The sequence below is a fragment of the Acinetobacter sp. YH01020 genome, from assembly GCF_013420275.1.
Classification (GTDB): Bacteria; Pseudomonadota; Gammaproteobacteria; order Pseudomonadales; family Moraxellaceae; genus Acinetobacter; species Acinetobacter amyesii.
The window spans coordinates 1-57,671 of record NZ_VOYN01000002.1; the positions used below are offsets into that span (position 1 = coordinate 1).

General features: G+C 40.5%; 46 protein-coding genes and 1 pseudogene. 13 read left to right on the forward strand and 34 right to left on the reverse strand.

Going from position 1 to position 57,671, the window contains the following annotated elements; translation table 11 throughout:
* A pseudogene (locus FTT85_RS01165) lies at window positions 1–521 on the forward strand (IS4-like element ISAba33 family transposase); the annotation flags it as partial.
* 87 nt (window positions 522–608) lie between these two features.
* Here FTT85_RS01165 and der read toward each other — a convergent pair.
* The 22 genes from der to FTT85_RS01275 all read right to left on the reverse strand — a co-directional run bounded on the left by der (window position 609) and on the right by FTT85_RS01275 (window position 23,332).
* Window positions 609–2,018 (reverse strand): ribosome biogenesis GTPase Der, encoded by a 1,410-nt coding sequence (gene der / locus FTT85_RS01170; RefSeq protein ID WP_180182639.1) that lies wholly within the window; start codon window positions 2,016–2,018, stop codon window positions 609–611.
* Window positions 2,019–2,191: 173 nt separating this feature from the next.
* Entirely contained in the window at window positions 2,192–3,337 is a 1,146-nt protein-coding gene (gene bamB, locus FTT85_RS01175) for an outer membrane protein assembly factor BamB (protein ID WP_078189607.1), read from the reverse strand.
* On the reverse strand, window positions 3,334–4,032 hold the full coding sequence (locus FTT85_RS01180; protein ID WP_078189608.1) for a tetratricopeptide repeat protein: 699 nt from the start codon (window positions 4,030–4,032) through the stop codon (window positions 3,334–3,336). Before FTT85_RS01180 ends, bamB begins: the two co-directional genes overlap by 4 nt.
* Window positions 4,033–4,061: 29 nt before the next feature.
* On the reverse strand, window positions 4,062–5,357 hold the full coding sequence (hisS, locus tag FTT85_RS01185) for a histidine--tRNA ligase (protein ID WP_180005380.1): 1,296 nt from the start codon (window positions 5,355–5,357) through the stop codon (window positions 4,062–4,064).
* Between the two features lie 3 nt (window positions 5,358–5,360).
* Window positions 5,361–6,482, reverse strand: coding sequence for a flavodoxin-dependent (E)-4-hydroxy-3-methylbut-2-enyl-diphosphate synthase (ispG, locus tag FTT85_RS01190; RefSeq protein ID WP_180011668.1), 1,122 nt, complete (start codon window positions 6,480–6,482; stop codon window positions 5,361–5,363).
* Window positions 6,483–6,505: 23 nt separating this feature from the next.
* Window positions 6,506–7,300 (reverse strand): helix-turn-helix domain-containing protein, encoded by a 795-nt coding sequence (locus FTT85_RS01195; protein ID WP_180182640.1) that lies wholly within the window; start codon window positions 7,298–7,300, stop codon window positions 6,506–6,508.
* Window positions 7,291–8,094 carry a type IV pilus biogenesis/stability protein PilW gene (pilW, locus tag FTT85_RS01200; RefSeq protein WP_078189612.1) on the reverse strand — a complete coding sequence of 268 codons (804 nt, stop codon included), beginning with the start codon at window positions 8,092–8,094 and terminating at the stop codon, window positions 7,291–7,293. Before pilW ends, FTT85_RS01195 begins: the two co-directional genes overlap by 10 nt.
* Window positions 8,095–8,109: 15 nt before the next feature.
* Window positions 8,110–9,345 (reverse strand): 23S rRNA (adenine(2503)-C(2))-methyltransferase RlmN, encoded by a 1,236-nt coding sequence (rlmN, locus tag FTT85_RS01205; RefSeq protein WP_078189613.1) that lies wholly within the window; start codon window positions 9,343–9,345, stop codon window positions 8,110–8,112.
* A gap of 123 nt (window positions 9,346–9,468) precedes the next feature.
* Window positions 9,469–9,900: a nucleoside-diphosphate kinase gene (ndk, locus tag FTT85_RS01210; RefSeq protein WP_078189614.1), complete on the reverse strand. Its 432-nt coding sequence runs from the start codon at window positions 9,898–9,900 to the stop codon at window positions 9,469–9,471.
* A 109-nt stretch (window positions 9,901–10,009) separates the two neighbouring features.
* The gene (gene iscX / locus FTT85_RS01215) at window positions 10,010–10,210 is read right to left on the reverse strand and encodes a Fe-S cluster assembly protein IscX (protein WP_078189615.1); all 201 of its coding nucleotides are present in this window, start codon (window positions 10,208–10,210) and stop codon (window positions 10,010–10,012) included.
* A 121-nt stretch (window positions 10,211–10,331) separates the two neighbouring features.
* Window positions 10,332–10,883, reverse strand: a complete 552-nt coding sequence (locus FTT85_RS01220; protein WP_180182641.1) for a phosphatase PAP2 family protein — start codon at window positions 10,881–10,883, stop codon at window positions 10,332–10,334.
* 190 nt (window positions 10,884–11,073) lie between these two features.
* Window positions 11,074–12,351 carry a glycosyltransferase family 4 protein gene (locus FTT85_RS01225; protein WP_373886873.1) on the reverse strand — a complete coding sequence of 426 codons (1,278 nt, stop codon included), beginning with the start codon at window positions 12,349–12,351 and terminating at the stop codon, window positions 11,074–11,076.
* A gap of 90 nt (window positions 12,352–12,441) precedes the next feature.
* Entirely contained in the window at window positions 12,442–12,756 is a 315-nt protein-coding gene (locus tag FTT85_RS01230) for a sensor histidine kinase (RefSeq protein WP_180182643.1), read from the reverse strand.
* A 287-nt stretch (window positions 12,757–13,043) separates the two neighbouring features.
* Window positions 13,044–13,454 carry a hypothetical protein gene (locus FTT85_RS01235; RefSeq protein WP_180007213.1) on the reverse strand — a complete coding sequence of 137 codons (411 nt, stop codon included), beginning with the start codon at window positions 13,452–13,454 and terminating at the stop codon, window positions 13,044–13,046.
* A gap of 13 nt (window positions 13,455–13,467) precedes the next feature.
* On the reverse strand, window positions 13,468–15,777 hold the full coding sequence (locus tag FTT85_RS01240; RefSeq protein WP_180182644.1) for a fimbria/pilus outer membrane usher protein: 2,310 nt from the start codon (window positions 15,775–15,777) through the stop codon (window positions 13,468–13,470).
* A gap of 5 nt (window positions 15,778–15,782) precedes the next feature.
* A complete protein-coding gene (locus tag FTT85_RS01245; protein WP_180182645.1) occupies window positions 15,783–16,511 on the reverse strand; it encodes a molecular chaperone in 729 nt (242 codons plus the stop codon).
* A 91-nt stretch (window positions 16,512–16,602) separates the two neighbouring features.
* Window positions 16,603–17,103 carry a hypothetical protein gene (locus FTT85_RS01250; protein WP_180121584.1) on the reverse strand — a complete coding sequence of 167 codons (501 nt, stop codon included), beginning with the start codon at window positions 17,101–17,103 and terminating at the stop codon, window positions 16,603–16,605.
* Between the two features lie 836 nt (window positions 17,104–17,939).
* Window positions 17,940–18,764 carry a hypothetical protein gene (locus tag FTT85_RS01255; RefSeq protein WP_257232040.1) on the reverse strand — a complete coding sequence of 275 codons (825 nt, stop codon included), beginning with the start codon at window positions 18,762–18,764 and terminating at the stop codon, window positions 17,940–17,942.
* A gap of 114 nt (window positions 18,765–18,878) precedes the next feature.
* Window positions 18,879–19,709, reverse strand: coding sequence for a DUF2971 domain-containing protein (locus tag FTT85_RS01260; RefSeq protein ID WP_180157011.1), 831 nt, complete (start codon window positions 19,707–19,709; stop codon window positions 18,879–18,881).
* 281 nt (window positions 19,710–19,990) lie between these two features.
* The gene (ilvC, locus tag FTT85_RS01265) at window positions 19,991–21,007 is read right to left on the reverse strand and encodes a ketol-acid reductoisomerase (protein ID WP_078192867.1); all 1,017 of its coding nucleotides are present in this window, start codon (window positions 21,005–21,007) and stop codon (window positions 19,991–19,993) included.
* 109 nt (window positions 21,008–21,116) lie between these two features.
* On the reverse strand, window positions 21,117–21,608 hold the full coding sequence (ilvN, locus tag FTT85_RS01270; protein WP_078189625.1) for an acetolactate synthase small subunit: 492 nt from the start codon (window positions 21,606–21,608) through the stop codon (window positions 21,117–21,119).
* Complete coding sequence (locus tag FTT85_RS01275; protein WP_180182647.1) at window positions 21,605–23,332, reverse strand: acetolactate synthase 3 large subunit; 1,728 nt, start codon at window positions 23,330–23,332, stop codon at window positions 21,605–21,607. The genes ilvN and FTT85_RS01275 overlap by 4 nt, the downstream gene beginning before the upstream one ends.
* Before the next feature lie 699 nt (window positions 23,333–24,031).
* Between FTT85_RS01275 and FTT85_RS01280 the strand changes: the two genes are divergently transcribed.
* The 7 genes from FTT85_RS01280 (at window position 24,032) to FTT85_RS01310 (ending at window position 33,741) form a co-directional block, all read left to right on the forward strand.
* Window positions 24,032–24,373, forward strand: coding sequence for a DUF4124 domain-containing protein (locus FTT85_RS01280; RefSeq protein WP_257223155.1), 342 nt, complete (start codon window positions 24,032–24,034; stop codon window positions 24,371–24,373).
* A gap of 127 nt (window positions 24,374–24,500) precedes the next feature.
* The gene (leuS, locus tag FTT85_RS01285; RefSeq protein ID WP_180182648.1) at window positions 24,501–27,122 is read left to right on the forward strand and encodes a leucine--tRNA ligase; all 2,622 of its coding nucleotides are present in this window, start codon (window positions 24,501–24,503) and stop codon (window positions 27,120–27,122) included.
* A gap of 206 nt (window positions 27,123–27,328) precedes the next feature.
* Window positions 27,329–27,862 carry an LPS assembly lipoprotein LptE gene (gene lptE / locus FTT85_RS01290; protein WP_078192675.1) on the forward strand — a complete coding sequence of 178 codons (534 nt, stop codon included), beginning with the start codon at window positions 27,329–27,331 and terminating at the stop codon, window positions 27,860–27,862.
* A gap of 9 nt (window positions 27,863–27,871) precedes the next feature.
* Window positions 27,872–28,855, forward strand: a complete 984-nt coding sequence (gene holA / locus FTT85_RS01295) for a DNA polymerase III subunit delta (protein ID WP_180182649.1) — start codon at window positions 27,872–27,874, stop codon at window positions 28,853–28,855.
* Between the two features lie 137 nt (window positions 28,856–28,992).
* Window positions 28,993–30,345: a MacA family efflux pump subunit gene (locus tag FTT85_RS01300; protein ID WP_180182650.1), complete on the forward strand. Its 1,353-nt coding sequence runs from the start codon at window positions 28,993–28,995 to the stop codon at window positions 30,343–30,345.
* Between the two features lie 2 nt (window positions 30,346–30,347).
* The gene (locus FTT85_RS01305; protein WP_180182688.1) at window positions 30,348–32,327 is read left to right on the forward strand and encodes a MacB family efflux pump subunit; all 1,980 of its coding nucleotides are present in this window, start codon (window positions 30,348–30,350) and stop codon (window positions 32,325–32,327) included.
* Between the two features lie 10 nt (window positions 32,328–32,337).
* The gene (locus FTT85_RS01310; protein WP_180182651.1) at window positions 32,338–33,741 is read left to right on the forward strand and encodes an efflux transporter outer membrane subunit; all 1,404 of its coding nucleotides are present in this window, start codon (window positions 32,338–32,340) and stop codon (window positions 33,739–33,741) included.
* A 327-nt stretch (window positions 33,742–34,068) separates the two neighbouring features.
* Here FTT85_RS01310 and FTT85_RS01315 read toward each other — a convergent pair whose 3' ends face one another.
* The 5 genes from FTT85_RS01315 to FTT85_RS01335 form a co-directional block, all read right to left on the reverse strand.
* Window positions 34,069–34,578, reverse strand: coding sequence for a hypothetical protein (locus FTT85_RS01315; RefSeq protein WP_180182652.1), 510 nt, complete (start codon window positions 34,576–34,578; stop codon window positions 34,069–34,071).
* A 1-nt stretch (window position 34,579) separates the two neighbouring features.
* A complete protein-coding gene (locus FTT85_RS01320; protein ID WP_180182653.1) occupies window positions 34,580–39,373 on the reverse strand; it encodes an RHS repeat-associated core domain-containing protein in 4,794 nt (1,597 codons plus the stop codon).
* A gap of 66 nt (window positions 39,374–39,439) precedes the next feature.
* Window positions 39,440–42,856 carry a type VI secretion system Vgr family protein gene (locus tag FTT85_RS01325; protein ID WP_180182654.1) on the reverse strand — a complete coding sequence of 1,139 codons (3,417 nt, stop codon included), beginning with the start codon at window positions 42,854–42,856 and terminating at the stop codon, window positions 39,440–39,442.
* A 236-nt stretch (window positions 42,857–43,092) separates the two neighbouring features.
* Window positions 43,093–44,907 carry a tetratricopeptide repeat protein gene (locus FTT85_RS01330; RefSeq protein WP_180182655.1) on the reverse strand — a complete coding sequence of 605 codons (1,815 nt, stop codon included), beginning with the start codon at window positions 44,905–44,907 and terminating at the stop codon, window positions 43,093–43,095.
* Window positions 44,908–45,023: 116 nt separating this feature from the next.
* Entirely contained in the window at window positions 45,024–45,794 is a 771-nt protein-coding gene (locus FTT85_RS01335) for a ThiF family adenylyltransferase (protein ID WP_180004537.1), read from the reverse strand.
* A 199-nt stretch (window positions 45,795–45,993) separates the two neighbouring features.
* Between FTT85_RS01335 and FTT85_RS01340 the strand changes: the two genes are divergently transcribed.
* The gene (locus FTT85_RS01340) at window positions 45,994–46,434 is read left to right on the forward strand and encodes a GNAT family N-acetyltransferase (protein WP_180182656.1); all 441 of its coding nucleotides are present in this window, start codon (window positions 45,994–45,996) and stop codon (window positions 46,432–46,434) included.
* Between the two features lie 56 nt (window positions 46,435–46,490).
* Here FTT85_RS01340 and orn read toward each other — a convergent pair whose 3' ends face one another.
* A complete protein-coding gene (gene orn, locus FTT85_RS01345) occupies window positions 46,491–47,048 on the reverse strand; it encodes an oligoribonuclease (protein WP_067763591.1) in 558 nt (185 codons plus the stop codon).
* A gap of 125 nt (window positions 47,049–47,173) precedes the next feature.
* On the opposite strand from orn, the gene rsgA reads away from it, so the two are divergent.
* The 4 genes from rsgA to secB all read left to right on the forward strand — a co-directional run bounded on the left by rsgA (window position 47,174) and on the right by secB (window position 49,504).
* Window positions 47,174–48,232, forward strand: a complete 1,059-nt coding sequence (rsgA, locus tag FTT85_RS01350; protein WP_180182657.1) for a ribosome small subunit-dependent GTPase A — start codon at window positions 47,174–47,176, stop codon at window positions 48,230–48,232.
* A 93-nt stretch (window positions 48,233–48,325) separates the two neighbouring features.
* Entirely contained in the window at window positions 48,326–48,733 is a 408-nt protein-coding gene (locus FTT85_RS01355; protein ID WP_078189639.1) for a rhodanese-like domain-containing protein, read from the forward strand.
* Between the two features lie 20 nt (window positions 48,734–48,753).
* Complete coding sequence (gene grxC / locus FTT85_RS01360; protein WP_078189640.1) at window positions 48,754–49,008, forward strand: glutaredoxin 3; 255 nt, start codon at window positions 48,754–48,756, stop codon at window positions 49,006–49,008.
* A gap of 40 nt (window positions 49,009–49,048) precedes the next feature.
* The gene (secB, locus tag FTT85_RS01365) at window positions 49,049–49,504 is read left to right on the forward strand and encodes a protein-export chaperone SecB (RefSeq protein ID WP_078189641.1); all 456 of its coding nucleotides are present in this window, start codon (window positions 49,049–49,051) and stop codon (window positions 49,502–49,504) included.
* Window positions 49,505–49,664: 160 nt separating this feature from the next.
* Here the strand turns inward: secB and FTT85_RS01370 are convergent, their stop codons facing one another.
* From FTT85_RS01370 to FTT85_RS01395, 6 genes are all read right to left on the reverse strand, one after another.
* On the reverse strand, window positions 49,665–50,471 hold the full coding sequence (locus tag FTT85_RS01370) for an enoyl-ACP reductase (protein ID WP_078189642.1): 807 nt from the start codon (window positions 50,469–50,471) through the stop codon (window positions 49,665–49,667).
* Between the two features lie 151 nt (window positions 50,472–50,622).
* The gene (locus FTT85_RS01375) at window positions 50,623–51,444 is read right to left on the reverse strand and encodes a TatD family hydrolase (RefSeq protein WP_180115862.1); all 822 of its coding nucleotides are present in this window, start codon (window positions 51,442–51,444) and stop codon (window positions 50,623–50,625) included.
* A gap of 8 nt (window positions 51,445–51,452) precedes the next feature.
* Window positions 51,453–52,409, reverse strand: a complete 957-nt coding sequence (locus tag FTT85_RS01380) for an RsiV family protein (RefSeq protein WP_180084685.1) — start codon at window positions 52,407–52,409, stop codon at window positions 51,453–51,455.
* Between the two features lie 74 nt (window positions 52,410–52,483).
* Complete coding sequence (locus tag FTT85_RS01385) at window positions 52,484–53,311, reverse strand: hypothetical protein (protein WP_180115863.1); 828 nt, start codon at window positions 53,309–53,311, stop codon at window positions 52,484–52,486.
* A gap of 106 nt (window positions 53,312–53,417) precedes the next feature.
* Window positions 53,418–55,010 carry a peptide chain release factor 3 gene (locus tag FTT85_RS01390; protein WP_078192693.1) on the reverse strand — a complete coding sequence of 531 codons (1,593 nt, stop codon included), beginning with the start codon at window positions 55,008–55,010 and terminating at the stop codon, window positions 53,418–53,420.
* A 242-nt stretch (window positions 55,011–55,252) separates the two neighbouring features.
* On the reverse strand, window positions 55,253–57,319 hold the full coding sequence (locus FTT85_RS01395) for an EAL domain-containing protein (protein WP_180182658.1): 2,067 nt from the start codon (window positions 57,317–57,319) through the stop codon (window positions 55,253–55,255).
* Window positions 57,320–57,671 lie beyond the last annotated feature (352 nt).

A 57,671-nucleotide genomic window follows, 5' to 3' on the forward strand; every position in this document is an offset into this window, starting at 1 on the left:
CCAAGAATCATAAAATTAGTGATTTATTTCGTCATCTTCAAGTTGGTCAAACTGAATGTCGTAAACGACGTATTTGGGTTGGTCGAGTGAAACTGTATATTAGTGCGCTACGATTAGAAGATGGAGAACTTTTACTTGTTGTTTCTCCTATGTTTAATGCTTCTGCTATTCGTGATTATGCATTACGCTGGGAAATCGAAACGTTATTTAGTTGTCTCAAAGGACGTGGATTCAATCTTGAAAATACTCGTTTAACAGACCCTAGACGAGTCAAGAAATTGATAGCAGTGCTAGCTATCGGTTTCTGTTGGTGCTATTTAACAGGTGAATGGCAACATGATCGGAAAAAAGCGATAAAAATAAAGAAGCATGGACGACTTTCAGTAAGTTTATTTCGCTACGGTTTGGACTATGTTCAAATGGCTATTCTACGTTTGATTGGTTTTGGAAAAAAAGAAGAATTTAAGAAAGTGCTAGCAATTTTAAGAAAGAAAAAGCCTGATAGGACAAGGATCCTATGAAATTTGTCGTGTACAGAGATCTTTTTAGATAAATAAAGTGAAATAAAAAAGCCTGCATATCTGCAGGCTTTTTTTGTTCATCTAAACTTAGCGTTTGAATTTCTTTTCCGCTTTTTTGAACTTCTGAACATAACGACGTTTACGTGCCGCCGTACGCTCATCGATTTGCGACTTACGACCTTCAAATGGGTTATCAGAGGTTTTAAATTCAATTTTGACTGGCGTACCTTCAAGTTTATAAACTTTACGGAACACGTTTTCTAGGTAACGACGATAGTCATTTGGCGTTTTATCGACCTTGTTACCATGAATCACAATCGTCGGTGGATTTTGTCCGCCAATATGCGCATAACGCATTTTGATACGACGACCTTGAACCATTGGTGGTTGGTGCGCATCAGTTGCATCATTCAAGATCTGAGTGATTTTCGCAGGTGATACTTTCAAATGAGAAGAATCATAAGCACGGTGGATTGATGGATAAAGATCACCAACACCTGTACCGTGAAGTGCAGAAATTAAGTGAATTTTTGCCCATGGAATAAAGTCAAAACGACGTTCAACATCTAATTTACATTGTTTACGGTCGTAGTCAGACATGTTGTCCCATTTGTTGATGGCAATCACCATCGCACGGCCTGCTTCAAGCGCATAACCAATCAAATGCAAGTCTTGCTCAACGATCCCTTCACGTGCATCGACAACAATAACCACAACATGCGCATCTTTCATCGCTTGTAAAGTTTTCACAATCGAGAATTTCTCGATCATTTCGTCCACTTTACCTTTACGACGTACACCCGCAGTATCGATTAATGTGTATTTACTGCCATCACGTTCAAATGGGATATATATCGAGTCACGTGTAGTACCTGGTTGGTCAAATGCAACCACACGGTCTTCACCCAACAAACGGTTCACTAGAGTCGATTTACCCACGTTTGGACGACCAATAATCGCTAAACGTAAGCCTGTGTCTTTATCGTGTTGTTCTTCACTTTCATCTTCAGGTACATCAGCCAATACTTCTTCAAGCATTTGCTGAACACCACGACCATGGCTGGCAGCCACTTGAAGTGGTTCACCCATACCCAATTTGAAGAATTCCACTAAAGCTGCTTCGGCATGAACACCATCAACTTTGTTGGCAACAAGATAAACTTTTTTACCTAGCGTACGTAAGTCACGTGCAATTTGCTCATCAGATGCCAATAAGCCTGCGCGCGCATCGACCACGAATACAATAATATCTGCTTCATTAATGGCAGTTTTTGACTGTTCTGCCATGTACGAATCGATACCACCTTCAGTTTCGCCAATACCCCCAGTATCAACGACAATGAAAGATTTATTTTGATAAGTCGCGTCACCATACTTACGGTCACGAGTCAGACCGGCAAAGTCAGCAACGAGAGCATCACGGCTCTTGGTTATCTGGTTAAACAACGTTGATTTTCCGACGTTCGGACGACCAATGAGCGCAATTACGGGTTTCATAGATTAACCTTTATTCCAGATCAGCCAGTTTGGTCTGGTCTGAACATCAGAAAGCTTAGGAAGAATGGAAATAGGATAAATGCCTAAAATAAATAAAAACACGGGGCATTGATGATTCAATCCCCCGCGTTAAAAATACGGTTTGGCTTATTTTAACATAAGCCGCAGAAAAATTAACGGTTCTGCCAAATGCTTAATGCACCCTTACGTGTCGACACATATAATTGGTTGTCAATTACACGTAGTGAACGTACTTCACCACTGGTTTTAGAACGACCAACCAACTCGCCTGTCGCTGGGTTGATTAAGTGAAGTACACCATCCAGATCACCAACCACAAGGTCTTGACCTAACATCACTGGGTTACTCAAATTACGATTAAGCAATTGGTCATTTTCCCACAATGTTTGACCAGTGGTAATTTCATAAGCCACAATTTTACCATCAGTTTGTGTCACAAAGACACCATTGCCCGCAACTTCAGGACGCTGAATGCTGCTCGCATCATTGCTCCAGATCACTTGTTGTGAGGCAAGATCAAGCGCTGTCACTTGGCCTTGGTAACTGGTGGTAATTAAAAATTGACCTGCTACAGTCGGTTCACCGTCAATATCAATGAGACGTTGTACATCTGAACGACCGTCTGACACTGCAACACGACGCTGCATTTTCGGAATACCGCTCAATGCATCAATCACATAGATATAGGCATTTGAAGAAGCGATGAGAACATGACGCGCATCGAGTGATACCGGTGCTGCCATACCACGTAAACTAAACTGCACATTTGGCAAGTTATAGGTCCAAGTTTGTTGGCCCGTTGCCACATCGTTTGCGTATACCGTACCATCATTGGTAACTGAAATAACGCGACCTGCTTGAATCAACGACGGTGAAAGTAACGCACCGGTTAATTGCGCCGTCCACTTTTGTTCACCTGTTGCCTGATCTAATGCAAATAATTGACCTTTTGCATTACCAACAACCACAATTCCGTCAGCTGCTTCTACACCTGCAGTCAAACCTTGTTTAGAGATTTTCTTCTGCCATAAACGCTCTTTGCCTTTGTAGGCTTGAACTTCGCCATTAGGATTTACGCTAAAAACAACGCCATTATCTGCATCCATACGTAAACGCAGTGGATCTGCTTCTTCAGTTGAAGCCACACTGTTTGAAAATACAGGTGCTAAAGTTTTTGCCTGTTCCAATTTTGGTAAAGGATTTGGTTTTACTTTTTCTACTTTTCCTTTATTTGCACAACCAGCCAAAGCAAGTGTTAAAACTGTCAGCGCACAGGTAATTTTGTATTTTCTATTCATTCAGTTGCTTCCACTTGTGTATCTATAATCGGACGTTCAATTTCAGGATCATCAACTAAAACGCCTACACTTTCGAGTTTAATTTGTAAAATTTGACGTTCTTCTTGTCGCTCAACCAAAGCATCCCATGCACTTTGATAAACTTTCTTTGCATTTTCGATATCATTTTTTGCAACATAGACATCGCCACGGGCTTCATCTGCAGTTGCTTGAAAAGCAGGTTCTTTAACCGCTTCTAAAGTTTTTAATGCTTCATCAAATTTCTTTTGTGCCAATTGTGCATACGCCAAACGTAATTTCACCAATTGAACTAAGCCTGCATCATCAACTTTTGAATTTTCAACTTTTTTCAAAGCTTTTTCAGCATTGGCATAATCCGCTTTATCATACGCCAATTTTGCCATAAGCAACTGAGTTTGGATGGCTTGTGGCGAATCTGGCGCTTCTTTTACAATTTTATCTGCAGTCGCAGAAAGTTGTGTAAACGCATCGCCAGTCGCCGACTGAGCATCATCCATTAACTGCTGTACTTTGGCTGTTTGCATTTGCGATTCAGCCAAAGTTTTCTTCTGCCAGTATTCCCATCCGAAAAAGGCAATCAACGCAATTAAAATGCCGCTAACAATGGCAGAGCCATATTTTTTAGCAAACGATTTTAAATTATCAAGTTGTTCTTCTTCACTCAATGCGCTCATGAAATTACCTTTTCCTTATGTTATAGGGATTATTTTGAAGAAATTTTTTCGATAATGAAGGCAACAAAGTCTGCCACATTCACTTCGTGTTGTTCTGCAATCGCTAGCTCTTTTACCAGCACTTGCCCTGCTGCTTGCTCACGTTCACCGTAAATCACAGCAAATAAAGCACCCGATTGGTCGGCTTTTTTCATTTGCGATTTCATTGAACCTTGTGAACCAACTTTTAAGCGAATGTTGCTACCCGCCGCTTCAAGTTGATCACGAATTTGTTCAGCAAGTACCAACGCTTTACCTTGAGTTGCAGGATCTGAAACCAAGAATAGCTCACAGTCACGCACAGGAGTATTGTCTTCCACTTGTTCAAGTAGAAGAAGCAAACGCTCCATACCCATTGCAAAACCAACAGCGGGCACCGACTGGTCTGCTTTACCTTTAAGCTGCCCCACTAAACCGTCATAACGACCACCAGCACATACCGTTCCTTGAGAACCTAAGTGCGTGGTTGTCCATTCAAAGACCGTTTTGTTGTAATAGTCGAGACCACGAACCAATTTTTGATTGATCACAAAACCAACACCAGCATCAGTCAAATACTGCTGCAATTGAGCAAAGTGAGCCAACGTTTCTTCACCCATAAAGTCGTGAAGTTTTGGCGCATTTTCCAAAATGCTTTGTGTTTTTGCATCTTTAGAATCCAAAATACGCAGTGGATTCGTGGTTAGACGACGCTGTGAATCTTCATCTAAGTCATTTTTATGTGACTCTAAGAATTCAACCAATGCTGCACGATAAGCTGCACGTTCATCAGACTCACCTAAAGTATTGAGCTCTAATTGAACTTTATCTGCAACGCCCATGCGTTTCCACAAACGTGCAGTCATTAAAATCAATTCTGCATCTTGATCTGGTGTTGCAACACCAAAAGTTTCTACGCCAAATTGATGGAACTGACGGTAGCGACCTTTTTGTGGTTTTTCATAGCGGAACATTGGGCCGACATACCATACACGCGGTGTAGCACCACGAAGTAAGTTATGTTCAAGCATTGCACGCACACACCCTGCGGTACCTTCAGGACGCAAAGTCAAAGACTCAGGCGGATTACCTTTGTCTAAGAATGTGTACATTTCTTTTTCAACGATATCCGTTGCATCACCAATAGAACGTTTGAACAGATGAGTCTGCTCCACAATCGGCAAGCGAATTTGCTGATAACCATAAGCATCCATCAGGCTAGATAGATGCTGTTCTAGACGTCTCCATGCAGGACTTTGCGTAGGAAGAATGTCATTAAAACCTTTGATTGCGACGATTGAACTCATGATCTACTCAGAAAAACTTGTGCGAATAATCTCTTTAGCTTTAGCGTCTTCAAGATCGCTAACACGTTGACGAACCATCGCTTCGATTTCGTCAACCAACTGATTTGTGTCAATTAAATGGCTCTTTTCGCCATTACGATACACCAGTGAACGCGGACTTGCACCTACTACACCAATATCGGCTTCTTTGGCTTCACCCGGACCATTCACTTTACAACCAATCACCGATACATCCATTGGGGTACGAATATCTTCTAAACGCTCTTCCAATGTTTGCATGACTTTGATGACATTAAACTCTTGGCGTGAACAACTTGGGCACGCAATAAAGTTAATGCCGTTTGAACGTAAACCCAATGATTTTAAAATATCAAAGCCAATTTTGATTTCTTCTTCAGGCTCTGCTGCCAATGAAATACGCATGGTGTCACCAATGCCTTCCATCAACAAACCGCCTAAAGCGATAGCAGATTTGACTGAACCCGTACGATATACACCTGCTTCAGTCACACCTAAGTGTAATGGGTTATCAATTTGTGCAGAAAGCAAGCGGTACGCATCCATCGTCAGAAAGACATTGGATGCTTTGACTGACACTTTAAATTCATGGAAATTTAAACGGTCTAAAATATCAATATGGCGCATTGCAGATTCAAGCAAAGCCTGACCTGTAGGCTCACCATATTTCTTTTGAATATCTTTTTCCAGTGAGCCTGCATTGACACCAATACGCATTGAAATGTCATTATGTTGTGCAGCAGCTACCACTTCACGAATTTTAGCTTCTGAGCCAATATTACCCGGGTTAATACGCAAACAATCTGCACCAAGGTCTGCAACACGTAAAGCAATTTTATAATCAAAGTGAATATCGGCAACCAATGGCACTTGTACACGTTTACGAATTTCACCAAAAGCTTCAGCAGCTTCCATACTCGGTACAGAAACACGCATGATGTCCGCACCGACGTCTACACAGCGCTGAATCTGTGCCACGGTCGCTTCGACATCACAGGTTTCAGTATTGGTCATACTTTGGATGCTGATCGGCGCATCACCACCGACATACACCGAACCTACTTTAATTTTACGCGTTGGACGGCGCTTAATTGGATTTTCAATCATTGTTCAGTCTGCTCTGTTGTCCCTTAACGTGATAAACGGAAATCTGCTTTGCCGTTTACGGTATATGGTGACAATGAAATATTTTCATTATTTAAGCTTAATGACACTGCTGTTGCATCATCCAAACGAATTTGGAATGGTGTTTCACCGCTTAAGTTGAGCGTCGATGCTTGACGACCTGTCGCTAACACCTTACCCGTAGAATCCACAATATGTACTGAAGTTGGGCTACTGAAGGTCAATGTCAATTGATCACCGCTGACCGCTGCATTTCCGCCATTCATGTCGAGGACTTGAACTTCTGAAGCGACATCACTGGTCACAGCATCTTCATTATCGCTGCCCGAGGTCATACCCTGAATCGCTGCCACGATCGCACCAATGACTACCAACACAGCCAATGCAATCAGACCACGTTTGATCCATTTACGATTACGGTCACGGTTAGAACCGGGTAATTTACCCATAATTTTAATCGGTGAATTGTTTAACGCGTGATTTGGCAACAATCCCGTATCGTTAGCATAAATATCATCAAAACGTTGAATGATATTGGTTGCATCAACTTTTAAATATTTGGCATAAGTGCGGTAGTAACCTTTAATAAAGGTCGCTTCAGGCAATGACTTATAATCATCTTGCTCAAGTGCAGTCAGTGTTTTTAATGGAATATTGAGTTCTGATGCGACAGCTTCAAGTTCCAGTTTTTGCGTAATACGTACTTGACGTAAATACTCACCTGGGCGTTGTACATTTCCTAATGCATTTGGAGCTACGCTCGAACCATTCGATTGCGGTGAATTAGGATTTACTTCCATACGGCCTCAGTACTGTACTGTAATTGCAAATAGCGTTGGTATTCAGGACTTTCTGGGAACAAAGCACGTAACTGGTTGACCAGTACTTGCATACCCAAATTGTCGCCATTGGCACGCGCTGTTCGAATGCCAATCCAGAGTGCACGCGCACCCTGATTTTTTTGTCCTACTGCACGTACAAATTGTTCATACATTTGTGTGGCAGCAGGGAACTGCTGATTCAAATAAAAGATTTCAGACAACTCTAACATTGAAACATAGGAATCACGATTAGCCTGCAAAGCTTGTTTGAATGATTTTTCAGCATTCGCCACATCACCCACTTTCAGGTAAATACGACCTAAATTTTCCAATGCTTTGAAACGTTGATCATAACCTAAAGTTGAACCTGCGATGCTGAACTGTTCAATCGCATCATTATAGCGCTCAACTTGATATAAATACGTACCGTAGTTGTTACGTGCTTGAGAATTTTTTGAGTCTGCTGAAATTGCACGCTTAAAATAACTATCTGCTTTTTCTAAGTTGGCTGGACTGCCTTCTCGTTGTAGTAAGACACCCATCATCATATTGGCTTGGGAATCGCGAGAATCCACCTCTAAAGCCTGATCTAATGCACGTTTAGCAGAGTCCAAATCCCCTGCTTTCAGGTGTTCAACAGCCAATTGCGTTCTGATTTTTACGGCTTTCTCTGGGTCTTTTTTCCCAATCTCAGGCGTTTGACATGCTGTTAATGCCAAAACCGATGCACATAAAGCTGAAACGAAAGTGAACTTATACGTTAACTTTTTCAATTGGCTGCCTCTTTATTATCCTTGTGAGCGCAGTATCTCATTTTGCTGCGCAACTTTCTTTTTCCATTGCTCCGCACGACGAGTACGGTCAGCAACTTGCCCCACGAGTTGTCCACACGCAGCGTCGATATCATCACCACGTGTCTGACGAATCGTACACACAAAACCGGCATCAGACAAAGTTTTTTGGAAAGAAATAATACGGTTACGGCTTGAACGACCGTATGGCGCATGCGGGAACGGGTTAAACGGAATCAAATTAATTTTGCTTGGTAAGTTTTTCAACAGCTTTAACATTTGCTGTGCATGTTCAGGATGGTCATTTACACCATCTAACATCACGTATTCGATGGTCACGTGTTTACGCGAACTTTCATTACCGTCTTTGGCGATATAACGCTGACACGCTGCAATCAACTGTTCCAACGGATATTTTTTATTGATCGGAACAAGTTCGTTGCGTAATTCATCATTTGGCGCATGGAGTGAAATGGCCAAGGCTACATCAATGTCTTGTGCCAATTGGTCAATTTTAGGCACCACACCTGAGGTTGATAAAGTCACACGGCGCTTCGACATGCCATACGCAAAGTCATCCAGCATGATACGCATTGAATTCAATACGGCATCATAGTTCAACAGCGGCTCACCCATGCCCATCATCACCACGTTGGTCACTGAACGCTCACGATCAGCAACTGGCACATCTTCCATATAAGAGAAGTTCGCCATCCAAAGCTGTCCAATAATTTCAGCTTGACTCAAGTCACGTTGGAAGCCTTGTTTACCAGTTGAACAGAATGAACAGTCCAGAGCACAGCCTACTTGTGACGAAATACACAAGGTCTTACGTGCACCGGTTTTATCTTCTGCTGGAATGAGTACAGTTTCAACCAATGAACCTGCACCATCACCCACACGGAATACCCATTTACGAGTACCGTCTTTTGAATAATTTTTATGCACCACTTCAGGCGCTTTAATTTCACAAATCTTTTCTAGTTTTTCACGCAATTTGCCTGAAATATTGGTCATTTCAGCAAAATCAGTCACGAAGAACTGATGAATCCATTTCATCACCTGCCCAGCACGGAACTTTTTCTCCCCCATTTCTTCGAAGAATTTTTCCATTTGCGGACGTGACATGCCCAGTAAATTCACTTTCTCAACAGTATTTTGCTGCGTCGGAGCGGATGGAGATTGTTGCTGTGCATCAGAAACAGCTGATGTAGCGACTACTTCAGTACTCATGTGTAATTACCTAAACCATGTCTAAAGATCAAAGGAGAAGCTCAGTTATTGAGCAAAGAATTATTCAGAGAATAAAAAAACCAGACAAGCAGTATACCACTTATCTGGTTTGAATACTTCGAATTAACGAGTACGTGGAGCGATCTCAGTTTGAGCGAAGAAGTAGTTAACTTCACGATCAGCAGATGCTACAGAGTCAGAACCGTGAGCAGCGTTTTCGTCGATGCTTACAGCGAAGTCTGCACGGATAGTACCAGGAGCAGCTTCTTTAGGGTTAGTTGCGCCAAGAATTTCACGGTGAGCAAGAACTGCGTTTTCGCCTTCAAGAACTGAAACTACAACTGGACCAGAAGTCATGAATGCAACTAGGTCACCAAAGAAACCACGTTCTTTGTGCTCAGCGTAGAAGCCTTCAGCTTCAGCTTGAGTCAAGTGTTTCATTTTAGTTGCAACGATTTGAAGACCAGCTTTTTCGAAACGAGCAAAGATGTCGCCGATGTGGTTTTTAGCAACTGCGTCTGGTTTAACGATAGATAAAGTACGTTCAATAGCCATGAGAGGCTCCTTAAGTCAATTTGACGTGAAAAATTTGCCGCATTATACCGAATAATGCGCTATTTTCTGCTTTTGCTATACAAAAAAATTGCTTTTTTCGATGTAGGGATTAACTTGCCTCATCAATCCAGGCCATCTGAATTCCCTCAAGCAGACCTTCAGTCGACTTTTCAGGGTCATCAGTGAAATTTGGCAATGCACATACCCATGCATGTAGGTCAGTAAAGCGAATCCATTGCGGATCAACATCAGGGTGAGCTTCATACAGCTCAATTGCGATATCAATGGTATCTGTCCAGCGTAAACCCATGGGTCTTCCTAACATCGTCTATAGAATGATGGCTTACTTTAACAAATTTCAGCAATTCGACGTGATAAACCCTTTTAATTTTTTTATTACCAGATTTTGCAATTGTGGTGTCCACATCAAACTATAAAACCAAACCCAAAAGAGGTGCACAGAGAATAATCGCCGCACCCACTGCAGCACCTATAGCAGCACCGACAGCAACATCACTCGGGTAATGCAAACCTAAGATCATGCGAGATAATGCCACCAATAAGCTAAAGGGCAACATTAAGACCAACAACATGGGTTGAATATAGCCCAGCACTGTTGTTGCCATAACCGCATGTAGAGTATGCCCCGATGGAAAACTAAAATGATCTAGAGGGCGTTCACCTAAGCGAATCACTTGATGCACTTGGTACGGTCTTGGGCGCACAGTTTTCTTTTTGAGGAGTTTATAGATCGAGGTGCCAACTGAACCACCTAGTAATACATAAACGATTTGTACACTGTAAGACATGCCCTGCACGATCCAGACCGTCGCCAACATGACATACCAAAACACACCATCACCAAGTCGACTCACCATTTTAAATATATCAGCCACAACTTGTTGATGTGAAAAATGATTGAGATAAATACAGCCTTTTAAATCGAGGTGCAGCATTCTTGTTTTTGCATTTTTAAAATTCATCGCTAATCTCCTATCTACAGTCAAAGCCTGACTGTGTTGGGGTTGAGCTAGATTTGTGTTGTTATTTTTACAAGTTGAGATCTGTGTTTGACTCAGCTTAGGTTCTCTTTTTGACAGTGCAATGATGCTTTGATGACAGTTCAATGAATATTGGTTATGAGGATGCTCAACCAGTATATAACCAATAGCGCTAGCTCCATTGGCTCATCATGGCTTGATCCACCACGCGATATAGCGCTTGCTCAAATTGCTGTACAGGATATTGCCATCCGATTTTAGCAGCGTCTTTTGCCGCCTCGATGCCCATGGTTTTTAATTTAGCGCGTTGCGGCAATTGTTGCATAAGACGAATAAATTCATCGGTTCGAGATAAATGACACAACCATCCCGTTTGCTGATTTCTCACGTACAGTTGGGCACATGCGGCATTATATGCAATCACCGGCAATCCGCTGGCCATTGCCTCCAAAACCACATTACCAAAGGTCTCAACCTGACTTGCGAAAACAAAAACATCCGCACTGGCGTAGGCTTCCGATAAAGCCTGACCACTTAAACTTCCCATAAAAATAACATCTAGGGATTTTGCCAATTGCATTAATCGTTCACAATCTGGCCCATCACCTACAATGACCAATTTCGTTCGTGCACCCATGGCCAACATCGAACGATAGGCTGAAATTAAAACATCCACCTCTTTTTCAGGAGATAGCCGACCGACATAGAGCATCACGCGGGTATGTTCATCTGCTTGCCACTGTTGTCTCAGTTCTGCTCGATAATGTGAGGGAGAAAATCGACTATGGTCCACACCTCGTCCCACCACCACCAATGGACAACTAAAACCTAATCGATGCAAGGCATCTGCAGTATCTTGGCTCGGGACACAGGTGAGTTGAGTATTGTTATGAAACCATCGTAAATAATGCTGTACAGGCTTCATTAAAAACGCTAAATCAAAGAAACGACTAAAGTCATGAAAGGCCGAGTGAAAACCACTAGACACAGGGATGTGTAAAGAATGCGCCAATTGAAGCATGGCAAAACCCAAAGGCCCTTCAGTGACTATATGCACAATGTCGACTTGGGCTTTTTTTAAAGCTTTACTCAGCTTAATTAGTTGCGGCCAGCCAAATTGTAAACCTGAATATTTAGGAATCGACTGCGCTCGAACCAAACACTCTTGATCAGGTTTGAAATCCTGACAACTTTCGGACTGTTCAGGACGTATTAAAAATATTGAGTTGCCTTGTTGCTGCAAGCCTTTACACAACTGCAATAAAGAATGTGCAACACCATTAATTTCTGGCGCCCACGTATCTGTAACAATGGCGACTTTTAGACCTGGACGGATTAAGGTTGAGACCGTTTGCACATCCATTCGTGATTGCATATGCTTAAATTGGAATTGAAAGCGTGCAGGTTCATCCTGCATACACCCCAAATCGTTAGCCGATTCTGTCATGATCTTACATGCTTCTTATAAATGTTTATCCACAGTTTAAGCAGCAGTTTTTTGCATTTTGATGATTATTTGATGACAGTTTATTGAAAGAAATTATCTTATTTCATCTACAAAATCATGATTTATCCGTAATTTTTTAATCACTTTTAAAATCGTCTGACCCGCACGAGAAGCTATTTGCATATCTGCGTTCATCCGTTCTAAACACCCACTCATACTACGAAGCCCCACACTCAAACCGGCTTGATTGACCAGATCCACATCACCCCCCACGCCATTGTCTTCAACTTCCATTATCAACGCCGAGTTTTCATAATAAATTCGGATCTGCACCACGGTCGCATGACTATGCTTCACAATATTGGTTAATGCTTCTTCGGCTACACACTGTAAGCTTAGACATTCCAATGGGGTAACATCCCCTTCCCATTTTGCAGGAACTGACCATTTAGCGTGTATATCGAGCTCATCAAATAACTGATTAAAACGGTGTCTAAAGTTGTTATCGGGGAAGCATATGCTGAAATCAAATTTCCTTCATTTCTGACTTTATACGCATAGCAGAAAATTAAGCTACTTAGATTAAAGCCCAAGATTCACCTAAATATCTATCCTCAAGCTTCAATCTAACGGTATAAATTCATCATTTAACATATAATCACCTTAGCCATGAAAAAAATCGGTCGCTAAGCATCTCAAAACACCATATTTACAAAGACTGTATCGCGGTAGATTCCTGCAGGTGTCGTTGCATTCACTCGTTCTACCAAACGCACAGCAATCACATAGTTATTTTTGCCAGCCCCTTGCTCGGTAGAAACATTCCACAGATTTTCCATCGCACCTGAAACAGTCATTCGTGTTTTCAGCTTAATCGGGCCATTCGTCACAAAACTACTGCCCGAAGTATCCTGCAAATTACGACTATTAAAGCGTATGCGGTATTTACCTGAACAATCGACACTAAATGAACTCGCCGCTTGACTATTATAGTAATTTGCCAAGCGCATATTGGTTTCACTGATTCGTCCCATTTCACAGCGACTCGGCGCTGCAAATGTCATTGAACTAAATAACGCTGCTGAGATGAGTAAAATACTTTTCATTGGAAATACTCCTTTATTTACACTGCAATGTAATTAATTCAGGAGTTTGGTTTTCTACCTTTTTCGGCACTGTTAACGCTGTTTGGCAAGATCGACCACCACTGGTCCTCACCGTCAACTTGTAGTAGCCTTCAACCAAACCATATAACATTACCGTGCCATCTGAACCCACTGGATAAACATCAGCTTCTGGGTTATCAATTGCAACTTCACTTCCTGCAACAAATTGATGACCTTGTTCATCCAATATTTTGACCAATATTTGTTGTGTATCAAATACTGAAAAATTAATGTTGTAACCACGCTGTCTTAATGCGACTAAACGATGTGCAGCATTCGGAACTTTGCTTTCGATCGGCAATTGATTTTCATCAAATGAAATATCGTAATTAATATAAGGAACGATATCGTGTACAAAGGCATAGCCTTTTTTATTGGTTTTCGCGACTGGAGACATTGATCGCATGACATCAATATCTTCACGACCACCAACATTCACTAAAGCAAAAGCATTATCGACAAAACTGGTCAATGCGTATTGACCACCCAACCACACCATAGCGCCACGGTAGCCAACCTGTGTTGTTGAATCATTTTCACTATAGAGATGACTTAGGGTTAAATCACCTACATCAGTGGACAAACCACCATAGGCATTTAATACCGTTTCATCATTGCGATAATCCACACCGAGCGCATAATTTGCACCATATTCACCAAATGCATTTTGGATGAAACGTACACCGCCGGATTTATTGGTACCTGCATCAGCCTGAATACGTTTACCACCACCAAAATTATAAGAAAATGTAATAAAAGCACCTGAGTCATCGCTATCACCAAATTCTTTAAAATAATTGGCGGTATACATTAAATTCTGTGTAATTTCGCGACTCACACCCACTGTGAGCATTTTGCGATCCTCTAATTCAAATAAAGGATCATTAGATTCATACTGGGTTTGTTCGATATAATTCAGGTTTAAATTTTGAAAAAATGGAAAATTAGCAAAACTTAAATACGCCATATTTTCAAATTTTGGAAAAATATGATTATCTTCATAACCCAATGCCCGATAATCATTTGTAGCATAGCGTGAACTCACACCAAAATTGAGTTTCCCGAAATTACGACTGATAGCCAAACCTGCAGAATAACCATCGTCATTATCGGTTTTACTGCCTAAAAAAATACTGTCTAAAACAAACCATCGATTGACCGCTTGCGTCCATAGCAGTCCTGCATTTTTTACTTTGTCACTATAGGTTGCACTTGCACCCAACGTGGTACGACTGGTGACACCTCTACGCCAATAGGCTGAACTAAAAAAATCGCGATAATCGCTATTTTCTTCGTCATAACTGAAGCGTAGTTTCCCTAATGATATGTTGTAATCATTTAAATCTTCTTTAAGCAATTTACTACTAATTAATACCGGGAAGCTTCTAACAGTAGTATTCCCCAATACATCTTGTACAACCATTTGCGCTGTACCGGCACTTTCAATATTGGCACCTGTTTGTAAGTTATAATCTCCAGGTGAAATCTTTTTCTGATAAATATTTACGCCATCAATATATAAATCAACAGTCGAAGGTAAAACCGCACTGCCTTTTAAACTTGGAATATTCCAATACACAAAATCTGGGCGTGACGTATAGTCTGTACCAAAACTCAAACCACCAAATCGCACACCATGAATTAATGCACTATATGCAGAGGTCGTATCACCAATAACCAGTTTGGTCGCACTTTTAGAAAAATCAAACTCAAGACTACTATTTAACCTGACGAATTTTTCTTCACGATAATCATCACCTTTATTATTTCGATAAAAGGCATTATTTCTTAAAATCCAATTGTCTTTAAACACGCCCAGTTCAGGTAGCACACCAAAATTATTATGTTGAGTATTATTTTCAAAATGCATTTCATAATTAAGAAATGCACCAAAATTTGCAGGCATCGGCTGGCTGATTAAGGTATCAGTTTCTAGCCCAAAGAAATATTTTGATGGAAGATTAATTTTGACGGCTTGCAATTGAGGATCAAATCCAGACTGAATATCTTGATCCGTTACCAAACAAAATGAATTTTTAGTTGCATGTCGTTTCAGAATTTCTACTTTAATTTGCAGCTTATCAAGATCTGCGCACTCTATATAAAACTTGTTATTTTCAGTCAGTAATAATACTTCGCTCTTGCGGTCTACTTCGTTTACCCAAATACTGGTTGGAAATAAATCATCAGGCATATCAACGGCTTCTGCATGAGCAGAATTAGCACATAAAATACAATATAGAAGCAATGTAATTCTGTTCATAGCCACTACTCAACTAAATTAAACTCCAAAGGAGTGTCACCTTTATCTGTTTCCACAACGACTTTATAATTACTAGCGCCTTGTAAAGAAACATTCCCGATGTCGTATTGGTTTTTACCTAATGCCAATAAATATTTCATATCGGAAGATTCAGCGACTGTTTTCTTGCTTTTATCGATGACATAAAGTTTTTGGATTTGAATGTGTGATTTTGCTAAATTTTCAACCTGAATAATGGTGCGACCATTCATTTTTTTGGCAATAAATTTTAAATAAGCGGGTTCTTGTTTGCCGACAAAAAATGGCACATTAATACTTAATAACAGTGCAATTTTCGATTCAGAGTTCGTCACTTGAGGTAGCTCAGTATAAATAATACGCCATGCTTCTTCTTGTTGTAGATTCATACTCTCTACAGATTGAGTAAAACCCACACGAACCATTTGTTTTGAGTTTGGTTTTAGAATGAAATTTTTCGGATTGATAATAATATTGGATTCAGGTGAAAGAATATCTTCACCTGCAGCATTTTGAGTCCATTTAAATGCTTTAGCTTCAAAAATACGTGGTGTCTCATCATCCCCTTTCGATTCCAAAGTAAATGTCGCACTGCGTTGTTTAGATTTATCGGTTAAATATAATTGCACAGGGCTAATTGAAATACCTGCAAATATTTGAGCACTCAATAAGCAAGTCATTAAACTTAATGAAACGACTTTGAATAAAATTTTCATATACTCACCCCAGTACATTTAAATATTATTATCAATTCAAAATAAAAAGAAGTTGACCCTAACTGTGTAGAATCAACTCCCTAAATTTGGATTAGTAAGCTACTTTGATATATAAAGTATCTTTGTATGTACCAGCACGTTGAGTCGCTGAAATTGCAGTTTTTGGAGCAACAGATACTGTGAAGTTATCAACACTCATACCAGCTACAGGTGTAGAGCCGATTGGATAATTCACACCACCTTTTGTAGTCGTGATTTTTGTAGCCACTTTATCAGTAGTCGTTTCATGTTTTACAAAAGTATCTGCACTTGTACCTGCATTCAATGTAGATAAATTCAGTGTATATGGGGTGTTTGTTGTAACTTGAAAGCTACTAGCACCTGTATAACTGTCTTCAACGAGTTTGATGTCTTTACCTACCAAAAGCTCACATGCTTTCAGAATCTGTAACTCGATGTCGATTTCGCCTTCACACGGCGCACCGCCACATTGTTTAGATTCTTTTTTACCACCAGCGATTGCAGATGTTGCTGGAAGTGCTACGAACAATGTTGCAGATAGTACTGCGGTTAAAATTTTAGATGTAGACATTTCACTTCTCCATTCTCATATGAGATTTATTAGTATGTGCATCAAAGGATATTTGTTAAGAAAAACTAATTAATCTTACTTTCCCTAGGTGCTGATTCATTCTTAATCATGTTGAGAAAAAAAGAACCTAATATGGAAATTTCACACGAATAATCATGTAATATTATTTTTTACAAATATTTAAATTATGTGGTTGTAATATATTAAATATTTTTAATTTTTATATTTTTATTTAATTTTTCTCTTTATCCCAAATTTTGGGGATTTTTTTCATATCCCTATTTTTTGGTATATTATATCTTATTGTTTTTATTAAATTTAGTAACATTAAAAATAATATAGACTGTTACATATTTCACCAAATATTTGTGAAATAGTTCAAAATAATTTTCAAACAAAACAATACTACGTGAATATTCAACTATATTAATAGTAAAGACCGATTAAATTTAAATTTTAAATAGAATCTTAAATATATAATCACTACTTTCAGGTATGTCTTTTGAAACGCAATACAAGAATTACGTCACCAAATACTGAGCCTTTGTATTAAATTACAGGTTTTGAAACACGCCTTAGTTTCCAATGTTAAGCTTTTGTAAAACATATTTTCTTTCTTTAAATTTCAGTTTTTGTTTTTCAATTTTTTAGAATCTCATTTATTACGTGAATTATCACATATATAGAAATCCCCCCCCCTCTCTTTCAACACTCATTTTACTTTGCTTTTTTATTCAAAATACGGACTACCTCTTTTTAAACTGCCTGAATTCTTCTTTAGAAAATTCTATAAATAAAAAAAGCCCCAAGTTATGGGGCTTTTTAAAAAATTTAACTTACTCACTGACTGGATAAAGCAATCCTTGATCGACTCGAAAGATTTGACCTGATCCAAAGTCGATCTGCTGCAGCTCTCCTTTTAATTTTGGGAAGCCAGCAATTTTCTCCAATTGCGGTGAGCGTTGAAAATTCTTCGTTTTAGGATTGTACATCCAATAAATAAGTCGCTTATCTTCTATTTTTCGACCATCAGAGGTATCCGAAAGTACAACATCATAGTATCCATCAAAGTTTACATCTAAGAATCCCATACTATTCCCAAAGGCATTAAAGCCTTGTAATGACTGTAGTACCTCGCCATTTAACTTATTAATTACATCTACGCGCTTTAGAGACTTGCCATAGGGCTGATCTGCGGATTGCACTCCATAGAACTGAAACAACAGGATAGGTTTATCTACTGCTTTAAATGCAGGTTCAAACTGTAGATAACTTGTAGATGGTGATGCCGTTTTTTCCATCAGTTCAGCTTTAAACGAGCCTGTATTGGCATTCAAGGTTCCTGCCAATCGATAAGCAGTTGCCGCACTTTGTTCAGTTCCAACATGAACTGAATTCAAGTCAATAAAATCAGCTTTTTGAGTCCCTTTAAAGTTAATTTGTTTGGGCTCTTGCAGATCAGTCAAAGTCCCGTGCGGATTCCATATACCAGCATACAAATCTAAGAAATAGCGTCCTTCAGTCGAGCGAAGCATCCGCTGCATGGATATCCGAACCTCAGGTAAAGGCTTTAACTCAGGCAGTGTTATATCTGCCTCTTGTGCAAAACTCACCACTGGTAGACAAAGAGCGAGTAAAAGAGAGATTTTTGATATTTTCATTGCAATTACACACTCCATGCAGCATGAATAATGCCTACTCTATCACAACCTAAATTCAACACAGATGACACAAATATAGGAGTTTTGAAACCACCTACAACTCAAATCATCAGATTAAATTGGAGTCGCTTTTAAAGCCCAAGTTTCCAAATCTAATGAAATACATTTCAAACCAATATTAAATTGAATACATAGATCTTTCAGCAATTCAAACTGATCTACCTTATGATCAATTACTGGCTTCACAAGCTCTTGCTTTCTTCTAAGATCAATATATGCATTTTTCCCAACATATACTTCAACAAAGGCTTCTTCAGGCAATTTTAATGTATAAATTGGACGCGTTTGCAATTGGACTCTTTGCCAAAGTTGGTCATTGATATATGCATGTGTTTTTGTAGAAAAGTGATACCCGAATTGAGCATCGCTAATATTCTTTACAATACGTACTTCCTCTTCGTATGCCCATTCCTGCATTTTATAAAGCAAACCATGCTTTATTAAAACTTCTTCATTATCCCAATTTAAAATATTTGAATTTCCTACCGACATTAATTTTTCAACACTTGCCACATTGGCCTGCTTCGGCGCTGTTTTTAAATATCTCAACTCTCCTTTTGTTGAAGGAATAATAAATTGATCACCATCTTCAAAACCTGCTTTGCATGTGTCAATTCCGATCACAACACCTTTGTAACTATCCCCATAATGTGACCACATGAGTGGATTTAAAGCGGTTCTAGTCAAACTTAAAATCACATACTTTCTAGAAAACTGATTACGGAATGCCCCTATTGCTACGGATGTCGGTACATCCAAATCATAAAAACCAAAACCAGTGCATTCAAATGGGTCGTTAAAATCTTCTAAATGTGAAAAACCTAGAGATTTTGTTTTCAAAATCGTTAAAGCAGCTTCAAAACTCACATATTTATATAAAATCATTATTCTAACCCACGCTAATATTGGGTTCCTTGTATCATAAAACTCAAAAGATAATTAAATAAATTCTTTTCTTTGCTTACGATTTTGTTCGATTGGATCCAAAGTATGAACGAGTACAAAATATTATTTTGTACGAAGTACAACGAGGCAGCACACTGTTCTGAGTGACGCGTAAGGAATGAGAGCACTACTTTTCTATTTTTAAGGCACGTAACTTTAGATATTAAAAAACCCACTCAAAATGAGTGGGTCTTCATATTCAAATCAATTGATTCAAGAAATTAGTTTTTCTCTTTATCAACGATTTTGTTCGCTTGGATCCAAGGCATCATCGCACGTAACTTGTTACCAGTTACTTCGATACCATGCGCCGCGTTTTGACGACGACGAGCAGTCATAGAAGGATAGTTCAACGCACCTTCTTGGATGAACATCTTCGCGTATTCACCAGATTGAATACGTTTAAGCGCATTACGCATAGCTTCACGAGACTGTTCGTTGATTACTTCAACACCAGTTACGTATTCGCCATATTCAGCATTGTTTGATACCGAGTAGTTCATGTCCGCGATACCGCCTTCGAACATTAAGTCAACGATCAATTTAAGTTCGTGTAGACATTCGAAGTAAGCCATTTCTGGTGCATAACCAGCTTCAACAAGAGTTTCGAAGCCCATTTTAACCAATTCAACAGCACCACCACAAAGAACTGCTTGCTCACCGAAAAGGTCAGTTTCAGTTTCTTCACGGAATGAAGTTTCGATAATACCAGTACGGCCACCACCAACACCTGAAGCGTAAGAAAGCGCAACGTTACGTGCATTACCAGAAGCATCTTGGTGAACAGCGATAAGATCAGGTACACCTGAACCACGTTGGAATTCTGAACGTACAGTATGACCAGGCGCTTTTGGAGCAACCATGATTACGTCAAGGTCAGCACGTGGAACAACTTGGTTATAAAGAACAGAGAAACCATGAGCAAATGCTAGCGTTGCACCTTGCTTGATGTTTGGCTCAATTACGTCACGGTATAGTTGTGATTGGAACTCATCTGGAGTCAAAATCATAACTAAGTCAGCTTGAGCTACAGCAGCAGGAACTTCTGAAACTTTAAGACCAGCATTTTCAGCTTTTTTCCAAGAAGTAGAACCAGCACGTAGACCTACAGTTACATCAACGCCTGAATCCTTAAGGTTAAGCGCATGAGCATGGCCTTGTGAACCATAACCAATGATTGCTACTTTTTTGCCTTGGATGATAGATAAGTCTGTGTCTTTATCGTAAAAAATTTGCATTGCTGTCTCCGCTAAAATGCTTTTGTTTCCTTTAACTTGATAACGTGATTCTGTTTGATTATTCACGTTTCAAGTACCTCACCCATAGGAGTGAGGTGAAAATATAAAATTAGATAGTTAAAACTTTTTCGCCACGTGCGATACCTGAAACACCTGAACGTACAACTTCTAGAATTGTATTTTCAGCTAAGGCATCAATAAAACCATCTATCTTTTCAGTTGTACCTGCGATTTGAATGGTATATGTTGTTGGTGTTACGTCTACGATTTGTCCACGGAAAATATCCGCAGTACGTTTAATTTCTGCGCGCGCTGAACCAAGTGCTTTGACTTTAATTAACATCAATTCACGTTCAATATGAGCACCTTCAGACAAATCAACAACTTTAACAACTTCGACAAGCTTGTTGAGTTGTTTGGTGATTTGTTCAATTTTATGCTCATCGCCATACGTGGTTAAAGTCAAACGCGAAAGCGTCGGATCTTCTGTTGGCGCTACGTTTAATGTCTCAATGTTATAACCACGCTGAGAGAATAAACCTACCAAACGTGAAAGCGCACCTGCTTCGTTTTCTACAAGTACAGAGATAATATGTCTCATTGTGTGCGCTCTCCTTTGCCTAACCACATATCTTTCATTGACTGGCCAGCAACCAACATTGGATATACATGCTCTGAACGGTCAACCATCACGTTAATAAACACGCACTTGTCATTGATCGCCATCGCTTCAGCAAGCTTCGACTCGAGTTCATCTGCATGGTCAATTTGAATACCTACATGACCATACGCCTCCATTAATTTAGGGAAGTCTGGAAGTGACTCAACATACGAGCTTGAGTGACGACCTTCGTAGTTCATGTCTTGCCATTGCTTAACCATACCTAATGCACGGTTATTCAAGCATAGAATTTTTACATTCAAGCCATATTGCTTACATGTAGATAGTTCTTGGATACACATCTGAATCGATGCTTCGCCAGTAATACACACTACTTGTTGATCTGGGAAGGCAAGTTTAGCTGCCATAGCATATGGCAAACCTACACCCATGGTTCCTAGACCACCTGAGTTGATCCATTGACGTGGACGTGTGTATTTGTAGTAAAGCGCACCAAACATTTGGTGTTGACCAACGTCTGAAGTAATGATGGCTTGACTATTGGTAATTTTATCCAACGCTTCAACAACTTGCTGTGGCTTCATCGAACCATCAGTTGGTTTGTCATAGTTCAAACCATGAACTTGGCGCCATTCATTGATTTGTTTCCACCAAGCCCCGATATCTTCAGGATTTGGTTTAGACACATTCAATTGTTTTAATTGCGCCAACATTTCAGTCAATACAGGCTCTACTGCACCCACAATTGGGATGTGCGCCATAATTGTTTTTGAAATCGTCGCTGGGTCGATATCAATATGAATGACTTTTGCATTCGGACAGAATTTTGCAGGATTGTTGGTTACACGGTCATCGAAACGTGCACCTACACACAAAATCACATCTGCATTGTGCATCGTCATGTTTGCTTCATATGTACCATGCATACCGAGCATACCAATGAACTGTGGATCATTCCCCGGGAATGCACCTAAGCCCATCAAAGTATTTGTTACTGGGTAACCAAGCAAATGAGCAAGCTCTGTCAACTGTGCAGAAGCGTTGCCTTGAACCACGCCACCGCCTGAATAAATAATTGGGCGTTTAGCATGAATCAATTCATCAATTGCTTTACGAATTTGACCAGAGTGACCACGATGCGGCGGTTGATACGAACGCATTTTCACTTTTTCAGGATATTCGTAAGCAAATTTCTCTGCAGGATTCGTCGCATCCTTTGGAATATCAACAACAACAGGACCGGGACGGCCACTTGAAGCGATATAAAATGCCTTCTTAATAATCGAAGGGATTTCGCTTGCATGACGTACTTGGAAGCTGTGTTTTACGATTGGGCGCGAAATACCGACCATATCCGTTTCTTGGAACGCATCCTCACCGATAAGATGGCTTGCAACCTGACCTGACAAAATCACCATTGGGATTGAGTCCATATAGGCAGTTGCAATTGGAGTTACGGTATTTGTTGCACCAGGACCAGATGTCACCAATACGACACCTGTTTTACCTGTGACACGTGAGTAAGCATCAGCCATATGACCAGCAGCTTGCTCGTGGCGCACTAGGTAATGATTGATTTTTTCTTGTTGAAATAGCGCATCATAAATATGCAGTACTGCGCCGCCTGGGTATCCAAAAACATGTTCAACGCCTTCGTCCGCTAAAGCGCAAACAAGCATTTCACCACCAGATAAAAGTTCCAACGTGATTCACCCTAATCTTTTTTCACGCACAAATGGAGGGCATTTGTCGTGGTTAATTCATTAACTGTGTGCTCTGTTATAGCACACAAATTTCATAGTTTTCATAGCAATAAGAAAAAAATCTGACCTGCTTGCTGTTTAAGCAATATGGGGTCTAAAACATGTTGGGATAAACATATTTTGTTGGCTTTGTTCAACCTCTCGGCTAGAGAAGAAGTCCATTGCTAAAATGCACTCATTCGAAGGGTGATCGATCTAAGGCATATAAAACTAAAGACAGCATTTTTGTAGTTTCAACCATTAAAGTCAAGTTTAAAAATGGGCTTTTTTCTGATTACTTACAGACCGTTTGTTTTTTAAGCACACTCCCGTTCTTTGCATTCTTTGTAGTTTGTTTATTTATAACCAGTTAGCATGTATTTAATAAAATACTTTTATAAATCTAATAAATAAATTAAATGAATTGCTGTGGGTTTTTAATTCAATTGCCTCACTTTCAACTTAAGGCATGGATTAAATGATAAAAACACAATATTTTGATTGCTTATTAATTCCACAATTCATCATTCACAAAGTTATTCATCCCACACGATGCCCCTTTTATCCTTTGTGCTAAAAAATGCATAGATTCTGCTGTCAAAAAAGCGCAAAATTTTCAGCATAATTTTGCATGATCACTCTAACTTTGGGACTGAATTTATGATGAAGACGACGATTGCTCGCACTGCCTGTATTTTATCTACCATGGCATTTTGCCTAACCAGTTTGGACCTTTCAGCGAAAGAATATTACAAGTGGGTGGACGCTAAAGGTTCAACGCATTACACCACCACGCCACCGCCAAAAAATGCGCAGCGTAAAGGTAAAGTGAATACCTATGGTGCAACAACAACTACGCAATCTGCTCCAACAAAAAACCAAGAAGAAGTTTCACGTGAAGCCGAACAGTCGAATGAACAAAATGAGCAACAAGCCGAACAACAACGCGAAGCCAATGCAGCGCTCCGCCAAGGTCAAGCCGTAGCCTCCGCACCACAATAATTTACGCCAAAGCCTTCAATTTTGACTTAAATTATTTACATCTACACAGCATCGCAAAATTCACTCTAGGCGTATTTTGCGCTATGCTGTAGCACAAACTTTTTAACCGTTATTTCTATTTACGTTTATGACTACTCACATTGACCCTGAATATCAAGCCAGTGCGATTGAACCTACAGTCCAACAAGACTGGGAAAATCGCAAAGCCTTTAAAGTTGCCGACCAAGTAGAAGGACCACGTCGTTATATCCTCTCTATGTTCCCTTATCCAAGTGGCAAACTGCATATGGGTCATGTGCGTAACTACACCATTGGTGATGTGATCAGCCGTTTCCACCGTTTACAAGGTGAAACTGTACTACAGCCCATGGGTTGGGATGCTTTCGGTTTGCCTGCTGAAAACGCGGCAATTGCACATCAAGTCGCTCCTGCGAAATGGACTTTTGAAAACATTGATTACATGCGTAATCAGCTTAAAAAGTTAGGTCTTTCTATAGATTGGGATCGTGAATTTGCAACTTGCACACCTGAATATTACCGCTGGGAACAATGGTTATTCGTACAGCTTTATAAAAAAGGTTTAATTTACCGTAAGCTTTCAACAGTGAACTGGGACCCAGTAGACCAAACTGTTTTAGCAAACGAACAAGTTGAAAATGGTCGTGGCTGGCGTTCTGGTGCATTGGTCGAAAAACGTGATATTCCAATGTACTACTTCCGCATCACTGACTATGCGCAAGAATTACTTGACGATTTAGAAACATTAAAAGACGGCTGGCCACAGCAAGTTTTAACCATGCAACGTAACTGGATTGGTCGCTCACAGGGTATGGAAATTACCTTCCCTTCAGCGAATCCAGACGTTTATGCAGATGGTTTAACTGTATTTACCACTCGTGCTGACACACTCATGGGTGTGACTTATGTTGCGGTTGCAGCAGAACATCCGATGGCACTTAAAGCTGCGGAAAGCAATCCTGAGCTTGCTGCATTTATCGAAGAGTGCCGTATGGGTTCTGTTGCAGAAGCTGATCTTGCGACTGCTGAAAAGAAAGGTATGGCAACAGGTTTATTTGTTAAACACCCTGTTACTGGCGAACAAATTCCTGTTTGGATCGCAAACTACGTATTAATGTCTTACGGCTCAGGTGCGGTGATGGCAGTGCCTTCACACGATGAACGTGACTTCGAGTTTGCGAATAAATATGGCTTAAACATTAAGCAAGTGATTGATGCCAAAGGTGCAGACGATGCAGACTTTGACGCAACAACTTGGCAAGAATGGTACGGTTCTAAAGAAGGCAAACTGGTGAATTCAGGCGAATTTGACGGTTTAGACTTACAAGGGGCGTACGATGCATTCCTTGCAAAATTAGAACCGACTGGACTTGCCAACTCGAAAGTTCAATTCCGTTTACGTGACTGGGGTGTTTCTCGTCAGCGTTATTGGGGTTGTCCAATTCCTATGATCAACTGTGAAAAATGTGGTCAGGTTCCAGTACCTGAAGAACAGCTTCCAGTTGTATTGCCAACGGACGTGGTGCCGGATGGTTCAGGCAATCCACTCAACAAAATGCCTGAGTTCTATGAAACCACTTGCCCATGCTGTGGTGGCGATGCTCGTCGTGAAACAGATACTTTGGATACCTTTGTAGAATCATCTTGGTACTATGCGCGTTACGCATCTCCAGACTTTACGGATGGCATGGTGAAACCTGAAGCGGGTCAAACTTGGCTTCCTGTGAACCAATACATCGGTGGTGTTGAACATGCGATTCTGCACTTACTCTATGCACGCTTCTTCCACAAATTGATGCGTGATGAAGGTGTGGTACAAGGCAACGAACCATTCACTAACTTGCTTACTCAAGGTATGGTGCTTGCGGATACTTACTACCGTGAATCTGAGTCAGGTAAGAAAACATGGTTTAACCCTGCTGACATCGAACTTGAAAAAGACGAAAAAGGTCGTATCACTTCTGCGAAATACAAAGAAGATGGTCAAGACGTGATCGTTGGCGGTCAAGAGAAAATGTCGAAATCGAAAAATAACGGTATCGACCCGCAAGCGATTATTGATCAATACGGCGCAGATACTGCACGTGTATTCATGATGTTCGCTGCACCACCAGATCAATCACTTGAATGGTCTGACGCTGGTGTTGAAGGTGCAAACCGTTTCTTAAAACGTGTATGGCGCCTAGCAACAGGTTTCCTTGAACAAGGCAACTCTGCTGCAAACATCGACAAAGCGGCACTATCTACCGCTGCACAAGACTTGCGTCGTAAAACACACGAAACCATTCAAAAAGTGGGTGATGACATTGCACGTCGTCACGCCTTCAACACCGCGATTGCTGCGATGATGGAACTTTTGAATGCAAACAATAAGTTTGAAGCCAAAGATGACAATGACGTTGCCGTTGTACGTGAATCAATCATTACCCTTCTAACTTTACTTGCTCCGTTTGCACCACATTTAAGCCAAACCTTATTGGCTGAGTTTGGTATCGAATTAACATCAGCACGCTTCCCTGCGGTAGATGAATCTGCGCTGACTCGCAATACACAAACGATTGTAGTGCAAGTGAACGGTAAACTTCGTGGCAAATTAGAAGTGTCTGTCGATGCCTCTAAAGATGACATTTTGGCGCAAGCAAAAGCATTACCTGAAGTTCAACAATTCTTGACTAGTCCAACCAAGAAAGAAATTGTGGTGCCGAATAAATTAGTGAATTTGGTGGTTTAATAACCTTACAACTCCTTCTCCCTTTGGGAGAAGGTTGGGATGAGGGTAATTAATAAAACTCACCTCTCCCTAACCCTCTCCTAACAGGAGAGGGAATATAAGGATTTCACAATTCCCAAACAAAGCCCGTTGCCAGTCAACGGGCTTTGACTTTACAATCCACACAGGATTTCAACATTATCCCTTCGGGAAACAGAGGACACTTTATGCACTTGGTTCAACGTGTTGCTGCAATTGTATTAACTATGGGCCTGAGCGCAGGCATGGTCGGTTGTGGTTTTCATTTAAAAGGCACCAACCCTGCTGCTGTACCTGTAGCCTATTCCAATATGCGATTGGCACTTCCTGAAGATACGGATGACTTACATGAAAAGTTAGCGATTTATTTAGGTTCTGCGGGTGTGCAACTGAGTAATAATCAAAATGCCTATGTCTTACATGTGTTGGATTACACTCCACGTCGTTTAGAACTCAATGGTAAATTGGTTGAAACTTTACTGCGCTTGAACGTGACATTCCAAATTGAAGATGCTCAAGGCAATCCTGTAACTGAACCCCGTACATTGATGGCAACACGTAGCTACCAATACGACGTTGCAACCGTGAACACCGATGACCAAGAAGAAAAATATTTAAAACAAGTGATTATTGATGACATTGCACAACAGATCGTGCGCCAAATTTCATCAAACCGCTTACCGAAAGCAAACCCACTAACTGCACCGACCAAAGCTGAGTAATTTTGATTTATGAAACTTGACTATCTTCAGGCATTAAAACGTGTAGATGAAGCGCAAGGTGCCTGGGTGCTACATGGTCAAGAGCCACTACTTGAACAAAATCTCCTCGATGCATTTCGTAAGAGTTGGAACACTCGAGAAGTCGAGCGTCAACGGTATGACATTAGCTCTGCTGCTGATTGGAAAAATGTCTTTAATGCTTTAAATAGCTTGTCATTATTTTCCAGTCAACTGGCAATTGAGGCACATGGCAGCATTAAACCCGATGCCAATGGACTAAAACTGTTAAAAAGCTATTTGCAGCAAAATGAAAGCAACTTGCTGCTCGTGGTCATGCCAAAGCAAGACAGTGCGAGTTTAAAGACCAGTTTTTTCCAAACCATTGATGCCAATGGAGTCAATGTTGCACTGACTGCAAACTACCCTAAAGATCGTCAGCAAATTTTGGCCGTTGAAGCACAAAAGCTCGGCATTAAACTCGCCAATGATGCTTGGCAATGGCTAGAACAGCATCATGAGCACAACTTACTGGCTGCAAAAAATAGTTTAACGCGTGTTGCAGATACTTTTCCTGAAGCAGAGATGATCCAGATAGATCATCTGTACTCTTGCTTACAAGATCAGTCACGCTACACCACCTATGATTTAAATGATGCCATGCTGCAAGGCAATTTGGCGCAATCAATTAAAATTTTTCAATACTTAATCGCTTCAGGCGAGCCGATGTCGCTGATTTTATGGAGTATCAGTAAGGAAATGCGTTTGCTGATGCAACTGTTTGAGCAGCCACAAAATGCCTTGCAAATTGGTATTTGGAAAACCAAAGTCGGGCTGTATCAACAAGCGTTACGCCGTTTAAATGCGAACGATTTTTTGACTTGGCCTGCCCTATTACTTCGTTTAGACGCGTCAATAAAAGGTTTAGGTCATGAAAATCCTGAGCACTTGGTACAACAAGCTATTGCCAGCTTGTGTGGGCGCAGACTCTTCTAGTCTAATGAAAAGGCTGTAATAACTTGCATTGCAGTATAAAAGAATAATTATCATTACTATTTGTTCAAAAAGTTCACAATTTATCCGTATTTAAATCTTATAATTCATTCATCTTTATAAACTTTTAACTGCCAATCATGCCAAAAATAAAACCAGCAAAATTGATCGTAGCCATCATCGTTGCTTTGGCAATCGCTGTCACTGCATGGCATTTCCTAAAACCTAAAGAAACTCAGCCGCAATATATTACTGCTGAAGTGAGTCGTGGTGACATTGAAAACTCTGTACTTGCAACAGGTGTACTTGAAGCAACCAAAATGGTGAGTGTTGGTGCACAGGTTTCTGGTCAGGTGAAAAAGATGTATGTGCAACTCGGTGATGAAGTGAAACAAGGTCAGCTGATTGCCCGTATTGACTCGGTACGTCAGGAAAATGATTTAAAAACTGCAGAAGCCAGCATCAAAAACCAACAAGCGCAATTGGCAGTTAAACAAGCAAATCTTGCAAAAGTCCAAGCTGAATATAATCGTCAACAAGCAATGTACGCTCAAGACGCGACTAGTCGTGCAGAACTTGAATCTGCGTTAGCAAGTTATAAAACTGCGCAAGCTGATATTGCAGCCATTAATGCACAAATCGAACAATCACGTTTAACTTTAGCGACTGCAAAAGAAGACTTAGGCTATACACAAATTGTTGCACCTATGGATGGAACCATCGTGGCGATTGTGACTGAAGAAGGTCAAACCGTAAATGCCAACCAAAGTGCGCCAACCATTGTGAAATTGGCAAAACTCGACACCATGACCATTAAAGCTGAAATTTCTGAAGCCGATGTGATGAAAGTCCAAGAAGGTCAAAACGTTTATTTTACAACCTTGGGCGACAGTGAAACAAAACACTATGCTACCCTGCGCCAAGTTGAACCTGCGCCGAACTCAATTAACACCGAAAGTAACAACAACACCTCTTCGTCTTCAAGTACTGCGGTTTACTACAACGCGTTATTTGATGTCCCAAATGAAGACGGTAAATTGCGTATCGATATGACCGCTCAGGTGTATATCATTTTAGACGAAGCCAAGAATGTCTTGACTATCCCTGCTGCAGCCGTTCAAACCTCGAACCGTCCACAACGTAGCCGTAATAATGCATCTGCAAATGGTGAATCTGCTGATAAAAAAGCCAGCGCAGAAACTAGATCGAACAAAGACAATCCAAACCGTCCTAAACGTTTAGAACTGACTGAAGCTGAAAAAACATTGGTCAAACAAGGTAAAGCGAGCGTTGCCATGGTGCGTGTACTACAAGCCGATGGTTCTGCGCAACCTCAACCGGTATTACTTGGTTTAAATAACCGTGTGACCGCACAAGTGATCCGTGGCTTAAAACAAGGTGACAAAGTCGTGATTGCCGATGGTTCAGATACCTCTAATGATTCAGCGAAACGCAGCAACCGTGGTGGTGCTGGCGGCCCAATGAGAATGTAATGATGAGTCAACATCAAACACCTCTACTTGAGGTCAAGAATCTGACTCGTGAATTCCCTGCTGGTGAAAGCACAGTCCAGATTCTAAAAGGGGTTAATCTTGAGATTTACCCAGGTGAGCTGGTAGCAATTGTAGGTCAGTCCGGTTCTGGTAAATCAACCCTAATGAACATTTTAGGTTGCCTAGATAAACCCACAAATGGCAGCTACAAAGTCAAAGGGCGCGAAACGCGTGAACTTGAACCAGATGAACTGGCACAGTTACGCCGTGAATATTTTGGCTTTATTTTCCAGCGTTATCACTTACTCGGTGATTTGAATGCTGCAGGTAACGTCGAAGTTCCCGCAATCTATGCCGGTGCAGATGCAACCGAACGCAATGCACGTGCCAAGCAACTACTAACCGATCTTGGACTGGGTGAAAAAACCCAAAACCGTCCGAGCCAACTCTCGGGTGGTCAGCAACAACGTGTATCGATTGCGCGTGCCCTCATGAATGGTGGTGATGTTATTCTTGCCGATGAACCGACCGGTGCATTGGATAAGAATAGTGGTATTGAAGTAATGCGGATTTTGCGCGAACTCAATGCCAAAGGTCATACCATTATTTTGGTCACGCACGACCATAATGTTGCAAAAAATGCGACTCGAATTATTGAAATTTCAGATGGTAACATCATTTCAGATCAGCCCAATGTACCTGAAACAGATGATGAACCTTTAGAAAAACAACAACTCGTTCCAAATACCCAGAAAAAAACCTCAAGCTGGCGCTCTGCCGTTGACCGTTTAGGTGAAGCCTTCCGTATGGCGATTTTAGCCATGAATGCTCACCGTATGCGAACATTTTTAACCATGCTCGGGATCATTATTGGTATCGCTTCTGTGGTTTCTGTTGTGGCTCTTGGGAATGGTTCGCAAAAGCAGATTTTAGAAAATATCAGTAGTTTAGGTACCAATACCATCACGGTGTATCAAGGTCGTGGATTTGGTGATAACTCAAGATCATCGCAAGTAAAAACATTGGTTCCAGCCGATGCGACGGCCCTTGCGGAACAACCTTATGTTGACGGTGTCAGTCCATCAGTCAACTCATCTGTCACAGCACGTTTTAAAGACACAGAAGCGTCAACCACAGTAAATGGCGTGAGTGAAGATTTCTTCTATGTCAAAGGAATGAACTTCGCTTCGGGTCAGCCTTTTGATAAAGAAAGCGTGACTGAGCAAGCGCAAGATGTGGTGATTGATAGTAATACTAAAAATACCTTCTTTGCAGATGGCACCAACCCTGTGGGTCAAGTGATTTTATTAGGCAGTGTGCCGAGCCGTATCATTGGCGTGATCGAAGAACAAAAAAGCATGATGGGCAACTCAGATAGCCTGAATGTGTATTTGCCGTATTCAACGGTTATGAGTCGTATGCTGGGGCAGTCGAACATACGTAGCATCATTGTCCGCGTAAAAGATGAATACCCAAGTGCCGCTGCTGAAAACGCCATATTAAACTTGTTAGTGCAACGTCATGGCGCGCAAGATGTCTTTACACAGAACTCCGATAGTATCCGTGAAACCATTCAACAAACCACTGCAACAATGACCTTATTGGTGTCTGCGATTGCGGTGATTTCATTGATCGTCGGTGGTATTGGGGTCATGAACATTATGTTGGTTTCTGTGACTGAGCGTACTCAAGAAATTGGTGTACGTATGGCCGTGGGTGCCCGTCAAAGTGATATTTTACAGCAGTTCCTGATTGAGGCGGTGTTGGTGTGTATCTTAGGCGGTGTGCTTGGGGTTTTATTATCATTGGGTATTGGACAATTGATTAGTCATTTTGCCGGTGGAACATTCCAAATGGCCTATTCAACGACGTCTATCGTTGCTGCTTTTGTCTGCTCTAGTATGATTGGTATTGTGTTTGGCTTTATTCCTGCACGTAATGCCGCACAGCTGAACCCTGTCGATGCGCTTTCTCGCGAATAAGGAAATAATGATGCAAATGACCTTAACTAAACTTGCAAGTGCCTTCATTCTCGGAAGTAGCTTAGTCGGCTGTGCCGCTGTGGTTAAGACGCCGTATGAAGCCCCTGCAACACAAATCCCGTCGCAATTTCAAAATGCGAAAGCCATGAGTCAGCAAGTTCATGCAGATACTTATGCTGACCAATGGTGGACATTGTTTAATGATGCTGAATTGAACCAGTTGGTGAATCAAGTTTTAGCTGCCAATACAGACCTTGCTGTTGCAGGTATTAATTTACAGCAAGCTCGACTAAAAGCTGGTTTGGCTGAGAATCAGCAAGGGCCACGCGTTAGTTCAAGTGTTTCAACTGGGCATAACTTTAACCTTAACTCAGGTGATGACTCATCAAAAGGTGTATCACTCAGTGGTGGCGTCAGTTATGAAGTAGATTTATTTGGTCGTTTGGCTAGCCAGACTGAGGCCGCAAAATGGGAAGCTTTAGCAACTGAACAAGACCTGCAAGCCACTGCCCAAAGTTTGATTGCAACAACAGCAAACCTATATTGGCAACTTGGCTATTTAAATGAGCGCTACAGTATTGCGCAGCAAAATTTGGCCAGTACGCAAAAAACCTATGACTTGGTCAAGGTGCAATATAAAGCCGGTGCTGTGTCAGGTTTAGATCTAACGCAAGCCGAGCAATCGGTGCAAAGTCAAAAAGCGACCTTAAGCCAAATTGCCCAACAAAAAGTAGAAACTCGGACTGCATTGGCTGTGTTATTACATCAACCTGTGCAACAACTGAATATTTCAGAGCCGCAGCGTTTACCTCGAATTGCATTACCGACGATTGCAGCAGGTTTACCTGCCGAGTTGTTGTCTCGCCGTCCAGATTTACAAGCGAGCGAATTAAGATTGCGTAAAGCTTTGGCAAATAAAGATGCAACGAAAGCGAGTTACTACCCTTCGATTAGTTTGACTGGCAGTTTAGGCTCGAGTAGTACCTCTTTGAGTAATTTATTGCAAAATCCTGCTTTGGCATTGGGTGCAAGTTTGAGTTTACCGTTCTTGCAATATAACGATATGAAAAAGGACTTGGCGATTAGTGACTTAGACTATGAAAAAGCCATTATTCAATATCGTCAGACCTTGTATCAGGCTTTTGCCGATGTGGAAAATGCACTATCCAATCGTACTGAGTTAAGCCAACAAGTTGCATTACAAGAACGTAATTTACAGCTTGCAGAAAAGACCGAGCGTTTGACTGAAGTGCGTTATCGTCATGGTGCGATTGCCTTAAAAAACTTGCTTGATGCACAGGAGACCACGCGTAATGCACGACTGTCTTTGGTTCAAACTAAGCAGAGTCAATACAATGCTTATGTAACTTTAATGCAGGCGTTGGGTGGCAGTCCGATTAAGCAGTTACCTTAAACATTGATAATAGAAAAGCCCTGAGGGCTTTTTTATATAAGACTTTTCCACAAGTTTCAAACTAACGACGATTAATAACCGCATCTACATCATAAGAATCTTTAACCTCTACATGATATTAATTTACTACACTTTATAAGCGAATTTTATTGTTTTTTGGAAAAATCACTTCTAATATATCTTATTTTTCATGCCTCTTTAGCAAAAGATCAAATTTAACAGTGACAATCTAAAAAACTATTTAAAAAAAAGCAGAATTTCTCAACTTAATAATTTAATTCAACGAATAATAAATAAAATCCTAAATTATAAAATTCGGTAGATATATCAAAAACTATAATTATTTAATTTTTCCTTTTTATTATTGCAAATCACACTCCCTCTATCAGAGGTATAATACAAAGTAACTGCAATTTTATTATAAAATTGATAGGTAAAATATCCTTTATTTACGCCAACTAATTTTTTATCTTGAGTAGGAAATGTGACCCCTATTGCCTGACTATCTTCATTACAAAATAACTCACCAAATGAGTTATTCTCAACCATAACCCAACCATTTTTTAATATTTTCTTCTTAACATTATTTTCATAAAAATTAAGATCAAAATCACTTTTATCATCCACAAAATAAAAAAAAGCATCAGATCTAATCAACTGCAAATCATATAATTTTAAACTATAATCTGAAAAAATTAAGCTCATTTCATTTAAATATACTGCCTCACTTTTATTCACTTCATTTTTCAGCTGACTTAAAGTCTGTCCTCTTTCTATTTTGTTCTTTTCACAACCACATAACAAAAAAATCAGTGTAAATATTAAACATAGTTTCATACTACAACCCCCCAAAAGAGCGCATTAATCCAATTGCATACGGTTCAGTATCTTTAGTATTGCCTATTAATTTACTGTGTGAAAAATCAAAGTAAGTTACTCCAGGAGTTGAAAGTCCAGCACCAGGATTGAATTGAATATTTTTCCCTTTTGAAACAGGCATATCTGCACCAACTGCTATTCCATAGGGACCTCCATATGCTACCCCAAAAGAATTACCATTTAAGGCAGAATCCGTTAAAACACTTCTATCAATTTGTGAATCAACCTCACCTAAAGTGAAGCCCATACAACTAGCTCCAACTGTTAATTTTCCTTTAAACTGATCATAACCAGCTTTAGTTAATCCAACACCTCCATATATGTTTCCATTATGCTTATTCAAACCTATATTTCCACTACCAACAAAATAACTTCCCGCACAAACATAATAATCTATTTCGATCTTGCACTTTCCACTAGGACATTTTTTATTATTTACAAGACTAGGATCATTCTTTAATCTGTTATTCCAATCTTGTATAGCACTTCGTGCCCCCATCATTCCCGAATATGATTCTTTCTCTTTCTTTTGCAACCCCATCGGATCAACCCAATGATTCGGATCGCTTACATAAGAACTGTTATTCAATCCCCCAAATAATCCAATCGGATCTTTACCAATATATCGTGCGCTAAACGGCTCATAGTAACGATAACGATTATAATGTAAGCCTGTTTCATGGTCGTAATATTGACCTAGGAAACGGATATTGGTTTGCTCTAACAGATTATTACTGATCTTAATGTCTAATACTGTACCCCAAGTATCCTGCTTGATTTCCCAAATACATTCACCTAGCTCGTTACTCAAGGTTTGTGGCGTCCCCACTTGGTCGCAGTGATAAAACGCAACGCGTTCTAATTCAGCTTTGTTTTTTCTCGTTTCAGTTTTCCATACTGGGTCTTTATAAATTGAATAAGGTTCTGTTTGGAACTTTGAGTAGTCTGGTGTTTCTATTAATTTAATAAATCCGACATAGCCTGTTTGTAATAATGGTACAAAGCTATTCGGTTCATAAACATAATGCTTGGTATATTGCACTTGTTCATTACTGGATTGCTGTGACTCCCAAATCATCAGATCACCGTCCCAACCAAATATAGTCAGACTGTGCTCAGTTTGATTATTCTTAAATAAACGTCGTCCAAACACATCATAGCCATACGTCGTGACTTGCCCATTGTTGTCACTTTGAATCAGTCTGCTTAAGTTGTCCCACGTTAGTTTTAGTGCTTTTCCTGCTTGGGTCGTTTCAATCACATTACCTTGTGCGTCATATTTATAGTGTTTGCCTTGATATTGTGTGATTAAGTTATTTTTCACTTGGCTTGTTTGTGTCTCAATCAGGTCGATCAAATTGCCTGCTGGGTCAAAGGCAAAGTTCTCGGTTTTTTGTGGGCTTTGACTTTTAATTAAGCGTCCAATCGGATCATATTGGTAATTTAACTTTCCTAAACGACTATCATTCACTTGAGTCAGCAAGTAGTTATTGTCATATTGGTAATGGCGTTCGGCTTGATGTTTTACTTGTTGTAATTGGGATTGTTGTAGCTGATTAGGCGATTCTTGTTCTGAGCGGATGATTTGTGAACTCAGCAATCCAACCTCATTGTAGTTCTTAGTTTGAATCAGACCATTTGCCAACATACGTGCCGTTTCACGATGTAAGTCATCGCGCTGGAATGCCACCATGTCTTGTTGGTTAAAGGCGATGCCATAGATATGCCCGGAACCATAATTCAAATTAGTTTGCACTTGTCCATCGGGGCGGATGGTTTTTGTTAAATTACCTAACTCATCATACTCATAACGCAGTACTGCAGTCAGCGGCTTTAAATTTGGCACCTTGTAGTGCTGATGTTCACGTACCAATTGACCGAGTGAATTCCGATAGAAATCGATCTGACTGACTGCATTTTTTGCTAGGCTCAGTTGATTATTTAAATTGTATTCAAATTCCTCAGTTTGGATCTGTCGTGTTTCTAGATGAGTATAGGTTTTTGACGCAATAGAGCCATCTTGGTGATATTCGAATTGAGTAAGGATATTCGGTTGGCGGATTTGCAATAATTGCCCATTTTCGCTATAGCTATAATGCTTTTCTTCACCATCAAAAGCTTGCTCATGCACCAATTGCCCAAAACGGTTATAAGCAAATAAATATTCAGCATGGTTTTGATTGATCAGTTTTTGAAGCCGACCTTGCTTGTCCCACTGATAGCCAATTTGATGCCGATTGGCGTCAATCCGTTGTTCTAATAGACCGACTTGATTGTAACGATACTGTGTGATTAAGCCTTTGCTATCGGTATGCTTCAGTAAACGCCCTTCTTCATCATGTTCAAACTGCTCTTTTAACCCATCAGGGTAAATGATCACTTGCAGTTGTCCTTTGTCTTTACCTTCTGAGCTGTAGATATATTTGACTTTCTTTGCATCAGCAGACTGCTGGGCCGTCAGTGCGCCTTCTTCATCGTATCCCCATGCGCTTTCTTTACCTGAACAATCGCTATATGCGGTCATTTGCCCCAAATCATTGTATTGAATTTTTTTAGCGCCGCCTTTGGCATCAATGATTTCGACAACTTGATTATCATTGTTGTATTTATATTGCGTGATATGACCTAAAGGATTAATTTCCTTCGTTACATTACCGTCTGCATCGTATTCTTTTTTCCAAATATGACCTTCTGGATCTTTAGTTTCCGTCAAATTTCCTGCTTCATCATAGGCAAAACGGATGATGCCTCCATTCGGCTGTACAATTTTAATCAGCTGATCTTGCTCGTTATAAACTTGTTCGGTTTCTAGGCCTGCAAAATCAATTTGACGGGTAATGCGTTTTTGACTGTCACGCGATAGCCATTTTTCACGGCCATCGGCTAAGCGTGTGCGATAGGTAAAACCATCTAGGTCAAAATAGTAATAGGTCGGCACATCATAAGCATCATATACAGCAACTTGGCGCAGTCGTGGATGCCACTCCAAACGGGTCTTAAAGCTGCCGTCATCAGCCCATTCTGCGATGGCTTTGGCATTCGCTTCTTTTGATTCATATCGAATATTATGCCCACGCCCTGTACGGTCGGTATAACGGGTCAGCTGATGCGCATCATTATATTCATAGCTGCGCACGTGACCATTTTGATCCACTGCCTGAATTAAATTACCTTGCGTATCATATTCATAGCGTGAAACTGGCTCTGCTTGCTCATCCACAAAGGCAGCAATGATTTTCACTTGTTCATTAAAGGCAAACTTGAGCTGGTGTTTGCCTCGCTTCAGTTGAAAATCAATACTTTGCAGATAAGCCTGCTGTTCAAATAGTAAATAACTTAAAGCAACTTTTTCATCTGTTTCTTCATTGAATTGCTGAATCAACTGATAGTGTTTTCCGCCATTAAAGCTGTGAAAATGGAAACTCCACGCTGAACCAAAGTTTAGTAGCAAATCTTCATTTTCTAAAGGTTCTACCGTAAAGCCTTCATAAGGCACCGTGTATGCTTCATAGGTAATTGAATCTGGTAGCTGATGCTTGCGCCCATTACTATCAATAAACAAATAGCCGTTTTTATTTTGGATGATGACATTCGAAAAAGGCATCATCCAACGAGCGCCTATCATGCTGACATCAAACTCATCCATCTGTGAGTTATATTGACGACTAAAGCTGAAGCCTACTTTAGGCAAAAAGAAATCTGAATGATTGACACGTTCAGCACCAATAGAATAACTAATACTTTTTCTTGATTGATAGTCTGTACCTGTACATGGTGGATTATTTAAAGCATCTGCTTGTAAAGTTAAAAACTCTAAAGTATCGCCAGTCGTATGTTGCTCGTGTTCTCCAGTTTGGTTTAAAGGCACACTCGCACTGGATTTATTGCCTTGTTTTTTGATGGCTTTTAAGGTTTCTTGTATCAACCAAGCAATACTATATTTTGTACCTGTATTTGCTTGTTGCTGAATTAGATTCGGTAAAAGCGATTGTGCTTGTTGTGCTTCCAACTGTAAAGATGTGACCCCTGTTGGCTTTTTAAGTTTCGGTATCAAATTAGCAAGCGCACTGGTTTGTGTCAGATCAATCAGCGGTTTCGTCCAGTTACTAAATTGTTCCGTTGGATCTCGTTTTTCGGCAGTTGCGCCAAAATTAATGGTTGGTGATACCAGTCCTGATTTCGTTTCAGTTGCAAAGGCTGAGAGTATGGATATACCCAATGTGCTTGCACCTGAAAGCAAGGTAGGTAGTTTAGTTTGAGTTTCTGTGAGAAATTTTTCTAAATTTCCTGCCATTTGCGCATTTAAATGCAAAGACATGCGTCGGATATCGGCTTCTTGGATTTTGCCATTTTCCGAATATAACCTTTCTGCCATAAGGCCTAGTAGTGGACGTAAAGCCATCCTTACATGTGCTTCTGCTTTAGGCTCCAAGTATAAACCAATCAAGTTCATACAAAGTAAAGCACCTTGCTGTACTCCTGCTTGACCTTGCTTAGGCTCTGTACAAAATAATAGTAAGTCTAAAATTGAACCTGAAAGTGCAAAAATATTGGCAACCGTTGGCACATTAGCAAGACTTTTCAGCTGTCCTAGGTTGGTATTCCCACATTGCTTTAAATAGTTTTCAATTTGATGTGCAATAAATTTATGATCTTCGGTATGCGTCACACTCTCTAAATTGAAAATTGCCAGTTCTACCGCTGGCTTATTTGTCGGTTGTTGTTCTTGTTGAACATTTTGTTCAGTCGTCATGTAAAAACCTATTACTCAAATTCTAAATTATTTAAAACTGTCTTTCGCTTAATCTTTTAGCAAACACTAACCGTTGTTCTTTTTCGGTCGTGTGGTTTCACTATAAGAAAGGTAAGGACTTGAATATTGTTTCCTATCCACCCAATCATCATCACTAGCAAGGACTGGTATCGCTTGTGCTGGTGCCGCTTCTGCTACTTTTATTTCAGGCACTTTAGGCACCGCGACTGGTGCAGCTGTCACATTCGCGGGCGTTGCAGAGCCTTCTCGAATGGTTTCTGTATAGGTCAACGCGCGTGTGGAATAAGAAATTTTACGGCCCACAATGTCCTTATCAATGGTTGCTTGTGAGTTCTGAACTGCGGCAGCCGTTGACTCAGAAACAATGCCATTACTCACCCCAAACCCACCTAATGTGCTTGATAATCCTTGTGCACCCTGACCCAAACTTGCCATTTGTGAAGAAGAAAGTCCCAAGTTGAGTTTCGATGAAATTGCAGATAGTGCAGAGTTGGTGACTTGGTCTTTAAATTGATTTAATGCCTGTCCACCTAGATCTTTTAATGCATTTTTTCCGATATTTTTTAAAGAATCGGCATTTAAATTAAAGAGATTATCTTTTAACTGTGATGTTAAATTTTGCCCCAACGAACCCAATGTATTTTGTAAAAAGTCTGAAGCACCTGGTACCACTTTTTCCGCCCAATCATAGTTGCGATTAAAGTGACTAGACTGATCCCACGCACTGCGTGGATCTTTATCAAACTCCACTTTCGCAGGTCCCGGTGCAATTCCTGTGACTTGTGCAAAGCCATTGCCGTCTAATTTTCCTGTAACTTGCTTGCCCAAAGCATCAATCACTTTAAATCCAGTTCCGCTAAAGAAATCTTGACCACCATAGCTCTTAAGCAGTTCTAAGGCCCCTTTCATCGGATTAGAAGTAGGAAGTTGTGCAGACTTGCTAGCACTCGATGCTGGTTTAAATAGATGCTGCCCTGCATTTACTTCAAATTTACCGCCTGTCTTAGCAAAAATTCCCGAGCCATTTAAAGTAATTTGGGAAGAAGCTCCTGTGATCACAATCTCTTTCGGACTGCTAATCTCTATTTTGTCCTCAGTAGAAGAAATCGTAATTCCTTTTTTTGCCAAAATATCCAAAGCATCAGACTGCGCCTGAATTTCGACTTTACTTTGCGCTGCTATTGCTTTAATACCACCTTGAGCTGCAAATAAGCTAACCTTACCTAAAGCTTGTCCCACAATATTTTTTTGCGTACTCAGGTTAATGCTATCACCGGCAATTTGGTTGATCATGCCTGTTGCAGATAAATGAATATCCTCTGGTGTACTCAGTGCCATACCATCCACTGAGTTAAGTAAAAGAATGGCTTTTTTAAATTTAGCGATATCTTTTTCTATTTCACTGGCAAAAGCTTTGAGCTGTTCAACAGATTCAATTTCATCTGTTTTTTGTTGTTTTGCAATATCACTTAAAGACTTACTATTACTATGACTCGTCTCCAGCTGTGTTCTTGCAATCTCTGCATCTAAATGTTCACCATTGGCCTTTTCCTGTTTATAAGTCGACACCAATAAACCTTGTCCAGCTCGTAGCGCCCCCCATTGATCGGTCCGCAGCTCAAAACCTTCACCCCGATCTTCACTTTCTGCTTTATCTTTTGGATGACTGAGCTTACCGAGGTTCAGTTGGCTCGCACCATGACTACTTTGCAGCTGGGTACTAATTTGCCCCGTGGTGTCATCAAAGCGTAATTGACCAAAACCCTCTCCCGCCACTTCTTTGGAACGAATTCCCGCAAGTTTTTTGGTATCTGGTAATTGTCCTTTATTGTCAAATTTAGTGGGACTACGCTGCGCTTCATGAATACGACCCACGACAAAAGGTCGGTCAATGTTGCCATCAAAGAAATCAACGACAACTATTTCACCAACTCGAGGTAAGAAGCGCGCACCATAGCCTTCGCCGGCCCAAGGGGTCAGTACATCGACCCAAGCCGAGTCTGTGTCATTATTGTTCGCACCTGCACCGCCATCATGAACATGATCATCTGAACGGGTAAACAGAAAACGGACTTTTATCCGCCCCCATTCATCAACATGGATTTCTTCACCGGCAGGACCCACAACTTTAGCACGCTGCGGATGTGTTACTGGTCGATGTGTAAGCGGATTAAATTCAGGGACGGTCGTAATATTTCGACGTTGCAAAGCCAAGGTATTGGCTTGGCGTTCATCAGCATCGCTTTGTTTGACTTGCCACTGACTTTGATGGATCAGTTGTGTAACTTGATCGGTTAAGTCTTTGGGTAAATTATTTTGGTTATAAAAAGACTTGGATAAAATCAAAAACTCTTGATCGGCACCTCGATGCTGGTCAATCTCTGGATGCTCATCCAATTTGAACCAATAACCAACTTGTGTATCACGCACGGTACTTTTAGCAATAAATTGTTTGGCTTGAGCTGCATAATAATCACTAAAATTTTGATTGAGACGTTCAACTTGAGCACTATTAGAAGCTGTTGCAGCATCTTCACCATTCAGATCTTGCATCCATGCAGGGCTCACATGCCATGCTTGCTCTAAGCTTAAGCTCGCATTATCTTGATTTTGACTATGTAGGTGCTTGCTTTGTACTGCACCACCACCCTCGTCCTGTTCAAGCACATCCGCCTGCCACCGCTGCACATGCACCGACGTCGGTTGCAGACTGCGCTGACCGATAAAACTGGTCATACTGTCATTTTTTTCAGTCGCACTACTGCGATGAAAACGGATATTACGTCGCTCCAAAGCTTGATATTGACTATTATCATCAATCAAACGTAGCTTTTGGGCTGCGATGGGTGCCGCAGACGATGTTACAAAAGATTGAGCTTCATCAACCAACCAATGAATGCCTTCACTGCGTAATAAGCGGGTAATAAAATCATAGTCGGTTTCATTACTTTGCATCATGAATGGTCGAACGTCATACTCTTTTTTTAAGCCACTTAAGTCCAAACTTAAGCTCGCTGCAAAAAGTGGGCTCTTTTTTTGCCATTCCTTAAAAATAATCTCGACCACATCTTTGACCGATTTATTCATAAACACACGGCTATTACGACGCTTATGCCACAATGCCGTTGCATCTTCTAAGGTCAACTTATATAGCGTTAATGCACCATCACTTTGGCCTTGAAATGCTTCAGTAATGATCCCGGTAATACGGAAAAGTTGCCCAGCATCGGTCACCTGATCGATTGCGACTTGTGTACCAATAAATTGTTTGAGTTCTAAGGTGGCAGAAGTTGAGAGACAGATGAGCTGAACATTCAAACCTTCACTTAAGGCATGTTCCCCATCAATACGTTGCAAGAATACTTGTTCATTCAGCGTGGTATTGGAAAATTGAATATGCAAGGCACGTTTTTGTGGACTAATGCCCAATTTCTCAAGTGCAGAATAAATATTGTTCAGCATCGTTATTATCTAAAATCAGATTTTTATAAAATATGCGGGGTATTTAATCAAAAAAACTCATATTTTTCTAGGCATAATCTGCCTGCTTTTTTGGGTTTTATGTAAGTAAAAATTCAAATTTCTACATCAATTCTTTATGTTATTTTTACTCTATTTATTTCTGCATTAAAAAAATGTAGAGACCATAAAACTAAACTTCAGGTCTCTTCATACCACCTTACTGCCTTGCATCACGATTAATTAGTATTTAAAAATGCGTGAATATTCTCCAATTGTTCTTGTGCTTCGACATAGCCTTGCAAGGCCGCTTTTTCCAAATATTGCTGTGCAATTTTAAGATCACGCTCTACGCCCATGCCATGAATATATAAATAGCCCAATCGCGTTAACGCCGCAGCATTCATCCCCTGAGCCGCTTGTGCATAATAACTATGTGCCTGAGTTAAATCTTGCTGCACACCCAAACCATGTTCTGACATTTCACCAAGCTGGTACAAGGCAGTCACATTTCCTAATCCCGCCGCTTGCGAGAAATACTGCAACGCTTGTTGGAAATCTTGTGTTCCCCATTGTCCTTTTAAATTAACTAGACCTAGTTGCGTGAGTGCATCAGGATGGCCTAATTTCGCCGCCTTCAACAATGCTCGCTGGGTTTGAGCTTCATCAAACTGTAGATCAGGCAAGATATTGTCCACGGCTAAACGGTAGAGATACCAAGCAGCATCCTGCGAACCTTGTTCTGCGGCTTTTTCCAGATAACTCAAACAGTGATCACGATGTGCTAATGGATACTCTGGCAATGCATAAAAACGTCCAATCACATAGTTTTGATCAGCGACACACGTAATGGACATATCATTTAAGTGTCTTGCCGCTTCAACTAAAAGTTGCTGCGCTTGCTTGATATTTCGCTCAACACCGACGCCGTGTAGATAGCATAGGGCCAAACCGACTTGGTTAATGAATAATGGTTTGAATTGATACGCTGTTTGATATAACTCAAATGCTTTTTGCGGATCATCACGAACCAAATACTTTTCAAAATACAGCGCTGCAATAAGACTAATTGCATCAGCATCTTTAAGTTGAGCAGCTTCGGTCAGAAAGCGAAAACCTAAAGTTTCCTGCTTCTCCAAATACCAACCATGAAAATGTGCAATACCTAATAATCGGCTGGCTGCAGCAACTTTGTGCTCTTTGGCCTGCTGCAAAAGATCATGATAAACCCGCTGACGCTGATCGACATCGATCTTACCCATCAATACTGCTTGATAATACTCATACAACTGCTGCTGGTGCCCGAGTAGCAATCCTCGCTTTAAATATTGCAATGACTTTTCATCATTTTGTGCAAGATACTTTCCTTGAGCATAGAACTGCTGCAATTGCTGAATAGCCGCCATATGGTCTTGTTGAGCAGCTTTCAGTAAATATTCCACTCCCAAAGTAATATTTGGCGTGGCTTGGTTTAAATAGAACTGTGCAAATTGATACTGTGAATTGGCATGTCCATTGTCCGCATTTTTTTGCAACAAATCTAAATGTTGTTGCTCGGCATGTGTCTGATCTTCTGGGTTTAATTCGGCGAGTCGATATTGTGCATCCAAATGACCGCGTGAAATCGCATGTCGATACCAGTATTGCGCTTTTTCAATATTGGGCACACCGCCATAGATACCTTCTTCAACTTGCCCCAACACATATGCAGCATCATCACTACCTAAACTATTGGCTTTTTCCAATAAAGCCAGCGCATTTTCCACACTGACTTCTCTGCCTAAGCCTTGTAAATGCATCTGCCCCATAGCGACATAGGCCTGCGGAATTTCATGCTGTTTGGCCAAATTTTGATACAACTCATAGGCACGCGCATAGTCGGTTGGTGCATCAAGCATTAAGCGTTCTGCAAATTTCAGCTGTGCATCTAATTGGTCTATCCACAAGTCATGTCCAACCGCTTTAGCCTGATCGCGTTTAACTGGATCGGGTCTTTTCCACATCCAAAACGCAAGTGCTCCCATCCCCAAAATTAGTATCAGTAAAAACCACATACTCGCCCCAAAAAAAATCAATATTTTAATTATTCCAACATTGTGTCTGATTTTAATTCTATATACAAAAAAAGCACCGAATTCGGTGCTTTATTTTTTTCAAAATGAGATAGCTGTCATGCTTTTGCTCGTTTTGCATCAAGTTTTTTGAGCACCTCTGACACAGCCACCATCGCAAAGCTGGACGTCACCACTACTGCTGAACCATATCCACCACAACGTAAGCCCGCACTTGGACAAACATCAGCACTGGAAAATGGATTATCAATCGAATAAACACAGGTAATCCCAAACTTTTCTTTCGGCTTTTTACAAATGCCTTTGCCGCGTAATTGTGTGCGCAATTTGGCTAACATCGGGTCTTGCTCTGTTCTTGATAAATCTGCGACTCGGATTTTCAGCGGATCAAGTTTACCCCCTGCTCCACCGGAAACGATCAACGGAATTTTATTAAAACGGCAATGTAGCATTAAGGCAAATTTGGCCTTCACATCATCAATACAATCTAAAATTAGGTCAGGAGCACCTGCCAAAATTTCTTTGACATTTTCGGGTGTGAGATAATCATCAATCAAATTTATTTTGATTCGGGGATTGATCGCACGGCATCGCTCTGCCATCACTTCAATTTTTTCATGTCCCAATGTCGTGCTCATGGCAGGCAATTGTCGATTAATATTCGATGCAGCAACCACATCCATATCGACCAAGGTCAGCTCACCAATACCAGTACGCGCTAAAGCTTCGACCGCCCATGAGCCTACACCACCAATCCCAATCACCATGACATGACTTTTTTCATAATGATGAAAACTTTCATCACTATATATTTTGGCTACGCCAGCAAAACGGCGGTCATATTCATCATCTTGGAGCAGTTCAGTCATAGGTTTGGAGGCAGAGTTAAATCAGCCGCCATTTTAGCAAACTCACTGCTTTTTTTCTTTGATAAAACGCAATTCAGCAGACAGCGTAATAGAGCTGAATCTGCATCAGGTCTAAATCCATCAAAATAAACATTTACAGCAAACGGAGGTCTGCTTTAAAAAGTATAACCATAGATCAAAAACTCAAGTGTGTATTGCCATGGACATCCATCCTCTGCCAAATAATTTAAAAATTACCGATGACAAAAATAAAATGGATTTAGACACCGTGCATCGCTTTTTAAGCCATACCTATTGGTCAAAAGATATTCCAAAACATGTGGTGAAAAAAGCGATTGAAAACTCTTTGGCCGTGGCCTTACTTCTCGATGATGAACTCATCGGTTTTGGTCGTGCTATTACGGATTATGCAACTTTTGCTTATTTAGCCGATATTTATGTCGCCGATGAACATCGAGGCAAAGGCTATTCAAAATTAATTGTGAGTACTTTATTTGAAAAATGTGGCGCCGCAGATCTAAGACGCATGTTACTTGCAACGGCGGATGCACATGGTTTATATCGTCAATTTGGCTTCACTGATTTGGCTCAGCCTGCAAGTTTTCTCGAGATTCATCAAGCCAACATCTATCAACGATAGAGAAAATATCTTGGATAAAAAAAAGAGGCTTTCGCCTCTTTTTCGATCTTACAACCTTAGTCTTTATTCATAATAAAGAAATATTCACGGTAGTATTTGAGCTCTGCAATCGAGTCACGGATATCATCCATTGCTAAATGCGAGGCATTTTTCTTCAAGCCCCCCATGATCTCTGGGCGCCAGCGTTTCGCCAATTCTTTCACTGATGATACATCGAGATTACGGTAGTGGAAGTATTGTTCCATTTCAGGCATTAAACGATGCAAGAAACGACGATCTTGGCAAATTGAGTTACCACACATTGGTGATGATTTTGGATTCACCCATTTTTTCAAAAATTCTAAAGTTTGCTGTTCAGCATCTTGTGCTGTCAATTTACTACGACGTACACGTTCGATCAGACCCGATTGACCATGTTGGCGAGTATTCCATTCATCCATTGCATTGAGCACACGGTCAGACTGATGTACCGCAAGCACAGGCCCTTCCGCCAGAATATTTAAATTATCATCCGTCACAATTGTTGCAACTTCAATAATCTGGTCGTTATCTGTATCTAGACCTGTCATTTCAAGGTCAATCCAAATCAGGCGTGTATCAGGTGTGCTGCTCATAAATGTGCAATCTTATTAGGCTGTAAAAATGAACATAGTAGCAAATTTATTGGGCTTGCGCTGTAAATAGACCCTGCTTTCATGCTATTTTTGCCATCTAGTTTTCACGGTTTTTTAGGATATGAATGGCTTTAATTCGTAAGCGCCGACTGACTGAACAGCAGCAACGTCGCATTCAGAAGCAACATAAATCTCGTCAGGAAGAAATCGATACTTCTGCAGATTTGGAAGGCTTGGTCGTCCAACATTATGGTCGTCAACTTGAAGTTCAAGCGCTGTCTACACCCGACCAACATCCTGAAAAACCCATTGTGCAAGCAGGTGAACCTGAACCCCATTGGAAACCCATCGAATTAGGCAGTGTTTGGCGCTGCCATACCCGTACCAATCTCGAATTATTGGTGACGGGTGACCGTGTCAAATGGCAAGCTGACCCGATCACAGGTTTAGGGATTATTACCGCGATTCATCCACGCCAATCTTTACTGACACGCCCTGACCGTTATCACAAAGTGAAACCTGTCGCAGCCAATGTCAGCCTGATTGTGATTGTATTTGCACCGCTTCCTGAGCCAGCACCTGGCCTGATTGACCGCTATTTGGTGGCCTGTGCAGATGCCGATATTCCAGCATTATTAGTCTTAAATAAATCCGACTTGCTTAAAGACAACGATCCGATCTTAACGCTATTACAAGAATATCGTGACTTGGGCTATGAGGTCATGCAAACCCAATGCGATGGTGACTTAAGCACACTTTCTGCTCGACTTTCTGGTGAAACTGTCGCATTTGTAGGTCAGTCTGGGGTTGGTAAGAGCACTTTAATTAATGCCATTGTTCCGGATGCTGCGCAAAAAACCAATATTATTTCGGAAAACTCCGCGCTCGGTCAGCACACCACCACGTCTACGCGCTTAATTGCGTTTGGTGAAGGTTCTGCATTGATTGATTCACCAGGAATCCGTGAATTTGGTTTATGGCACCTAGAATTGGAAAAAGTTCAGCAAGGTTTCCCTGAGATCGAATCACATTTGGGTTATTGTCAGTTCCGTAACTGTACGCATAAACATGAAAAGCAATGTGCGCTTAGAATGGCGGCTCAAAATGGCGAAATTTTGCCGCGCCGATTAGACAGTTATTTACGTCTGATCGACGAAATCACGGAAGCGCAGCAAAAAAATTAATTTTTATTCTGTTCATACCCTTGAAGGGGTGATTTTGATCACCATATTTATGGGCTATACTCTTGGCAATTTAAAATTGTAGTTAGGTGAATTGTGGAACGTTGGTTCGAATTTATGGGGAATCACCCCTTCTTATTTGGAACGCTGGCTGTATTAGTCGTGCTGTTCTTTATTCTTGAAGGCCAGCGTAATGGTCGCAAAATTTCACCTCAATCTTTAGGGATTTTAGTTAAAGCTAAAAATGCTCAATTGATTGATTTACGTGATGCGAAAGACTTCCGCGAAGGTCATATTAGCGGTAGCCGTAATATTCCATATAGCCAAATTACAAAACACATTGAAGAGTTAAAAACTTCTGATCGCCCGTTGGTTTTTGTATGTAACCTTGGTCAAGTGGCAGGTTCTGCATTGCAACAAGTCGGTCATGCAGATGCATACCGTTTAGACGGCGGCATTAGCAACTGGAAAGCTCAAGGCTTACCTCTAGTTAAAAGCAAATAAGCGCTTCTTAGGAGATTAACATGGCTGAAGTTACGATTTATTCAACAACTGTATGTCCTTACTGCATTCGTGCAAAACAGCTCCTAGAGCGTAAAGGCGTGGCTTATAAAGAAATTAATTTATCAAATGAAGCGCCTGAAGTACGTGTTGAATTGATGCAACGCACCAACCACCGTACCGTTCCTCAAATTTTTATTAATGATCAGTTTATTGGCGGTTTTGACCAACTTTATGCTTTAGAGCGTGAAGGCAAACTCGACGGCATGCTATCTTAATTTTAAACATAAATCGTCACCTCATATTAAGGAATAAACAATGAGTGAAGAACAACAAGCTCAACCACAATTGGCATTAGAGCGTATTTATACTAAAGATATTTCTTTCGAAGTACCTGGGGCTCAAGTATTTACTAAAGAATGGCAGCCTGAACTAAATATCAACCTTTCTTCTTCTGCAGAAAAAGTTGATCCAACACACTTCGAAGTTTCACTGAAAGTTGTCGTTCAAGCGAACAATGCGGGTGACACTGCATTTATCGTTGACGTTACTCAAGCAGGTATCTTCCTAATCGATAGCGTTGAAGAAGAACGTCTTCCTTACATTCTTGGTGCTTACTGCCCAAATATCTTGTTCCCATTCCTACGTGAAGCTGTGAACGATATGGTTACTAAAGGCAGCTTCCCACAATTATTGCTTACACCAATTAACTTCGATGCTGAATTCGAAGCGAATTTGCAACGTGCGCAAACTGCTGCTGAAGGCCAAGCTTAATCGCTTATCTTCAAATCTAAAAAAGACCGCTTTTGCGGTCTTTTTTATGCTTTATTTATTCCCTCTCCTTCCAGGAGATGAGAAACACTGTTTCCAAGGGGAGAGGTTTTTATTCCCTCACCCTAGCCCTCTCCCAAAGGGAGAGGGAACTTAAAGAGAATTACTCAGCATCTGCCATTAGATCAGCGCTCATACCTACAGTATTAAAGCCAGCATCAACATACAAAATTTCACCTGTAATACCATTTGCCCAAGGCGAGCAAAGGAACAATGCTGCATTACCGACATCTTCAATAGTTACATTGCGTTTAAGCGGTGCAACTTTTTCATTTAGATCTAACATTTTACGGAAAGATTTAATCCCTGAAGCCGCTAAGGTACGAATCGGACCTGCTGAAATCGCATTTACACGAATACCTTCAGCGCCAAGACTTGTTGCCAAATAACGTACGCCTGCTTCTAGTGACGCTTTTGCCATACCCATAACGTTATAGTTTGGCATTACGCGTTCAGAACCTTGGTAAGTCAGCGTCAATAAGCAACCTTGACGTGCAGCCAATAAAGGTTTTGCCGCACGAGCCATCGCAATAAAGCTATATGCGCTGATGTCGTGAGCAATTTTAAAACCTTCACGGTCGGTAATATCAGTGAAATCGCCATCTAAAGTATGTGCCGGTGCAAAACCAATTGAATGCACAACACCATCTAGACCATCCCAATGTTTAGCAAGTTCAGCAAAAGCGGTATCAATTTCAGCGTCCACTGCTACATCACATGGGAAAACTAAAGTTGAACCAAATTGTTCAGCAAAATCATCTACACGTTTTTTTAATTTTTCGTTTGGATAAGTAAAAGCCAGTTCTGCACCTTCGCGATGTAAAGCTTGCGCAATACCAAATGCGATTGATAACTTACTTGCAATACCCGCGATTAAAAAGCGTTTGCCAGCCAATAGTCCTTGTGCCATGTGAAACTCACTCAAAATAATTTAACAGCATAATGCCAAGTCTAAAGCATTTTAGAAATTGCATAATGCGCCTTTTTTTAGAAAACCATCATTGCATGCACGATGCGAATAAAAGCCAGATTCAATCAAGCGGCGTCATATTTGTTGCCGCTTAAGCGTCCAGATGCAATGCCTGTAATGAATTTTTCCATAAGATCTGTGCAATCTCAGACTCAGTACGGTTTAAGCTCTGAGCTAGCCCCTGCAATACATAGGGTAAATTAACAGGCGTATTACGGGTACGCCCTTCCGTCGAATGCTGACAACATAAGGGTGTCATATCGGGACAGTCAGTTTCTAAGACCAAATGATCTACACCCAAAGTCTGAACCACTTGATGTAATTTTTTTGCATTGGGATTGGTGATTTGCCCTGTTATACCAATTTTAAAACCTAGCTTGGTAAATGCCTTCGCTTCTTCAACACCACCACTAAATGCATGTGCAATACCACCGAGCTTAAATTGATGCTTTTTCAACATCGAAAGCACCTCCGCATGGGATTTACGAATATGCAGCAAAATAGGTTTATCAAACTGCTGTGCTAACTCAAGTTGTGCGGAAAAATACTGCTGCTGCTTTTGAAAAAGTTCAGGCTGTTTATGCTGTTTCAAAAAGGTATCTAAACCTATTTCACCGACAGCAACACAATCATGCTGCTTTAGCATCTGCTCCACATCCAACAAATGTTCTGTACGATGTTGCTCAATATAAAACGGATGTAAGCCGGGAGCTAAATAGCTTGTTGGAACATTGGATAAACGATCTAAAAACTCTTGGGTATGCAGCAAATCTTGAAAACGTGACTGTACAAAACCAATCAATACCAACGCATCGACACCCGCCTGTTTGGCAGCATACGCCAACTGTTCCCGATCAGCGTCAAAATCGGGAACATCAAAATGCGTATGCGTATCAAACAGTGAGTAAGTCATTGAACTAATTAATTTGCTTTTGCGGCTGAGGCTTCAACAGCTTCAACTGGAGGTAGATATTGCTTTTTCAATACACTTTGCAATTGATCATACGGAATGGTCAAACGTGGTAAACCCACCACATACGGCCCAATTTCATATTCGGCATATTGCAAAATTAAACCTTGCTGACTCAGATAAAAATTATCAGACAGTTTAAATTTCCAAATCTGTTCGTATTCTTGAATATTGTCTGCCAACTTGGCATCTTTCACCCAAGTTTTAAAGACTTCATAGCCCCGCTTTTCAAGCTCAGCACGTTGATTTGGCAATAATATGTCGTTGAGCTGCACCAATTTTTGAGTGCTTAAATCGAAGTTATAATATTGCTGTGCAGAAGAACCATGCGCTCCACCTAAATATGAACTGGTATTTAAAACCACTGTTGCCAAGGGTTTTTCAGCATTTAATATTTTAGGTTTAATCATCAAACTGATTTGCTGATTGGCACTTAAAGATTTCAATTCTTTATCTAAATTTAAGAACGCTTGCATGTAAGGCTGCGTGGCTTTTTCCAATTTTAATTTGGGCGTTTCAACCTTTGCCAAAGCAGATTTTGCTTCAGACGCTGCAGGAACTTCACTTGCAGCGGGAGCATCAGTACTCAGCGTTTTATCTTCTAAAGGCGATACAGATAGAATTTCACCTAACTGTTTTAGAATTTCCGCATCAATAAAGTCATCAATAAAGGCTTGATTACTGTTTAAGCGTTCAACTGAAATTTCAGGACAGACCCCGCCATCACATTCAGGTAAATTCAGTTGTAATTTTTCCGCATCACCAATCAGTTTTGCACTCAAATCTGGCTGTTCAGTTTTTGCTTGATCTGGCTTTTTTTCAGGTTCAGCTTGTTGTGGCTGACACGCCGTGAATGCAACAGAAACTGCCAATATTGAGCTTGCCCAAATTTTATTTTTTTGCACCATTGCTTCAACCTTTCATTTTGAATAATTGATATTTATTTTGGTAAATATCTTATCAAATTAAATACTTTCGTTGATTAGAACATATGCTGATAAACGTCAGCTTTCAATACTTGTTGTGTTTGCGCTTTGCTGAGATAAATATCCAGTTGTTTACTATCTTTGACAATTTCATCTGTACGATAATGCAAACCGATACCTTCTTGATCAAAGAACCAATCTGCTTGGCCCCAATAGAGTTTTTTCGGTGCCGATTTTTTGACATCTACCTCTTGTTCATCTAACCATTTGCTATAGGCTTGCTGCACAATAGCATCCATATTTTGCTGTTGCTTTGCATCAATAATATCTAAAGGTTTAAGATTCTTTTTCGCACGGCGGTCTGCCACAAAAAAATAATACCGCTCTTTGACCGTGATATTTTCCTGTTTGGTATCAACACCGATTTGCAGCAACACATATTGATTACGTTGATAAGGAACTCGTGTGTACATGGCCAATTCATAGGCTTTATTGGTTTTAAACTCTGCCTGCCAAGCATCTGATTTTTTCACATACGCATCGACGGCTTGTTGGAGATTCATATTTTGCTTTAATGCAATCTGATCTTGTACGACGCTGGCCTGATTTTTTTCAATCCAACCATTCAACCACGTATCTACGGTCTGAATGGTTTGTATCTCTAAATCAATACAACTTTTATTTTCACAAAACGGTTTGGCAATTTTTGCGGCTTGCTCTCGAATATTTAAATAGGGCAAAACATCTGGATTGATCACGACCGCTTCAGAAGCGCCATCATCGGCCGGCTTTGTCGCTTTGTTTTCTTTTCCTGAATCACATGCACTGAGCAGCAAAACACTCCCCAAAAGTGCAAAAACTGTAGCATCCTTGAATATTTTCATGATGTCCTAAACGACCAAATGATTGCGTAATGTATGGATTTAAAAACTCTACCACAAAATAAAACAGCTTCACGAAGAAGCTGTTTTATTTCTGTAAAAGAACAACTTAGTGTTCACGTGTATTGCTGAACACGATATCCGGATAACGTTCTTGCATTAACTGTAAATTCACACGACTTGGTGCAAGATAAGTTAAATGACCACCGCCATCGACAGACAATTGGTCGTGTGCTTTTTTCTTAAATTCGTTGAATTTTTTCTCGTCATCACACGATACCCAACGTACGGTATTGATACTTACAGGCTCATAAATACAATCAACTTTGTATTCTTCTTTCAGACGATAAGCCACAACTTCAAACTGAAGTACACCCACAGCACCCACGATTAAATCGTTACTGTTTTGCGGCATAAAGACCTGAGTTGCACCTTCTTCTGAAAGTTCTTTTAAGCCTTTTTGCAGCTGTTTTGACTTCAACGGATCTTTTAAACGCACGCGACGGAACATTTCAGGGGCGAAGTGAGGAATACCGGTAAAGTGTAAATCTTCACCCGAAGTGAAGGTATCGCCGATCTGAATCGTACCATGGTTATGCAAACCGATAATGTCGCCCGGCCATGCTTCTTCAAGGTGCTGACGGTCACCAGCAAGGAACGTTAAAGCATCACTAATACGCACATCTTTACCTAGACGCACATGTTTCATTTTTAAGCCTTTTTCATACTTACCTGAACAGATACGCATGAATGCAATACGGTCACGGTGTTTTGGATCCATATTGGCTTGAATTTTAAAGACGAAACCAGTGAAGCCTTCTTCAGTCGCTTCAACTTTACGGTCTTGAGTTGGATGTGCTTTAGGTTCAGGCGCATATTGACTAAATGCATCCAAAACATGGTCCACACCAAAGTTACCGAGTGCCGTACCAAACAAGACTGGCGTTTGACGGCCTGCCAAAAATTCATCACGGTCTAAAGGTTCATTGGCCATTTGAACCAATTCCAATGATTCTTCAAATGCAGCCCAAGCGAGATCACCGACTTTTTCACGCAAATCTGCATAGTCATAGCCATCACGGACTTCAATATCCGTAATTGTTGAACCGAAACCTGCCTTATAAACGTAGAATTTTTCTTCGAGTAGGTTAAATACACCGGCAAAGTCACGACCTGTGCCCAGTGGCCAAGTAATCGGAACACATTTAATTTTTAAAACGTTTTCGATTTCATCAAGCAGTTCTAATGGCTCACGAATTTCACGGTCCATTTTGTTGACGAATGAAATAATCGGCGTGTCGCGCATACGACACACTTCCATCAATTTGATCGTACGATCTTCGACACCTTTTGCACCATCAATCACCATGAGCGCAGAGTCAACAGCGGTTAATGTACGGTAGGTATCTTCAGAAAAGTCTTCATGCCCTGGGGTGTCGAGCAAGTTAATCATCTTGTCTTTAAACGGGAACTGCATAACAGAAGTGGTGATCGAAATACCACGTTCTTTTTCCATTTCCATCCAGTCAGACGTTGCCGCACGATCAGATTTACGGCTTTTTACCATACCTGCAACCTGAATCGCCTGTCCCCATAACAACAGTTTTTCTGTCATTGTGGTTTTACCGGCATCGGGGTGGGAAATAATAGCGAAAGTACGTCGCTGAGCGACCTGTGTCGCTAATTCTTCTTTAAAACTCATGAAAGACACCTACTGCAAAACTCGCAGTGCAAAAGATCAGATCTGATCAATATGGAAAATTGGCGATATTGTATCAGATTGACCATTAAAAATAATCAACCACATCGGGTTGAGTCAAAATCTTAGCGTGGTGTGTCTTGATGTTTTACATTGGATGACGACCTGTTTTTATCGACGATATAGCACATTTCATTTTCTTTTTTTCTGTACACATTGGCAATGCGATCAGACTACAAATGACTTTATTCAACTTTCATTTTCATGCTTTCTTCAAGCTGTGCCACTGGCATCGGCATTCCTAACAAATATCCCTGCAACTGTTGGCAACCTAAACGTTTTAAAATTTCTGCTTGTTGTTCTGTCTCTACACCTTCTGCAGTGACCGTTAAACCCAGTCGAATTGCCAAGTGAATAATACTTTCTAAAATAATTTCTTCTTTAGAACCGACGCTCAAATTGCGGATAAACTCACGGTCAATTTTCAGCTCATCTACAGGCAGTTCTTTTAAATACAAGAAACTTGAATGTCCCGTACCAAAGTCATCAATCGCAACTTTAATTCCCATCTTTCTCAAATGTTCAAAAGTTACAATACTGGCATCGATATGATGCATCGCAGTTGACTCGGTAATTTCAATAATTAAATGTGACGGGTTAATTTCATACCGTGCAAAAAGTGACTCTAAAGTACTAAATAAGTGTTTATGTTCAAACTGAATCGCTGATAAATTGACCGCAATAGGATACAACGGCATATTCAGCTTTTCCCAGTGCTGAATTTGCTTACAGGCTTCTTCAAGCGCCCAATAGCCCATGGCAATAATCAGTCCAGTTTTTTCTGCACCATTGATAAACTTATTTGGCGTCAACATACCTAGAGTTGGATGATTCCAACGAATTAAGGCCTCAACCCCACAAATTTCACGATCAACGGCATTAAATTTTGGCTGATAAAATAAAATAAATTGCTGTTCTTCTACCGCTTTATATAAATCATTGATCAGTTTCGTCTGACTTTTTTCTTCAAATTGGTCGGCAGTATAATTAAAAAATGAATAGGTATTACGCCCCTGATACTTCGAACTCAGCATTGCAGTGTCTGCATTGATCAGCAGATCTTGTAAGTTCGCACCATGTTCTGGGTACATCGCAATACCAATACTACCTGAAATATTGATTTCCTTACCTGCAATCAAAAAGCTTTCTTGCATCAATTCCAATATTTTTTCAGACATTGCTGTGGCAGAGTCATTGCTTGCCGACTCAAGTACAATCAGAAATTCATCGCCACCGATTCGTAGCAATTTGGCTTTATCATTAATTAAACGGTGAATACGCGTAGCAATTTGAATCAGTAGTTGATCACCCACATGGTGTCCAAACACATCATTGACCGCTTTAAAACGGTCGATATCAATATAAATAAAAGCAATTTTATCTTGTCTTAAGCGATGCTCTGTAAATAGAAAATGTGCATATTCAGCCAAAAATAGTCGATTAGGTAAACGGGTCAAATTGTCCTGTACAGCTTGATTGGCTAGTTCTCGATTTGCGCGCATCAACTGCAAACTGCGATGTTCTAAACGTTGCTCAAGTACTGCAACGCTAAAGGCCGCCATCAACAATAAACTGGTGACAAATAAGACAATAAATAGCAATAAATTATGGTTAATTTGAGCTGCAACCAATACATCCATCGAGTTTAGCGGTACAAAATCAACAGCTGCCATACCAATATAATGCATAGCGACAATGCTAAAAGTCAGCATGACCGCAACAAAGGCATTCATGATGTTACGTTTTGGCGAGTATTTATTTTTAAACGTTAGCCAAAATGCCAAACACGAGCCACAGATCGCAACTAAAATTGAACAGATAACAATGAAAGGTTCGTATCGTTGCTCATAACCCTGAACGTCTAAACTCAGCATCCCCGTGTAATGCATTCCGGAAATGCCTAGCCCCATTAAAACTGAGCCTAAAATTAAACGAGGAAATGGTAGCGTCAGTCGTGTGGTTAACCACACGGCAAAAGTGGACGCGACAAAGGCAATAAAATAGGATGTCAGAGTAAGACTGGTATCAAAACTATGATTTGAAGGTAAATGGCTGGCCATCATGCCTACAAAATGCATGCACCAAATCGCAGCACCTAAAATTGCACCGCTGAATAATAAAATGACATTTTCATATCTTGGTCGTGTTCCACGGAACAACATTTGTTCGAGTGAAACAGCTAAGTAACAACTTAATAATGCAACTACGATTGAACCAACGACCAGATTGTAATCATAATGAATATGGGTCATATCAAGCGTTCCGCTTAGGTTATCGTGGCACTTTCTTTAACCGAATTACCCAATCTATCTCTTCCCTTTAACTTGTTACATTTTCAATTACTTACTTATTTTCTCTTAGAATCTATTAGTCTACGGTAATGGTCAAGTCTTTCTTTCAAGATTTTAAGCAACTGATTAATTTAAAAAAATAAAGCTTGATGAAGTTCACTAAAATTTAAACTTTTGATAAAAATTGCATCAGGTGTTTATTATTTTAGAACAGTGTCTAATCATAATAAAATGAATAAGTTAGAATCATTTATAGATTGCTTTCTAGATTTAAATCGAACACCGCCCTACTCACAAAAAAATAGCGAGCCGT

Bases quoted from the DNA above. Each gene is read 5' to 3' on its own strand.
- FTT85_RS01340 (WP_180182656.1), top strand. From the start codon at position 45,994: ATGGACATCCATCCTCTGCCAAATAATTTAAAAATTACCGATGACAAA.
- FTT85_RS01300 (WP_180182650.1), top strand. From the start codon at position 28,993: ATGCCAAAAATAAAACCAGCAAAATTGATCGTAGCCATCATCGTTGCT.
- FTT85_RS01390 (WP_078192693.1), bottom strand. From the start codon at position 55,010: ATGAGTTTTAAAGAAGAATTAGCGACACAGGTCGCTCAGCGACGTACT.
- FTT85_RS01245 (WP_180182645.1), bottom strand. From the start codon at position 16,511: ATGAAAATTTTATTCAAAGTCGTTTCATTAAGTTTAATGACTTGCTTA.
- FTT85_RS01335 (WP_180004537.1), bottom strand. From the start codon at position 45,794: ATGACTGAACTGCTCCAAGATGATGAATATGACCGCCGTTTTGCTGGC.
- rlmN (WP_078189613.1), bottom strand. From the start codon at position 9,345: ATGAGTACTGAAGTAGTCGCTACATCAGCTGTTTCTGATGCACAGCAA.
- FTT85_RS01370 (WP_078189642.1), bottom strand. From the start codon at position 50,471: ATGGCACAAGGACTATTGGCTGGCAAACGCTTTTTAATCGCGGGTATT.
- FTT85_RS01195 (WP_180182640.1), bottom strand. From the start codon at position 7,300: ATGGAAGTAAATCCTAATTCACCGCAATCGAATGGTTCGAGCGTAGCT.
- FTT85_RS01315 (WP_180182652.1), bottom strand. From the start codon at position 34,578: ATGAAACTATGTTTAATATTTACACTGATTTTTTTGTTATGTGGTTGT.
- FTT85_RS01235 (WP_180007213.1), bottom strand. From the start codon at position 13,454: ATGAAAAGTATTTTACTCATCTCAGCAGCGTTATTTAGTTCAATGACA.
- FTT85_RS01240 (WP_180182644.1), bottom strand. From the start codon at position 15,777: ATGAACAGAATTACATTGCTTCTATATTGTATTTTATGTGCTAATTCT.
- ilvC (WP_078192867.1), bottom strand. From the start codon at position 21,007: ATGCAAATTTTTTACGATAAAGACACAGACTTATCTATCATCCAAGGC.
- ndk (WP_078189614.1), bottom strand. From the start codon at position 9,900: ATGGCTATTGAACGTACTTTATCTATCGTTAAACCAGACGCAGTTGCT.
- FTT85_RS01310 (WP_180182651.1), top strand. From the start codon at position 32,338: ATGCAAATGACCTTAACTAAACTTGCAAGTGCCTTCATTCTCGGAAGT.
- FTT85_RS01385 (WP_180115863.1), bottom strand. From the start codon at position 53,311: ATGAAAATATTCAAGGATGCTACAGTTTTTGCACTTTTGGGGAGTGTT.
- der (WP_180182639.1), bottom strand. From the start codon at position 2,018: ATGAAACCCGTAATTGCGCTCATTGGTCGTCCGAACGTCGGAAAATCA.
- iscX (WP_078189615.1), bottom strand. From the start codon at position 10,210: ATGGGTTTACGCTGGACAGATACCATTGATATCGCAATTGAGCTGTAT.
- FTT85_RS01375 (WP_180115862.1), bottom strand. From the start codon at position 51,444: ATGACTTACTCACTGTTTGATACGCATACGCATTTTGATGTTCCCGAT.
- FTT85_RS01280 (WP_257223155.1), top strand. From the start codon at position 24,032: ATGATGAAGACGACGATTGCTCGCACTGCCTGTATTTTATCTACCATG.
- bamB (WP_078189607.1), bottom strand. From the start codon at position 3,337: ATGAATAGAAAATACAAAATTACCTGTGCGCTGACAGTTTTAACACTT.
- FTT85_RS01220 (WP_180182641.1), bottom strand. From the start codon at position 10,883: ATGAATTTTAAAAATGCAAAAACAAGAATGCTGCACCTCGATTTAAAA.
- FTT85_RS01330 (WP_180182655.1), bottom strand. From the start codon at position 44,907: ATGTGGTTTTTACTGATACTAATTTTGGGGATGGGAGCACTTGCGTTT.
- FTT85_RS01180 (WP_078189608.1), bottom strand. From the start codon at position 4,032: ATGAGCGCATTGAGTGAAGAAGAACAACTTGATAATTTAAAATCGTTT.
- FTT85_RS01305 (WP_180182688.1), top strand. From the start codon at position 30,348: ATGAGTCAACATCAAACACCTCTACTTGAGGTCAAGAATCTGACTCGT.
- FTT85_RS01255 (WP_257232040.1), bottom strand. From the start codon at position 18,764: ATGAAAATATCAAAAATCTCTCTTTTACTCGCTCTTTGTCTACCAGTG.
- FTT85_RS01260 (WP_180157011.1), bottom strand. From the start codon at position 19,709: ATGATTTTATATAAATATGTGAGTTTTGAAGCTGCTTTAACGATTTTG.
- leuS (WP_180182648.1), top strand. From the start codon at position 24,501: ATGACTACTCACATTGACCCTGAATATCAAGCCAGTGCGATTGAACCT.
- ispG (WP_180011668.1), bottom strand. From the start codon at position 6,482: ATGATTGAAAATCCAATTAAGCGCCGTCCAACGCGTAAAATTAAAGTA.
- FTT85_RS01395 (WP_180182658.1), bottom strand. From the start codon at position 57,319: ATGACCCATATTCATTATGATTACAATCTGGTCGTTGGTTCAATCGTA.
- holA (WP_180182649.1), top strand. From the start codon at position 27,872: ATGAAACTTGACTATCTTCAGGCATTAAAACGTGTAGATGAAGCGCAA.
- rsgA (WP_180182657.1), top strand. From the start codon at position 47,174: ATGGCTTTAATTCGTAAGCGCCGACTGACTGAACAGCAGCAACGTCGC.
- grxC (WP_078189640.1), top strand. From the start codon at position 48,754: ATGGCTGAAGTTACGATTTATTCAACAACTGTATGTCCTTACTGCATT.
- ilvN (WP_078189625.1), bottom strand. From the start codon at position 21,608: ATGAGACATATTATCTCTGTACTTGTAGAAAACGAAGCAGGTGCGCTT.
- lptE (WP_078192675.1), top strand. From the start codon at position 27,329: ATGCACTTGGTTCAACGTGTTGCTGCAATTGTATTAACTATGGGCCTG.
- FTT85_RS01380 (WP_180084685.1), bottom strand. From the start codon at position 52,409: ATGGTGCAAAAAAATAAAATTTGGGCAAGCTCAATATTGGCAGTTTCT.
- orn (WP_067763591.1), bottom strand. From the start codon at position 47,048: ATGAGCAGCACACCTGATACACGCCTGATTTGGATTGACCTTGAAATG.
- FTT85_RS01325 (WP_180182654.1), bottom strand. From the start codon at position 42,856: ATGCTGAACAATATTTATTCTGCACTTGAGAAATTGGGCATTAGTCCA.
- FTT85_RS01320 (WP_180182653.1), bottom strand. From the start codon at position 39,373: ATGACGACTGAACAAAATGTTCAACAAGAACAACAACCGACAAATAAG.
- hisS (WP_180005380.1), bottom strand. From the start codon at position 5,357: ATGAGTTCAATCGTCGCAATCAAAGGTTTTAATGACATTCTTCCTACG.
- secB (WP_078189641.1), top strand. From the start codon at position 49,049: ATGAGTGAAGAACAACAAGCTCAACCACAATTGGCATTAGAGCGTATT.
- FTT85_RS01250 (WP_180121584.1), bottom strand. From the start codon at position 17,103: ATGTCTACATCTAAAATTTTAACCGCAGTACTATCTGCAACATTGTTC.